Below are 56,385 nucleotides of genomic sequence, written 5' to 3'. Positions count from 1 at the left end.
CGGTGGAAGATCACCGCGGTGGGGGTGAAGCGGACGGTGAGGGGGGAGCCGAGGAGGGTGCCGTCCTGCTGGTGCGTTGCGGCGTCGACGACGAAGTTCACGGGCATCCCGACGATCCCGACCCCGTCCGGTTCGTCGACGAGCGGGAGGGATGCGGGGGCGAAGGATGCGACGTCGGACAGGGTCGGGGTGATGGTCGCCGGGGTGGGGTCGGTGGGCGGTGCGACGAACTCTTCGCAGAGGTTCGGGTCGTTCGCGGGGCACTCGACCGGGACCGGGTCTCCCGGGCGCGGGACGTAGGGGACGTACGGGTCTGTGATGAGGCCGCCCTGGCCTGAATCAACGAATCCATCTTCCCGGTTCGTATCGCCTCCACCGCCGGGGCGCGTCGCGCTGATCTCGACGGCGGCGCCGTCGTTCGCGACCGCCGGGCAGTCGGTAGACCACCCCAGCCCATCGGCGCAAGGAGGTTTCGTTGCGGGGAGCCCCACCGTGGGCGACAGGCCGAGAACGATCAACGCGGCCGAGACGACTAACGTTTGCATTCTGGGTCGCCGTCTCGGCCAGAGAAGGAGCTGATGGACCAGCTCCCATCATCGTTGTCGACGATTGCAGCCAACGCTTGTTCCTGGGGCCGGTCCTGAACTTGCGAAGCCCCGGTGCTGTCCACCAGCGTTACGCTCCCTACATCCACGCAGATGGATAGTCTGACGCTGTCTTGCCCCAGTCGCTCAGGGACGATTTGCTTCACGACGCTTTGCCCGTCCACGACCCATTCGTCAGCGTGCATCTGAGTGAAGCTCGTCTTTGCCGCATCGAGAGCCTCACCGGACAACGTTGCATACACCGGTTCAAAAGTCGCCGGCTCGCTGAGGTCGACCTGATTCGCGGCATCAACATAAGCCCGATAGGTCGCCTCCGCCGCCTCGAACGCCTCCTCCTCGGACGCGAACCCCGTCGGCGTCGGTGTGGGTGCAGGCTCGGGGGAGCAAGCGGTGGTCAGCGCCGCGGCGAGGAGCAGCGCTCCACCCGTCATCGCCCATCGGTGCTGTCGTCGCATGGTCCATACCGTAGCCAGAGGCATCCGACATCGACCGGGGTTATCCACAGACGCCTACGCTGGTCCCATGTCCTTCGGAGCCGCCGCGCAACGCGGCCGCGCGCTTCCGGCCGACGCCCCGTGCCCGTGCGGCGGCGGAGCCTTCGGGGAATGCTGCGGGCCGCTCCTCGCGGGTGAGCCGGCGGCGACCGCAGAACAGCTCATGCGGTCGCGCTTCACTGCGTTCTCGCTCGGCGACGCGGCGCACCTCCGGGCGACGTGGCATCCGGCGACCGCGCCCGACGACCTCGACCTCGCCGGCTCATCCCTGCGTTGAGATCGGCTGGAGATCATCGACACGCAGAACGGGGGCGTGGGCGACCGACGCGGTGTCGTGGAGTTCGACGCCCACTGGACCGACACCGCTACCCGCGAGAGAGGCTCGCTCCACGAGAGGAGCCGCTTCCGCCACGCGGGCGGGCGCTGGTTCTACCTCGACGGCGACATCCTCGACGGGGCCATCCTCGACCACGGAGATCGCTGACACTGCGGCATCCCGGGCCTGCGCGGGCGTAGCTTGAGCATATGTCGCCCCTCCGTCCCGATCGGTCCACCGCCGTCGCCTCCGCCTCCGAGACCGAAGACACCGAGGACGCCGCCCCGGAGTCGATGCTCACGGTGCTCATCGCGCTCGGCGCGAACCTGCTGATCGCGATCGCCAAGACGGTCGCGGCACTCCTCACCGGCGCGGCATCGATGGTGGCCGAGGCGGCGCACTCGTGGGCGGATGCCGGGAACGAGGTGTTCCTCTACATCGCAGCGCGCCGCAGCGTGAAGCCCGCCGACCCGACGCATCCCGTCGGCTACGGCCGCGAGGCCTACGTGTGGTCGCTGTTCGCCGCGTTCGGACTGTTCGCGGTCGGTGCCGGGGTGTCGATCATGCACGGCATCCAGGAGCTGATCGATCCCGAGCCGGCGGAGCGCTTCGAGATCTCCTACATCGTGCTCGCGGTCGCGTTCGTGCTCGAGGGAATATCGTTCCTGCAGGCGCTCCGACAGTCGCGACGCCAGGCCGCCGAATCGCACCGCGACGTCCTGGACCACGTGATGCGCACGTCCGACCCGACGCTACGCGCGGTGTTCTTCGAGGATGCCGCGGCGCTGATCGGTCTCGTCATCGCTTTCCTCGGCATCCTGCTGCATCAGGTCACCGGCTCGTCGGTGCCGGACGCGATCGGATCGATCCTCGTCGGCGTGCTGCTCGGCATCGTCGCGATCGTGCTCATCCGGCAGAACCGTCGGTTCCTCGTCGGGGTGTCGATCGACCCCGTGCTGCGCGCCGCCGTGCTCCAGAGACTCCTCGACCACCCGTCCGTGGCGCAGGTCACCTACCTCCACATCGAGTACTCGGGCCCTGGCAAGGTGATGATCGTCGCCGCCGTCGATCTCATGGGCGACTTCGCGGAGCACGAGGTCGCGGCGACGCTCAACGCCGTCGAGGACGAGATCGGCGCGAGCAAGAACGTCGCCTGGGTGGTGCTCACGCTGTCGCGGCCGGGGGCGCCGGCGCTCGACCCCGCGCACCCCGCGGACCCGCTCGTCGGCTGATCCTCCGCGCGGCAGAGGCCCGGCGGACTCTGATATCATGAAATGTCATGCGTGTGGCCGCTTCGGCCTGCGTGCACGACATCGAACGAACAATCCACCGCTGCAGCCCCGTGCATCCGTTCGCCTCGCGCGTTCGGACGGGACTCGGCCCGACACCCCGACCACCCAAGGACAACCCACTATATGACTACCGCAACGACCGCCCCGGCCACCAAGCAGGTCGCCATCAACGACATCGGATCTGCTGAAGACTTCCTGGCCGCGGTCGAGAAGACCCTCAAGTTCTTCAACGACGGAGACCTCATCGAAGGCACCGTCGTGAAGATCGACCGCGACGAGGTCCTCCTCGACGTCGGATACAAGACCGAGGGCGTCATCCCCTCGCGCGAGCTCTCCATCAAGCACGACGTCGACCCGAACGAGGTCGTCCAGGTCGGCGACGAGGTCGAAGCCCTCGTTCTCCAGAAGGAGGACAAGGAAGGCCGCCTCATCCTCTCCAAGAAGCGCGCGCAGTACGAGCGCGCGTGGGGCGACGTGGAGAAGATCAAGGAGAACGACGGCGTCGTGACCGGTCAGGTCATCGAGGTCGTCAAGGGTGGTCTCATCGTCGACATCGGCCTCCGCGGCTTCCTGCCCGCGTCGCTGATCGAGCTGCGCCGCGTCCGCGACCTCACGCCGTACCTCGGCCAGGAGATCGAGGCGAAGATCCTCGAGCTCGACAAGAACCGCAACAACGTCGTGCTCTCGCGCCGCGCCCTGCTCGAGCAGACGCAGTCCGAGTCGCGCACCACTTTCCTCAACAACCTGCACAAGGGTCAGGTCCGCAAGGGCGTCGTCTCCTCGATCGTCAACTTCGGTGCGTTCGTCGACCTCGGCGGCGTGGACGGCCTCGTGCACGTCTCCGAGCTCAGCTGGAAGCACATCGAGCACGCCTCCGAGGTCGTCGAGGTGGGCCAGGAGGTCACCGTCGAGATCCTCGAGGTCGACCTCGACCGCGAGCGCGTCTCGCTGTCGCTCAAGGCGACGCAGGAGGACCCGTGGCAGGTCTTCGCCCGCACCCACGCGATCGGTCAGGTCGCGCCGGGCAAGGTCACCAAGCTCGTTCCGTTCGGTGCGTTCGTGCGCGTCGCGGACGGCATCGAGGGCCTCGTGCACATCTCGGAGCTCTCCGGCAAGCACGTCGAACTCGCCGAGCAGGTCGTGTCGGTGGGCGAAGAGGTCTTCGTCAAGATCATCGACATCGACCTCGAGCGTCGCCGCATCTCGCTGTCGCTCAAGCAGGCCAACGAGTCGGTCGACCCCAACGGCACCGAGTTCGACCCGGCGCTGTACGGCATGACGACCGAGTACGACGAGAACGGCGAGTACAAGTACCCCGAGGGCTTCGACGCCGAGTCGGGTGCCTGGCTCGAGGGCTTCGACGCTCAGCGCGAGAAGTGGGAGCAGGAGTACGCCGCCGCCCAGGCTCGCTGGGAGGCACACAAGGTCGCCGTCGCGAAGGCGCTCGAGGCCGAGGCTGCCGCCCCGGTCGAGACCGGCGCGTCGTCGTTCTCCTCGGACAGCGCGTCGAGCGGCACCCTCGCCGACGACGAGGCGCTGGCCGCGCTCCGCGAGAAGCTGTCGGGTCGCTGATCCGCTGATCCATCTGAACGGGGTCGGAGCCTTCGGGTTCCGGCCCCGTTCGGCGTCGGTAGGCTCGCATCCATGCCTCTCGTCGCGCTCACCGGCGGCATCGCCTCCGGAAAGTCCACCATCGCCCGTCGCCTCGCCGATCACGGTGCGGTCATCGTCGACGCCGACGCGATCGTCCGCGACGTGCAGCAGCCGGGCTCGCCCGTCCTCGACGCCATCGCCGCCGAGTTCGGCGCCGATCTGCTCGGCGACACCGGCTCGCTCGATCGCGCCGCGCTCGGAGCGATCGTCTTCGGCGACGACGCCGCGCTGGCGCGGCTGAACGCAATCGTGCATCCCGCCGTCCGCGAAGAGTCCGCGCGCCGGTTCGCCGAGGCGCTCGCGGCGGATGCCGACGCCGTCGTCGTCTACGACGTCCCGCTCCTCGTCGAGGCGCGTGTCGACGACCCGTGGGACCTCATCGTCGTCGCGGACGCCCCGACATCCGAACGCGCCGCGCGGCTGGTGGCGCTCCGCGGGCTGACCGAAGCGGATGCCGCCGCGCGCATCGCCTCACAGGTGAGCGACGAGCAGCGCCGCGCGATCGCCGACGTCGTCATCGACACCTCGGGCACGCTGGACGAGACCCTCGCCCAGGCGGACGCGCTCTGGGAACGCCTGCGCTGACACGGAGGTGTCACCGCGCCGCAACGGTGCGTTCACGCAGCCTCGGTAGCCTGTCGGCATGACCTGAGCGCCATCCGGAGATCGGAGACGACCATGCCCCACCTTCCTGACGCAGCGCAGCGGTCCGACCCCGAGTTCGAATGGGACGACTTCGCCATGGGCGATTTCGAGTCCGGCGACGACGACGAGATCTGAGCGTCCTCGGCATCCCGCCCGAGTGCGCCGACGGTGAACACCCGACCCCGTGTCGGTGGCCCCGCCTACTCTGGAGGGATGCAGACCACGCGATCCGTCCGACCCTTCGAGGTCGTCAGCGAGTACGCCCCGAGCGGCGACCAGCCGCAGGCGATCGCCGACCTCGCCGCGCGCATCAACGCGGGTGAGACCGACGTCGTGCTCCTGGGCGCGACGGGAACCGGAAAGTCGGCGACGACGGCCTGGCTCATCGAGCAGGTGCAGCGGCCGACGCTCGTGATGGCGCACAACAAGACGCTGGCCGCACAGCTCGCGAACGAGTTCCGCGAGCTCATGCCGAACAACGCGATCGAGTACTTCGTCAGCTATTACGACTACTACCAGCCCGAGGCGTACGTCCCGCAGACGGACACCTTCATCGAGAAGGACTCCTCGATCAACGCCGAGGTCGAGCGGCTGCGCCACTCGACGACGAACTCGCTTCTCAGCCGCCGAGACGTCGTCGTGGTGAGCACCGTGTCGTGCATCTACGGCCTCGGCGCGCCGGAGGAGTATCTGCGGGCGATGGTCGCGCTGCAAGTGGGGGAGCGGTACGACCGCGACGCCCTCATCCGCAAGTTCATCGCGATGCAGTACAACCGCAACGACGTCGACTTCTCGCGCGGCAACTTCCGTGTCCGCGGCGACACGATCGAGATCATCCCGGTGTACGAGGAGTACGCCGTGCGCATCGAGCTGTTCGGCGACGAGATCGAGGCGCTCTACATGCTGCACCCGCTGACGGGCGACATCGTGCAGCGCCTCGACAGCGTGCCGATCTTCCCGGCATCCCACTATGTCGCCGGCACCGACACGGTGCATCGCGCGATCGGCACGATCGAACACGAACTCGGCGAGCGGCTGAAGGAGCTCGAGGGCCAGGGCAAGCTCCTCGAGGCGCAGCGCCTCCGCATGCGCACGACATTCGACCTCGAGATGCTGCAGCAGCTCGGCTTCTGCTCGGGCATCGAGAACTACTCGCGTCACCTCGACGGTCGCCAGCCCGGTGAGCCGCCGCACACGCTCCTCGACTTCTTCCCCGACGACTTCCTCCTCGTCATCGACGAGTCGCACGTGACCGTTCCGCAGATCGGCGCGATGTACGAAGGGGATGCCTCCCGCAAGCGCACCCTCGTCGACCACGGGTTCAGGCTGCCGAGCGCGATGGACAACCGCCCGCTGCGCTTCGACGAATTCAAAGAGCGCGTCGGGCAGACCGTGTACCTCTCGGCGACTCCCGGACGCTACGAGATGGGGATCGCCGACGGCGTGGTGGAGCAGATCATCCGCCCGACCGGCCTCGTCGACCCGGAGATCATCGTGAAGCCCTCGAAGGGGCAAATCGACGACCTCCTCGAGGAGATCCGCGTGCGCGTCGACCGCGACGAGCGTGTGCTCGTGACGACTCTCACCAAGAAGATGGCCGAGGAGCTGACCGACTTCCTCGGGGAGCACGGCGTCCGCGTGCGCTATCTGCACTCCGACGTCGACACGCTCCGCCGGGTGGAGCTGCTCACCGAGCTCCGTCAGGGCGTCTACGACGTGCTCGTCGGCATCAACCTCCTGCGCGAGGGCCTCGACTTGCCCGAGGTCTCGCTCGTCGCGATCCTCGATGCCGACAAGGAGGGGTTCCTCCGCAGCGGCACCTCCCTCATCCAGACGATCGGCCGCGCGGCCCGCAACGTCTCGGGTGAGGTGCACATGTACGCCGACAACATGACCGACTCGATGCGCTCGGCGATCGAAGAGACCGACCGGCGCCGCGAGAAGCAGATCGCGTACAACACGGAGCACGGTATCGATCCGCAGCCGCTCCGCAAGAAGATCGCCGACATCACCGACGCGCTCGCGCGTGAGGCCTCCGACACGCAGGCCATGCTGAGCGGCAAGGCGACGGCCAAGAACAAGTCCGGCAAGGGCAAGTCGCCGACGCCGCAGCTGCGGCGTGAGGGACTGGCCGCCGAGGGCGCGAACCAGATCGAGGCGACGATCGAAGACCTCACCGCGCAGATGCTCGCCGCGGCGTCCGAGCTCAAGTTCGAGCTCGCGGGGCGCCTGCGCGACGAGGTGCAGGACCTCAAGAAGGAGCTGCGCGCGATGGAGCGGGCCGGGCACGCCTGATCACCCGACCCGCCTCCCGGCGGCCGGTTTACGGCCGCCCGCTGCTCACGGGCAGTGCAGGAGGGGCTTCGGCCCTGAGCGATCGACGCTGTGGCGCGACATCGCCGCACCGCACAGCGGGCACGCACGCTCGGTGCGCACCGGTTCGGGCTCGGTGTCGTACGGGCCGACCGAGGCGGGGCCGGCGACTCTGATGAGCCGGCTGTTCCAGTAGGAGTACCAGCCGCCCGCCGCGCGCACCCGCTCGCGCAGAGGCGGTCGCTGTCGACCCTTGTCCGTCATGATCGTTAGTGTACTAACGAATCCATAGAATGGATGCCGTGACCTCCGCCACGACCTCCGCCACGACCTCCGCCACGACCTCCGCCACGACCTCCGACCCGCGCGACGATCTGCTGCGCCTGGACAACCAGCTCTGCTTCGCGCTCGTCACGGCAGCCCGGAACGTCGTCGCGATCTACCGGCCGATCCTCGAGCCGCTGGGGCTCACCCACCCGCAGTACCTCGTCATGCTCGCGCTCTGGGAGCGCGCGCCGCGGGCGCTCGGCGAACTCGCCGACGACCTCGCCATGGAATCGGCGACGCTGTCGCCGCTCGTCAAGCGCCTCGAGGCGCAGGGGCTCATCACCCGCTCCCGCCGCGCCGGCGACGAACGGGTGCTCGACCTCGCGCTCACCCGCGCGGGGGAGGCCCTGCGCGAACGTGCGCTCGACGTGCCCGCGGCGGTGATGGCCGCCACCGGGATGATCGAGGCGCAGATCGTCGCCGTCCGCGACGGCCTCGCCCCATTCGCGGGCCGCCGACCGGCCTGACTGCGCGCGCCGACGGCACCCGCCCGGCCCGTGCCCACTTCGCCCTCAGCGCATCCGGGCCGCCGTGTCGGAGCCCCCGCCTAAACTTGAGGGGTGCCTATCGTCCCCGTCGCCTCCTCGAAGCTCAGCGTCCGCGGAGCCCGCGTCCACAACCTCAAGAACGTGGATCTCGACATCCCGCGCGACGCGATGGTCGTGTTCACGGGGCTGTCCGGATCCGGCAAATCGAGCCTCGCGTTCGACACGATCTTCGCCGAGGGACAGCGCCGCTACGTCGAGTCCCTGAGCGCCTACGCGCGCCAGTTCCTCGGCCAGGTCGACCGCCCCGACGTCGACTTCATCGAGGGGCTCTCGCCTGCCGTTTCGATCGATCAGAAGTCGACCAACCGCAACCCGCGCTCCACGGTCGGCACGATCACCGAGATCCACGACTACATGCGCCTCCTCTGGGCGCGCATCGGCGTGCCGCACTGCCCCGAATGCGGTGCGCAGATCCAGCGGCAGACCGTGCAGCAGATCGCCGACCAGCTGATGGAGCTCCCCGAGCGGACGCGCTACCAGGTCGTCGCGCCCGTCGTCACCCAGAAGAAGGGCGAGTTCGTCGACCTCTTCAAGGAGCTGTCGGCCAAGGGTTATGCGCGTGCGGTCGTCGACGGCGAGCTCATCCAGCTGGCCGAGCCGCCCGCACTCAAGAAGAGCTACAAGCACGACATCGCCGTGGTCGTCGACCGTCTCGTCGCCGCCCCCGACATCCTCGGCCGCATCACCGACTCGGTCGAGACGGCCCTCGGCCTCGCCGGCGGCATCATGCAGGTGAACTACGTCGATGAAGAGGGCGACGACGCGTGGCAGAACTTCAGCGAGAAGCTCGCCTGCCCGAACGGTCACCCCCTGCAGCTCACCGAGATCGAGCCGCGGACGTTCTCGTTCAACGCCCCGTTCGGTGCGTGCCCCGCCTGCTCGGGACTCGGCACCCGTATGTCCGTCGATGTCGAGCTCATGCTCGGCGACGACGAGCTCTCCATCAACGAGGGCGTCATCATCCCCTGGACGACGCAGGGCAAGGGGCTGTACCAGTACTACGAGCGGCTCCTCATCGGTCTCGCCGACGATCTCGACTTCTCGCTCGACACCCCGTGGCGAGAGCTGCCCGAGAACGTGCAGGATGCCGTACTCCGCGGTGAGAACTACAAGGTCACGGTCAAGTGGAAGAACCGCTACGGCCGCGAGATGCGCTATTCGTCGGGCTTCGAGGGCGTCGTCCCCTACATCGAACGCCAGTACACCCAGGCCGAGAGCGACTCGCAACGTCAGCGCTGGGCCGAGTACCTGCGCGAGGTACCGTGCCCGGTCTGCCGCGGCGACCGCCTCAAGCCCGAGGTGCTCGCCGTGCTCGTGCACGGCCAGTCGATCGCGGATGCCTCGCGCATGAGCCTCGGCGACGCGCAGGCGTACTTCGACGAGCTCGAACTGACCGAGCGCGAGGCGAAGATCGCGGCAGCGGTGCTCCGCGAGATCCGCGCCCGCCTCGACTTCCTCATCCAGGTCGGCCTCAACTACCTGAGCCTCAGCCGATCCGCCGGCTCGCTTTCCGGTGGCGAAGCCCAGCGCATCCGTCTCGCGACACAGATCGGGTCGGGGCTGACCGGCGTCCTGTACGTCCTCGACGAGCCGTCCATCGGCCTGCACCAGCGCGACAACCGCCGCCTCATCGAGACGCTCGTGCACCTGAAGAATCTCGGGAACACGCTCATCGTCGTCGAGCACGATGAGGAGACCGTCCACGCCGCCGACTGGATCGTCGACATCGGTCCGCGCGCGGGCGTGCACGGGGGAGAGGTCGTCCACTCCGGGCCGCTCGCCTCGCTGCTCACGGAAGACCGCTCGCTGACGGGCGCGTACCTCAGCGGTCGGCGCGCGATCGAGACCCCCGCGAAGCGACGCAAGATCGACAAGAAGCGCATGCTCACTGTCGTCGGCGCGCGCGAGAACAACCTCCGGAACGTCACCGCGGAGTTCCCCCTCGGCGTCCTCACCGCTGTCACGGGAGTGAGCGGGTCGGGCAAGTCGACGCTCGTCAACGGCATCCTGTACGAAGTGCTCGCCACGAAGCTCAACGGGGCGCGCCGCGTCGCCGGCAAGCACACGCGCGTCACGGGCCTCGACAACCTCGATAAGGTCGTGCATGTCGACCAGGCGCCCATCGGCCGCACCCCGCGCTCCAACCCGGCGACGTACACGGGCGTGTTCGACCGCATCCGCACGCTGTTCAGCGAGACGCCCGAGGCGAAGGTGCGCGGCTACCAGCCGGGCCGGTTCAGCTTCAACGTCAAGGGTGGGCGCTGCGAGGCGTGCTCCGGTGACGGCACGATCAAGATCGAGATGAACTTCCTGCCCGACGTCTACGTCGACTGCGAGGTCTGCCACGGCAAGCGGTACAACCGCGACACGCTGAGCGTCCACTACAAGGGCAAGAACATCGCCGAGGTGCTCGAGATGCCGATCTCCGAGGCGGCGGAGTTCTTCGAGCCGATCCAGGCCATCCACCGCTACCTCAAGACGCTCGTCGACGTGGGCCTCGGTTATGTCCGCCTCGGTCAGTCCGCCACGACGCTCTCCGGCGGTGAGGCGCAGCGCGTCAAGCTTGCGACCGAGCTGCAGCGCCGCTCGAACGGGCGCAGCGTCTACGTCCTCGACGAGCCGACGACCGGCCTGCACTTCGAGGATGTCGCGCGCCTGCTCGAAGTGCTCGGCGGACTCGTCGACAAGGGGAACACGGTCATCGTCATCGAGCACAACCTCGACGTCATCAAGTCGGCCGACTGGATCATCGACCTCGGCCCGGAGGGCGGATCGGGCGGCGGCCAGATCGTGGCCACCGGAACGCCGGAAAAGGTGGCGCAGGTCGAAGGCAGCCACACCGGCGCGTTCCTCGCGGAGGTGCTGGCGGTCGAACCGGCGCGCAAGGCGGGCTGACGTGGCCGAGGCGCTGCCCTACAAACCGAAGAAGGGCGAGATCCCCACTCAGCCCGGGGTGTACCGCTTCCGCGACGCCGACGGGCGCGTGCTCTACGTCGGCAAGGCGAAGAACTTGCGCGCCCGGTTGTCCAACTACTTCGCGCCGCTGCACACGCTGCACGAGCGCACGCGCCGCATGGTGACCACGGCGACATCCGTCGAATGGACGGTCGTCGCGAGCGACGTGGAGTCGCTGCAGCTCGAGTACATGTGGATCCAGGAGTTCTCTCCGCCCTTCAACGTCCGCTACAAAGACGACAAGTCGTACCCCTATATGGCGATCACGCTCGCCGACGAGGCGCCCCGCGTCATCGTCACGCGCAACCGCCGCATCCCGGGCGCCCGCTACTTCGGGCCGTACCCGAAGATCTGGGCGGTACACGACACGATCGACCTCATGATCAAGGTGTTCCCGATCCGCACCTGCTCGGACGCCTCGTACAAGAAGGCGATGGCGACCGGCCGGCCCTGCTTCCCCGGCCAGATCGGTCGGTGTGGCGGGCCGTGCTCGATGAAGGTGACCGTCGAAGAGCACCGGGCGATCGTCGACGACTTCGTCGCGTTCATGTCGGGTGGCGACGCCCGGTTCACGCGCGAGCTGACGGCGCGCATGCGTGAGGCATCCGCGGCCATGGACTACGAGTCGGCGGCTGTCTACCGCGACCGGCTGCAGGCGATCGACGCCGTGCTGAGCCGCAGCTCGCTCGTGCTGTCCGACGACACGGATGCCGACCTGTTCGGCATCGCCGAAGACGAGCTGTCCGCGGCCGTGCAGCACTTCGTCGTCCGCGGGGGCCGCGTACGCGGTGTGCGTGCGACGACGATCGACAAGGAGCTCGACATCTCGGGCGCCGACCTCGTCGACCAGGTCATCCAACGGACCTACGGCGGCGCGAGCGCCGGCGACATCCCGCGGCAGGTCCTCGTGCCGACGCTGCCCGACGACGCGGCGGAACTCGAGCAGTGGCTGCAGGAGCGGCGCGGCAAGCGTGTCAGCGTGCAGGTCGCCCAGCGCGGACGCAAGGCCGACCTGCTACGCACCGCGACGCTCAACGCGCAGCAGGCGCTCCTGCTCCACAAGACGCGGCGGACCTCCGACTACACCGCCCGCACGAAGGCACTCACCGACCTGCAGCTCGCCCTCGGCATGGACGAGGCGCCGCTGCGCATCGAGTGCTACGACGTGTCGCACCTCTCCGGCACGAATGTCGTCGCCTCGATGGTCGTCTTCGAAGACGGACTGCCGCGCAAGGACCAGTACCGCTCGTTCTCGGTCGCCGAGACCACGGACGACACCGACTCGCTGTACCAGGTGCTGACGCGCCGCCTCGCGCACGTCGACCGTGACGAGGCGGCGGACGAACGGGATGCAGCGGCACAGGCATCCGTCGAGCACGTCGGAGCAGCCTCGGACGAGGAACCGGTCGTCACCGAGCGGAAGCGTCCGCGGTTCGCATACCGTCCGCAGCTGCTGGTCGTCGACGGCGGCGCGCCGCAGGTCGCCGCCGCCGCGCGGGCGCTGGAGGATGCCGGTCACACCGAGATCGCGCTGTGCGGCATCGCGAAGCGCCTCGAGGAGATCTGGCTGCCGGGGGAGGAGTACCCCGTCATCCTGCCGCGGACCTCCGAGGCGCTCTACCTGTTGCAGCGGCTGCGCGACGAGGCGCATCGCTTCGCCATCACCCACCAGCGCAAGAAGCGCGGCCGCGACATCACGACGGTGCTCGCCGAGGTCCCGGGGCTCGGCGACGCACGGATCAAGGCGCTCCTGAAACACTTCGGGTCCGTCACGGCGCTGCGTCGTGCGAGCGCCGACGAGATCATGGAGCTTCCCGGCATCGGCCCGAAGCTCGCCGCCTCGATCGAACGCACGCTCGCCGGCAGCGAAGCCCGCGTGTGAGCCGTCGCGATCCCGAATCGGTAGGCTGGGGGCGGAGCCTGGGGAGGACACGTGAGCGAGGACCGATCGCCCGGTGAGATCCTGATCGTCACCGGCATGTCCGGTGCCGGCCGCACCACGGCGGCCAATGCCCTCGAAGACCTCGACTGGTACGTCGTCGACAATCTGCCGCCGCAGATGCTGCGCCCCCTCCTCGACCTCACCGAGATGGCGGGCGCCGCGTTGCCGAAGATCGCCGCCGTCGTCGACGTGCGCGGGCGCGACCTGTTCGCGGAGCTGCCCGCGATCGCCAGTTCGCTGCGCGACCGCAGCCAGCTGCGCGTCCTCTTCCTCGACGCGTCCGACGAGGTGCTCGTCCGTCGGTTCGAGTCGGTGCGCCGACCCCATCCGCTGCAGGGCGACGGGACGATCCTCGACGGCATCCACCGCGAACGGGAGCGCGTTACCGCCATCCGCGAGAACGCCGACGTCATCGTCGACACCAGCACGCTCAACATCCACCAGCTCGCGACCCGCATCGTCGAGCTCTTCAGCGACGAGGGCACCGCCCGGCACACCGTCACGGTGATGAGCTTCGGCTTCAAGTACGGCCTTCCGACCGACGTCGACCTCGTCGCCGACATGCGTTTCCTGCCGAACCCGTACTGGATTCCGGAGCTCCGAGGGCTGACGGGCGAAGACGAGCCCGTCCGCGATTTCGTGCTGTCACAGCCGGGAGCGCTCGCCTTCATCGACGCCTACGCCCTCGCACTGCACCCCGTGCTCGAGGGCTACCAGCGCGAGAACAAGCGTCACTCCGTCGTCGCCGTCGGCTGCACGGGCGGCAAGCATCGCTCCGTCGTCACCGCGATCGAGCTCGCCTCACGCCTCGCCGACGTGCCCGGAGTGGCCGTGCGCGTGAAGCATCGCGACCTCGGACGCGAGTAGGCTGGACCCTTGTCCCTGGCTGACGGCCTCGATCGCCGCCTCACCGCAGAGCGCGCCGCCGTTCCCACCCCCACCTCGACCAAAGGACCGCCGTGCCCCCCACTGCAGACGTGAAGACCGAGCTGGCCGCCGTCCGCGACCCTCGTCCCACGGCTCGCGTGGCGGAGCTCACCGCGATCCTCCGCTTCTCCGGTGGCCTCCACTCGATCGCCGGCCGCGTCGCCGTCGAAGCCGAACTCGAGTCCGACCTCCTCGCGCGCCGCGTCGCCCGGGACATCATGGAGCTGTACGGGGTACGCCCCGAGCTGCACCGGGTCCAGGCATCCGGCGGCCGCGCGGGTGGGTCTTTCGCCGTCCGCGTGATCGACGGCGGTGAGACGCTCGCCCGTCAGACGGGACTGCTCGACCAGCGTCGCCGCCCGGTCCGCGGCCTCCCGAACAAGCTCACCACCGGCGCGCGCCCCGACCTCGCCGCGGTGTGGCGCGGTGCGTTCCTCGCCGCCGGCACGCTGTCGGAGCCCGGGCGCTCTGCCGCCCTGGAGATCGCGTGCCCGTCGGGCGAGGCGGCGATGGCGCTCGTCGGCGCCGCGCACCGGCTCGGGATCGCCGCAAAGGCCCGCGAAGTCCGCGGCGTGCCGCGCGTCGTGGTCCGCGACGGCGAAGCCATCCGTGTCGCCCTCGCCGAGATGGGCGCCGTGCAGACGGCCCAGGCGTGGGATGAGATGCGTCAGCGACGTGAGGTGCGCGCGGGCGTGAATCGTCTCGTGAACTTCGACGACGCGAACCTCCGCCGCTCGGCGCAGGCCGCCGTCGCCGCCTGCGCGCGCGTCGAGCGCGCCCTCGAGATCCTCGGCGACGAGGTTCCCGAGCACCTCCAGGAAGCCGGCGAGCTGCGCCTCGCGCATCGCGACGCGAGCCTCGACGAGCTGGGTCACCACGCCGATCCGCCGCTGACGAAGGATGCCGTCGCAGGTCGCATCCGGCGCCTCCTGGCGATGGCCGACAAGAAGGCGACCGCCGAGGGCATTCCCGGCACCGAATCCGCCGTCCCCGAGGGCTTCGAGGACTGACCGCCCCCTCGCCGCGTTCTCCCGCGAGACCCTGCGTTCTCGACGAGGCCGCGTCTTGGGGTGCGTTTATCCCGCGAGACCCTGCGTTCTCGACGAGACCGTGTCTCAGGGGCGTGGGTCTCGTCGAGAACAGGCGGTCTCGGGGTTCCTAGGGCGGGGGCCGGGGCCGGCGACGGGGGCGGCGCGGCGCGGCGCTAGGTCACCGGCAGGACGCCGCGCGCGGGATGGCCGCGGAGGGCGCGCGCCAAGCTGAGGAGCGGTCCGGTCTGCTCCGGGCGGATGATCGGCAGACCTGCGGCGGGGAGGATGGCGCGGACCTGCTCGCACGCCACGAGATCGCGGAGCGCCCAGTGGGCTGTCGCGCGGACGCCTTTGCGCAACAATCGGGCGTCGCGTGCGTTTCGCGCGTTGAGTGCCTCGCGGGCATCGCCCAGCACGCCGCTGTACTTGATGTCGCCGTCCGCCTCGCCGGCGATGCCCCACTGCTCCCACCACAGGTCGACGCGGTCCTCGTCGTGCGGGTCTCGGCCGAGGATCCAGCGTTGCAGTTCGGGAGGCGGGAATCCGAGCCACTCGATGACCGCGATGCTCACGTGTTCCAGCGGCGACTCAGGTACCGGTGACGCGCGTTCGAGTACCCACGGCACCGCCCGCGCGCCGCGCGGAGTCGGCCGCGCGGCGCTGGCGGCGGCCATCATTCCCACGGTGAGGTTCGGGTCCGCACGCAGCGCACTGCCCGCGACGGCCAACGCAATCGCCGGGTGCCGCAGGCGCGCCATGTCGACCGCGACGTCGGCGGCAGAGGCGATCAGGATGCCGCCACGGCACTCGACCGTCGGCATCCGTTCGGTCGTGTGCACCTGGACCCCCGGCAGCCTGCGTGACTTCGCGGGATCGGACACCAGGAGGTGCACGTCGGGCGGCTCGCCGAAGACGGGGAGACCGCGCACCGCCGCGGCGGATTCGAGCACGAGGACCGCGTCGGGATGACTGCGTGCAGCCGCGTGCACGCGGGCGAGGTAGCGGTGCCACGGCGCCAGCGTTCGCCAGGACTCGGCGGGCGCGTAGGTTCCTCGCCCGACTCGGACGAGTTCGCCCGCGCGGACGGCGCGCGCCGCGTTCGCGACATCGGCGCGGCGGAAGAGCGGGACGGGCGGGGGCGGCACGGTGGCTGAGTCGGCGACGAGAGTCATCCGCCCACCCAAACCCATTCGGCTCCGCCTCGGCATCCGATCTGCGGGATCTGTGGACGATCCCGCACATTGGCGTGCTGTGGAGAGGACGATGCCGCCCCCCGCCGTCGTCCGTCCCGCCCCGAGACCCGGTGTTCTCGACGAGACCCGGGGTTCGTGCGGCGGGTCTCGTCGAGAACGCGCGGTCTCGGGGAGAAGGGGCGCGGGAGGAAGGGCGGGGCGCGGGAGGAAGGCGGTCGGAGGGGAGGGGAGCAGGGGAGGGGAGCAGGGGAGGCGCGTGTACAACGGCGTCACACGGGGAACAACCCCCTGACGCAGGCGTTGGACGTCAATAGGATGAAACACGTCCCCTCGCCGCGTGCGACGCGGCGCGAACAGGAAGAAGAGAAGATGGCGAAGTACACACTCCCGGACCTCCCGTACGACTTCGCGGCCCTCGAGCCGCACATCAGCGGTAAAATCATGGAGCTCCACCACGACAAGCACCATCAGGCGTACGTCACCGGAGCCAACACCGCCCTCGAGCAGCTCGCGGAGGCCCGCGAGAGCGGCAACCTCGCGAACGTCAACAAGCTCGAGAAGGACCTCGCCTTTAACCTGGGCGGGCACGTCAACCACTCGATCTTCTGGACCAACCTGGCCCCCGCCTCGGCGGGCGGCGGCGAGCAGCCCGAGGGCGAGCTGAAGTCCGCGATCGACGAATTCTTCGGCGGCTTCGACAAGTTCCAGGCGCACTTCACCGCGGCCGCGACCGGCATCCAGGGCTCCGGCTGGGCCGTCCTCAGCTGGGACCCGATCGGCGAGCAGCTGATCATCCAGCAGCTCTTCGACCAGCAGTCGAACACGGCGCAGGGCACCATCCCGATCTTCCAGGTCGACATGTGGGAGCACGCCTTCTACCTCGACTACCTCAACGTCAAGGCCGACTACGTCAAGGCCATCTGGAACATCGCCAACTGGCAGAACGTCGTCGAGCGCTTTTCGACGGCGAAGGACAAGACGGCCGGCCTGCTCTAGTAGTAGTGTCATGACCAGGTGAGGATGCCGGGTCCCTCCCGGCGACGGGGGAGACCCGGCATCCTTTTCTCACATCAGCGATCGCGTCCCAGGGTCGCCGAGAACGGCGACCACGGCGCGACAGGAACCGGGAGACAACGTGTCTGTCAAGATCGGAATCAACGGCTTCGGCCGCATCGGACGCAACTTCCTCCGCGCGGCTCTCGCGCAGGGAGCTGACCTCGACATCGTGGCGGTGAACGACCTCACCGACAACAAGACCCTCGCCCACCTGCTGAAGTACGACTCGATCCTGGGCCGTCTCGACCAGGAGGTCAGCTACACGGGCGACTCGATCACTGTCGGCGACAAGACCATCAAGGTCTTCGAGGAGCGCGACCCGGCAGCGCTGCCGTGGGGCGAGCTCGGCGTCGACATCGTCATCGAGTCGACGGGCCGCTTCACGAACGCCGCCGACGCCAAGAAGCACATCGAAGGCGGTGCCAAGAAGGTCATCATCTCGGCTCCCGCGTCGGGCGAGGACGGCACGTTCGTCATCGGTGCGAACGAGGGCGAGTACGACAACGCCGTGCACAACATCATCTCCAACGCGTCGTGCACGACGAACTGCCTCGCGCCGCTCGCGAAGGTGCTCGAGGACAACTTCGGCATCGTCAAGGGCCTCATGACGACGGTCCACGCCTACACGGCTGACCAGAACCTGCAGGACGGCCCGCACAAGGATCTCCGCCGTGCCCGCGCCGCCGCGATCAACATCGTCCCGACGTCGACCGGTGCCGCCAAGGCGATCGGCCTCGTCCTGCCCGAGCTCAAGGGCAAGCTCGACGGCTTCGCGATGCGCGTCCCCGTCCCCACCGGCTCGGCGACCGACCTCACGGTCGAGCTCCGCAAGGACGTGACCGTCGACGAGATCAAGGCTGCGTACAAGGCCGCCGCCGAGGGTCCGCTCAAGGGCATCCTCAAGTACACCGAAGACGAGATCGTCTCGAGCGACATCGTCACCGACGAGCACTCCTGCATCTTCGACGCGGGGCTCACGCGTGTCATCGGCAACCAGGTGAAGGTCGTCGGCTGGTACGACAACGAGTGGGGTTACTCCAACCGTCTCGTCGACCTGACCGAGCTCGTCGCCGAGAAGCTCTGAGGTAGACCCCATGGCTCTGCGTACCCTCGCATCGTTGGGTTCGCTGGCCGGTAAGCGTGTCATCGTCCGTGTTGACTTCAACGTCCCTCTCAAAGAGGGCGTCATCACGGACGATGGCCGTATCCGGGCGGCACTTCCGACGCTGAACTACCTCATCAACCAGGGCGCACGCATCATCGCGTGCTCGCACCTGGGCCGCCCCGACGGCGCCCCCGACCCGAAGTACAGCCTCGAGCCGGTCGCGCAGCGCCTGTCCGAACTCCTCGGCAAGCGCGTCGCCTTCGCGGGCGACACGGTCGGTGACGCGGCGCAGTCGACCGCCGCCGGCCTCGCCGACGGCGAGGTCGCCGTCATCGAGAACCTCCGCTTCGACCCGGGCGAGACCGCGAAGGACGAAGGCGAGCGTCGCGCGTTCGCCGAACAGCTCGCGGCCCTCGGCGAGGCGCTCGTCTCCGACGGCTTCGGGGTCGTGCACCGCAAGCAGGCATCCGTCTACGAGCTGGCGGAGATCCTGCCGTCGGCCGCCGGCTTCCTCATCGAGAAGGAGGTCGACGTCCTCGACCGCCTCACCGAGAACCCGGAGCGGCCCTACGCGGTCGTCCTGGGCGGCTCGAAGGTGAGCGACAAACTCGGCGTCATCGAGCACCTCCTCCCGCGCGCGAACAAGATCCTCGTCGGCGGCGGCATGGCCTACACGTTCCTCGCCGCGCAGGGCTTCAAGGTCGGCAAGAGCCTGCTCGAAGCCGACCAGTTCGACACCGTCAAGGGCTACATCGCGAAGGCCGACGAGCTGGGCGTCGAGCTCATCCTCCCCGTCGACTCCGTCATGGCCTCCGCGTTCTCCGCCGACGCCGACCACGTGGTCGCCCAGGCGGACGCGCTCGAGGACACGCCCTACGGCCCCGAGGGCATGGGACTCGACATCGGCCCCGCCACCGAGCGCATCTTCGCCGACGCCATCACGTCGTCGCGGACGGTGTTCTGGAACGGCCCGATGGGCGTGTTCGAGATGCCCGCCTTCGCGAGCGGTACGAAGGCCGTCGCGCAGGCGCTCACCGAGGTGAACGGTCTGTCGGTCGTCGGCGGCGGCGACTCCGCCGCGGCGGTGCGTCAGCTCGGGTTCACCGACGACCAGTTCGGTCACATCTCGACCGGCGGCGGCGCGAGCCTGGAATTCCTGGAGGGCAAGAAGCTCCCGGGTCTCGAGGTCCTGGGATGGGAGGGCTGATGGCGCGGCAACCGCTCATCGCCGGCAACTGGAAGATGAATCTCGACCACCTGCAGGCGGTCGCGTTCGTGCAGAAGCTGCACTGGACGCTGAAGGATGCCGGACACGACGACGCCTCGGTCGAGGTCGGGCTCTTCCCGCCGTTCACCGATCTCCGCACCGTGCAGACGCTGCTGGATGCCGACAAGATCCCGTTCGCCCTCGGCGCGCAGGACCTGTCGACGAAGGATTCGGGCGCATACACCGGCGAGGTGTCGGGCGTCTTCCTGTCGAAGCTCTCCTGCGCGTACGTGATCATCGGGCACTCCGAGCGTCGCGACTACCACCACGAAACCGACGAGATCGTCGCGGAGAAGGTGCAGGCCGCGCTTCGCAACGGTCTCGTGCCGGTCATCTGCGTCGGCGAGACGCTCGAGCAGCGGGAGGAGTCCGGCCCCACCGCCGTCTCCGTCGGACAGCTCGAAGTCGCCCTCGAGGGCGTGCCGGCGGATGCCGACATCGTGGTCGCCTACGAGCCCGTCTGGGCGATCGGCACCGGTCAGGTCGCTTCGCCCGAGCAGGCGCAGGAGGTGTGCGCCGCGCTTCGCGCCGTCATCGCCGCGAAGCTCGGCGACGACGCCGCGGCGCGCACCCGCATCCTCTACGGCGGATCGGTCAAGTCGGGCAACATCGCGAGCTTCATGCGCGAGCCCGACGTGGACGGCGCCCTGGTCGGCGGGGCGAGTCTCGTGGTCGACGAGTTCGCTGCGATCATCCGCTACCAGAAGCACGTCGGGGTCTGAGGGCTCTCGACGCGGCGCTCCGCTGCGCGCTCGACGACCGGACGGGGACACCCGTACCCGGTCGTCGAGCGGGCGAAGCGGGTGCGAACGCGACGACCGGTATACTCGATCCTTGTGCGCCCCGAAGCGGGTGCCGAAAACCTGTGCGCCCGAGCCGGGCGCCGCGAAAGGCTTCAACGACGGTGGACATCCTCGAGTTCGTCCTGCAGGTGGTGCTCGGCATCACGAGCCTGCTGCTGACCCTGCTGATCCTGCTGCACAAGGGCCGCGGTGGCGGCCTGTCCGACATGTTCGGCGGTGGAATGAGTTCTGCAATGGGCTCGTCGGGCCTCGCGGAGCGTAACCTCAATCGATTCACCGTCGTGCTCGCACTGATCTGGTTCCTGGCGATCGTCGCTCTCGGCCTGATCACGAAATTCCAGGGGATCTGATGGCTACCGGAGGAAACGCGATCCGCGGCACCCGTGTCGGTGCCGGTCCGATGGGCGAACAGGACCACGGACACCACGCCGACCGCATCGCCGTGTCGTACTGGGACGGACTCGGCAACGAAACGGTCCGCTACTTCGCGGCCGGCATCGCCGAGGAGGAGATCCCCGAGGTCATCGACTCGCCGCACTCGGGCCTTCCCGCCGGGCGCGATAAGGACAACCCGCCGGCGGTCGCGAAGACCGAGCCGTACAAGACGCATCTCGCCTATGTGAAGGAGCGTCGCACCGAGGAAGAGGCCGATGCCCTCCTCGACGACGCACTGCACCAGTTGCGCGAGCGGCGCGGCCAGGCCTGAGCGCGCCTGCGGCGGCAGTGATCCGCCGCGCGTCAGAACTCCTGGTCGATGAGCTCCGGCGGAACGTTCGCCGCGGCATCCTGATCGACGAAGAAGAGCGTGCGCTTGCGTCCCTTGGCGCCCGCGGCGGGCACCGTCTCGTAGCTCGCGCCGGCCAGGGCGAGTCCGAGCGCCGCCGCCTTGTCGACGCCCGAGAGCACGAGCCAGACGCACCGCGCCGAATTGATGACCGGTCGCGTCACGGTGAGGCGGTCGGCCGGCGGCTTGGGTGCGTCGTGCACCGCGACGACCGTGCGGTCGGTGATCTGGATCTCGCCGCGGTCGGGGAAGAGCGAGGCGATGTGGCCGTCGGGTCCGACGCCGAGGAAGCACAGGTAGAACGACGGCCACGGGTGCTCGTCGGTGCCGTACCGGGCGAGGTCGGCGGCGTAGGCATCCGCAGCCGCGTCCATGTCGGACACGTCGTCGGATGTCGCCAGCGGGTGCACGTTGTCGGCCGGGATGTCGATGTGGTCGATGAACGCGCGGCGTGCCCCGACGTCGTTGCGCTCCGGGTCGTCGGCGGCGAGGAAGCGCTCGTCGCCCCACCACAGGTGCACGAGCGACCAGTCCACCTCGCCGCGGCGCTCGTGCGCCCCGGCGGCGCGCAGCACCTCGGTGCCGATCGCCCCGCCCGTGAGCAGCAGGTGCGAGGTCTTTCCGGCGAGGGAGCGGCGGATGAGCCGCACGATCAGACGGTCGGCGACGGCGGAGGCGAGCTGCGGCGCGTCCTCGCTGATCACCACGCGCTTCTCGGTCCACATCTGCGCCATCGAGACTCCTAAGATTCCGACGCGTTCGCCGAGTCCGCCTGCTCCGGCGGGCCGATGAGCGACCAGCCCTCCGTGATCACTCGACCATACAGGACGTCCGGGTCCAGGCGACGGAGCTCCTCGGCCAGGCACTCGCGGAGCGTCCGGCGGGGGAGGACGATGTCATGCGCGGGCTGGCCGGGCTGGGTGAGCGTCGCATCGATGTCGTTGCTGCGCTCGAGCACGATGTCGCCACTGGCACGGGTCAGTCGAACGCTCCGGATGCCGTGCTCCCACTCGGCGGCCGGGGCGTAGCGCCACGCCACGGGGACGTCGAGCTTGAGGCGCAGCCACGCGGCGAGCAACCCCGTCGACGGCGAGCTGCCGGCACCGACGACCTCGACGGCGGTGACCGTCTCGTACGGGGGCTGGTCGAGGACGGCGGCGAGCTGCTCGCGCCAGTGCGTGAGGCGCGTCCAGGCGAGGTCGGTGTCGCCCGGAGCGTAGGAGGCGCCGAGCTGGGAGAGCCGATCCTTGGTGAAGGGCTTCGTCGAGGCATCCGTGATGCGCCGCTGCGCCATGCGTCCGACATCCGACGTCGACGGGACGGCGGGCGGGTAGTCGGGCCACCACGCGACGACGGGCGCATCGGGAAGGAGCAGGCCGGTGATCAAGCCCTCTTGGCTCTCGGCGGCGGGGCCGTGGGCACGGAGGATGATGACCTCGCTCGCGCCCGCGTCTCCGCCCACGCGGATCTGGGCGTCCAGGCGCGCCTCGCCGTCGGGGTCGGCGATCAGCACGATGACGCGCATCGGGTGCTCGCGGGAGGCGTCGTTGGCGGCCTCGATGGCCTCCTCCTGCACGCCGTGGGTCGTCACGATCACGAGCGTCAGCACGCGGCCGAGCGCGACGGCGCCGCCCTCCTCGCGGACGCTCACGAGCGAGCGGGCGATCTTCGACACCGTGGTGTCGGGCAGGTCGACGATCATGGACGCCTCCAGACGCGGCCGTCGCGGGCCAAGAGCTCATCGGCGGACGGCGGTCCCCAGGACCCCGGGGCGTACTGCTCGAGCGGCCCTCCCTCGGAAGCCCAGTACTGCTCGACGGGGTCGAGGATCTTCCACGACAGCTCGACCTCCTCGTGACGGGGGAAGAGCGGCGGGTCGCCGAGGAGCACGTCGAGGATGAGGCGCTCGTACGCCTCGGGGCTCGACTCGGTGAAGGCGTGGCCGTACCCGAAGTCCATCGTGACGTCGCGCACCTCGTTCGCGGCCCCGGGTACCTTCGAGCCGAACCGGATCGTCACGCCTTCGTCGGGCTGCACGCGGATGACGAGCGCGTTCTGACCGAGTTCGAGTGTCTGGTTCCGCTGGAACAGGTGCTGCGGCGCCCGCTTGAAGACGACGGCGATCTCGGTCACGCGGCGCCCCAGACGCTTTCCGGTACGCAGATAGAAGGGCACGCCCGCCCAGCGGCGCGTGGCGATCTCGAGCTTGACGGCCGCGTAGGTCTCGGTCGTCGACTGCGGGTCCATGCCGTCCTCGTCGAGGAACGCCGTGACCTCCTCGCCGCCCTGCCAGCCGCCGCCGTACTGCCCGCGCGCGGCGGCGGTGGAGAGGTCTGCGGGCAGCCGCACGGCGGCGAGCACCTTCTCCTTCTCGGCGCGGAGGTCCTTGGCCTCCATCGAGTTCGGCTCCTCCATGGCGGTGAGGGCCATGAGCTGCAGGAGGTGGTTCTGGATGACGTCGCGCGCGGCTCCGATGCCGTCGTAGTATCCGGCGCGGCCGCCGACGCCGATGTCCTCGGCCATCGTGATCTGGACGTGGTCGACGTAGTTCGCGTTCCAGATGGGCTCGTACAGCTCGTTCGCGAAGCGCAGCGCCAGGATGTTCTGGACCGTCTCCTTGCCGAGGTAGTGGTCGATTCGGAAGATCGAATCGGCGGGGAACGCGACCTCGAGTGCCGCGTTGAGCTCGCGCGCCGTCTGCAGGTCGGATCCGAACGGCTTCTCGATGACGACGCGGCGCCAGGCATCCGCCCCCGTCGACTTGTCGTCGACGAGACCGGACTCCTTCAGCTGCTTCGCCACGATCGGGAAGTCGCGCGGCGGGATCGACAGGTAGAACGCGTGGTTCCCCATCGTTCCGCGTTCGACGTCGAGCTTCTCGACGGTCTCACGCAGCCGCCGGAACGCGTCGGCGTCGCCGAACTCGCCCGAGACGAACCGGATGCCCTGCAGCAGCTGCTTCCACGTCTCCTCGCGGAACGGGGTGCGGGCGTACTGCCTCACCGAGTCGTGGACGACCTTCGCGAAGTCCTGGTCCTCCCAGTCGCGCCGGGCGAAGCCGACGAGGGCGAACCCGGGCGGCAAGAGCCCGCGGTTGGCGAGGTCGTACACGGCGGGCATGAGCTTCTTGCGCGACAGGTCTCCCGTCACGCCGAAGATGACCAGCGCGCTCGGCCCCGCGATGCGGTTGAGGCGTCGATCATCCGGGTCGCGCAGGGGGTTGTTCCCGCGCGAGATCTCGACAGTCATCGGATCGGTTACTCCTACTGCGCTGCTTCGTAAATGGCGAGGACGTCGGCCTGGGCGTCGGTGAGCGTCAGGGTGACGACGGGGCGCCCGTGCGACATGAGCACGGCGGCGTCTCCCGCGGCCTGCGCCGCGATCAATTGCCCGAAAGTGAACGGCCGACCGGGGATTTCGAGGTCGACCTCTCCCGGGCCGATGATCTGCAGGAAGACGCCCTCGGCGGGGCCGCCCTTGTGGTACTGCCCGGTCGAGTGGAGGAAGCGGGGGCCCCAGCCGAACGTGGTCGGACGGCGGCTGTCGGCCGCGATCATCTCGCGGAGGCCGGCGAGCTGTGGCATCTCGTTCCGGTCGACGTATGCCTGGATCGACACATATCCGGTCGGGCCGAGCCGTGCCCACAGCGCGTCGAAGACGCCGGCGAGCGTGTTGGATGCCGTCAGCGAGATGTCCGACACGCGCACATCGATGCCGTCGACGCTGAAAGCTGCGGCACCGACTTCGGGGCGCGCGTTGAGGAGACCGCGCGCGGCCTCCTTGGCGGACTCCACATCGGGCTGGTCGAACGGGTTGATGCCGAGCATGCGTCCGGCGATCGCGGTCGCGAACTCCCAGACGATGAACTGCGCACCCAGCGACCCGCTCACGAGGATCTCGCCCGGGTGCTTCTCGAGCAGGCGGGGATGCTCCGCGTCGTCGACGAGACGGACGATCTGCATGTCGTCCGGCGTCTGCACGTCGACCTCGGGCGAGAGGGGGACGAGCACGACCGGGAGGATGCCGGTGCCGTTCTTGCCGGTCGACTCGGCGATGAGCTGCTCGATCCAGTCGGGCAGCCCCTCGATGTGGGTGCCGTCGGTCACGAGGCCGAGCTTGTCGCGGCGCGGCGCACCGCCGGCGGTGCCGGCGATCGCCGCGGCGAGGACGAGGGCGGGGTTCCGCGGATCGTCGATCGCGACCTCGAGCAGCGTCGCGTCGGCCTCATCCAGCAGTTCCCCGACGTCGACGCCGGCCAGCCCCGAGGGCACGAGGCCGAAGGCGGTGAGCGCCGAGTAGCGGCCGCCGACGTTCGGGTCGGCGTTGAAGACACGGTAGCCGGCCTCGCGGGCCGAGACGTCGAGCGGCGAGCCCGGATCGGTGACGACGACGATGTGCTCGGCGGGGTCGATGCCGAGGTCGCGCCAGGCGGCCTCGAAGGCGCGCCGCGCGGAGTCGGTCTCGACCGTCGATCCTGACTTCGACGACACGACGAGGACGGTCTCGGCCAGGCCGCCCGTCTCGCTGTCGCCGTCGATCGCGGCGAGCACCTGACTCGGAGCGGTCGAATCGAGGATGACCAGCGGCAGGCGCGCCGTCGCGGTGATCACCTCGGGGGCGAGCGAGGACCCGCCCATGCCGGCGAGGACGATGCGCGTGATGCCGCGACCGGCCAGTTCGGCGCGCAGGGCCTCGATCTCGGGGACGAGCGGACGGGAGACACCGACGGCGTTCACCCAGCCGAGACGGCGGGATGCCTCGTCGGTCGCCTCGGGTCCCCACAGCTCCGGGTCGCCGGCGGTGAGGCCGCTCGCGACGAGCGAGTCGACGAGGCCCGGAAGGGTCTCGTCGACGACGTCCTTGACGTGACCCGAGACGTGGATCTCGAAGCTCACCGCGCTGCCTCCGCCGTCGCCGCCAGCGCGGTGGCGACGGTCTGCTGGAGGTCGTGCCAGGAGGCGATGAACTTCTCGACGCCTTCGTCTTCGAGCACCTGGACGACGTCGCTCATGTCGACGCCGACCTCGGCGAGGGCGGTGAAGGTGCGGTGGGCGTCGGCGTAGCCGCCGGTGACGGTGTCGCCCGTGATGACGCCGTGGTCGAACGTCGCCTCGAGGGTCTTCTCCGGCATGGTGTTGACGGTGCCGGGCGCGACGAGCTCGGTGACGTAGAGCGTGTCGGGGAGTGCAGGGTCCTTCACACCGGTCGAGGCCCACAGGGGCCGCTGCACGGTGCCGCCGGCGGCGACGAGCTCCTGCGCACGCGGGGTCGCGAAGGTCTGCTCGAACAGCTCGTAGGCCAGCCGCGCGTTGGCAAGGCCGGCCTGCGACTTCAGCGCGGCGGCTTCGTCGGTGCCGAGCGCGGCGAGGCGCTTGTCGACCTCGGTGTCCACGCGGGAGACGAAGAACGAGGCGACGGAGTGGATGCCGGAGAGGTCGTGCCCGTTCTCCTTCGCCTGCGTGAGGCCGGTGAGGTAGGCATCCATCACCTCCGCGTAGCGGTCGAGGGAGAAGATCAGGGTGACGTTGACCGAGATCCCCTCCGCGATGACCGCGGTGATCGCGGGGAGGCCGGCCTTGGTCGCGGGGATCTTGATGAGCGCGTTGGGGCGGTCGACCTTGGCCCACAGCTTCTTCGCCTCGGCGACGGTCGCGTCGGTGTCGTGCGCGAGGTCGGGGGAGACCTCGATCGACACCCGCCCGTCGACGCCGCCGGTCGCGTCGTACATGCCGCGGAAGATGTCGGCCGCGTCACGCACGTCGGTCGTGGTGAGCTCGAAGATCGCTGTGTCGACGTCCGCGCCCGCGGCGGCGAGCGCAGCGAGCGGCGCGTCGTAGGAGTCGTCGTTCCGGTTGCCGATGGCCGCTTGGAAGATCGACGGGTTCGTGGTGACGCCCGAGACGTTCCGGCTCGTGATCAGCTCGGCGAGGGTGCCCGAGTCGATGCGGGTGCGGGAGAGGTCGTCGAGCCAGATGCTGACGCCCTGTGCGACGAGGTCTTCGGTGGGGGTGCTCATGCGTTGTTCTCCTTGACGGTCTCGCGCGCCGCCTGGACGACGTGGTCGGCGGTGATGCCGAACTTCTCGAACAGGGTCTTGTAGTCGGCGGATGCGCCGAAGTGGTCGATGCCGACGGTGCGGCCGGCGTCGCCGACGATGCCGCGCCACAGGGGGGTAGAGCCGGCCTCGACCGAGACGCGCGCCTTCACTGCGGCGGGCAGGACCTGCTCGCGGTAGTCGGCATCCTGCTCTGCGAACCACTCGAGCGACGGCGCCGACACGACGCGGGCACGGATGCCTTCGCCGGCGAGCGTCTCACGCGCCTGGACGGCGAGCTGCACTTCGGAGCCGGTCGCGATGAGGATGACGTCCGGCGTGCCTTCGGTGTCGAGGAGCGTGTATGCGCCCTTCGCGACACCCTCGACCCCGGCGAAGCCGTCTTCGCCGCGCGGGAAGACCGGGATGTTCTGTCGCGTGAGCGCGATGCCGACCGGGCCACCCGAGGTGCGGCGGACGATCTCGAGCCACGCGGCGGAGGTCTCGTTCGCGTCGGCGGGGCGGACGACGGTGAAGTTGGGGATGAGGCGCAGCGTCGAGAGCTGCTCGACCGGCTGGTGCGTCGGTCCGTCCTCGCCGAGCGCGACCGAGTCGTGCGTCCATACGAAGATCGACGGGATGTCCATGAGCGCCGCGAGGCGCACCGGGGGGCGCATGTAGTCGCTGAAGATCAGGAACGTGCCCCCGAACGGGCGGGTCGGTCCGTGCAGCTTGATGCCGTTGACGATCGCGCCCATGGCGTGCTCGCGGATGCCGAAGTGGAGCACGCGCCCGTACGGGTCACCCGACCACTCGTGCGTCGACCACTCCGCCGGGATGAAGCTCTTCGCGTCCTTGATGGTCGTGAGGTTCGACTCGGCGAGGTCGGCCGAGCCGCCCCACAGCTCCGGGAGCTGCGCGGCGAGCGCGTTGATGACCTGGCCCGACGCGGCGCGCGTCGAGACGTCCTTTCCGGCCGTGAACGTCGGCACGTCGAGGTCCGCGGGGAGCTCGCCCGCTTCGAGGCGGTCGAGGAGTGCCTTCCGCTCCGGGTTCGCCGCCGCCCACGCGTCGAACGACGTCTGCCAGGAGGCGCGTGCCTCGGCGGCGCGCTCACCCAGCTCGCGCGTGTGCGCGATGACATCGTCTGCGACGACGAAGGTCTTCTCCGGGTCGAAGCCCAGCACCTTCTTCGTCGCGGCGAGTTCGTCGGCGCCGAGCGCGGAGCCGTGAATCTTGCCGGAGTTCTGCTTGCCCGGGGAGGGCCAGCCGATGATCGTCTTCAGGATGATGAGCGAGGGCTTCGCCGACTCGCCCTGCGCCGCCTGGATCGCGGCGTACAGCTCGGCGACGTCTTCGACGTACTCGCCGGTCTTCTTCCAGTCCACCGTCTGCACGTGCCAGCCGTAGGCCTCGTACCGCTTGGCGACGTCCTCGGTGAACGCGACGTTCGTGTCGTCCTCGATGGAGATCTGGTTCGAGTCGTAGATCGCGATGAGGTTGCCGAGCTCCTGATGACCGGCGAGGCTCGACGCTTCGCTCGTGACGCCCTCCTGCAGGTCGCCGTCGCCGGCGATCACGTACACGAAGTGGTCGAACGGGCTCTCACCCGCCGGGGCCTCCGGGTCGAACAGTCCCCGCTCGTAGCGGGCGGCGTACGCGAAGCCCACCGCCGACGACAGACCCTGACCCAGCGGCCCGGTCGTGATCTCGACGCCCTTCGTGTGCCCGTACTCCGGGTGACCGGGGGTGAGCGAGCCCCACGTGCGGAGCGCCTCGAGGTCCTTCAGCTCCAGGCCGAACCCGCCGAGGTAGAGCTGCACGTACTGCGTGAGCGAGGAGTGGCCCGCCGACAGGATGAAGCGGTCGCGACCGATCCAGTGGGTATCGGCCGGGTCGTGGCGCAGGACGCGCTGATACAACAGGTACGCGGCGGGGGCCAGGCTCATCGCCGTCCCGGGGTGGCCGTTGCCCACCTTCTCGACGGCATCCGCCGCCAGCACCCGCGCGGTGTCCACCGCGCGCCGATCGATCTCATCCCACGTCAGCTCGGTGGTGGTCTCACTGGCCAGCTCGGACACCCGGTCGCCTTTCTGCAGAAGCGCCCTGTGGTTCCACCTGTCCGGTGTCTCCACCTGTCTCCACCTGTGTCTCCAGGGGGACAGCGGCCGGTCCGCGGCCTCCGGACAGGGTGTGCGGGGAGGTGTGATGGGATCGGCGCTCGGGCGCGCGTATGTGGTTCCAGCATATCGAAGCGGGTGTCGTGGGGGGCCGTTGTGACGGGGTGGGACAGAGCCGTCCGCCGGACGTTTTGACAGAGGTGCCGAAGAGCGGGCTGAGCGGATGCCGTAGACTTGCTGCGACTTTTCGGACTGCGGCGGGGGCGATGGACATCACGACGACCATGCAGGGCGGGGCGACCCGGAAGGGCGCGGCATCCGCAGAGGTGCGCACCGCTTCCCGCCCCGGCTTCGGTCGGACCCTGAAGGCATACGTCGCGCTCACGAAACCCCGGGTGCTCGAGCTCCTCCTCGTGACGACCGTGCCGGTCATGATCCTCGCCCAGGGCGGCATGCCGAGCCTCTGGCTCGTCGTCGCGACCGTCATCGGCGGCGCTATGAGCGCCGGGTCGGCCGCGGCGTTCAACATGTACCTCGACCGCGACATCGACGCCCATATGCACCGCACCGAGAACCGTCCGATCGTGACGGGAGAGGTCTCTCCGCGTGCGGCGCTGATCTTCGCGTGGACCCTCGCGGTGCTCTCGACCGTGTGGCTGGCTCTCACGACGAATCTGCTCGCGGCATCCCTCAGCGCCGTCGCGATCTTCTTCTACGTCGTGATCTACACGATGATCCTCAAGCGTCGCACCGAGCAGAACATCGTCTGGGGCGGCATTGCCGGATGCTTCCCGGTCCTCATCGGCTGGACCGCCGTGACCGGGTCGCTCGCGTGGCCCCCGTTCATCCTGTTCCTCCTCGTCTTCCTGTGGACGCCGCCGCACTACTGGCCGCTGTCGATGAAGTACAAGGACGACTACCAGGACGTCGACGTGCCGATGCTCGGTGCGACGCGTGATGGGCTGCAGGTCGGGCTCCAGGTGATCCTGTACGCGTGGGCGACGGTGGCCTCCTCGCTCCTGCTCGTGCCGGTCGCGAGTATGGGCCTCGTGTACACGGTGTCGGCGGTCGTGTTCGGCGGCTGGTTCATCGTCGAGGCGCACGTGCTGTATAACCGCGCCGCGCGCGGCGAGCAGATCAAGCCGATGCGCGTGTTCCACGCCTCCATCACCTACCTGACGCTCCTCTTCCTCGCGATCGCGATCGACCCGCTCCTGCCCTTCTGACCCTCTTGTCCTTCTGACCCCCTGCCCTTCTGACCCCCTGCCCTTGTGACCTAGGGTTCCGCGCGGTGCGCGTCCTTCGGAGATCGAGCGTTCTTCGGAGGTTTCGGCGCGGATCGGTCCGGAGAACGCCCGATCTCCGCAGAACGGAGGCACCCGGCGCGGCGCCGGTGCGCGGGATGCCGGCGACGCGTGCGCGTCGGCATCCGCTCCTCCACAGGGGCGATCTCGCGGGAGTTGTCCACCGATCGGGTCCTCGGGGCCGCGCGACGCGCTGCGCCCCGGCATCCTGGCGGGCATGATCCCGACGACACCCGCCGTCTGTCCCTCTCTCGCGCTGTCGGCTCGCGGCCACGCGCTCGTCGCGTCCGTCGCCGCCGCGGGAGGGGTCGCGCGCGCGTCGCGGCTCCGAGCGGAGGGGCACAGCCCCCACCACATCGCGCGAGCCGTCGCCGCCGGCGCGCTCGAGCGCGTGCGACGCGACTGGGTCGCCCTGCCCGGGGCCGACGCCGAGCTCGTCTCCGCGGCGAGAGCCGGCGTCGTCCTCTCGTGCATCAGCCTCGCGCGGCGTCTCGGGCTGTGGGTCGCCACCGAGGACAGATGTCATGTCGCCGCGGACCCGGGCGCGGCCGGCGGCAAGCCGGAGCGCGCCGCCGTGCACTGGGCGCGCCCGGTGGTGCCGCGCGAGCCGGATGCCCTCGTCGACAGGATCGAGAACGCGCTCCTCCTCGTGGCCGCCTGCCAGCCGGTCGCTGCGGCCGTCGCGGTCTGGGACAGTGCCGTGCACCGCCGACTGATTACCGTCGCCGAACTGTCGCGGCTGCGCTTGCCGCCCGCGGCGCGCTCGGTGCTTGCCCGGGTCGACCCGCTGTCGGAGTCGGGGCTCGAGACGCTGTTCCGCACGGCGCTCCGGTGGCTGCGGCTCCGCATCCTGACGCAGGTCTTCATCGGCGGGCATCGGGTGGATTTCCTCATCGGCGACCGGCTCGTCGTGCAGATCGACGGCGGTCACCACGTCGGTGCGCAGCGCGCGAGCGACGTCGCACACGATGCCGCCCTCACGCTGATGGGTTACCACGTGCTGCGGTTCACCTACACGCAGATCGTCGATGACTGGCCGGCGGTGCAGGATGCGATCCAGCGGGCCGTGGCGCAGGGTCTGCACCTTTCTCGGTGAGCCCGCCGGGGCGCGCGTTCTTCGGAGATCCGGGCTCCTTCGGACCTTTCGGCGCGAATCTCTCCGAAGAACGCGCGATCTCCGGAGAACGCGCGACCCTCGCGCGGTGGGGGAGGCGTGGAGAGGAGGCGGCGCGGGGAGGCTCGGGGAGGCGCGGCTCGGAGAGGCGCGGCTCGGGGCGGGGGATGCCGGGAGTACGGGGTTTCCCCGATGTGGAGACCCCTCGCCGAAGCGGAGAGTGGGGCCGATACCGCTCCCCAGGAAGGAATCCGCATGCCCGCTCTTCCCCTCGCCCGGCGTCGCGCCGCGGTCGGCATCACCGCCGCTACCGTCGTCGCCGCCGGCTCCATCGGCGCCGCCCCCGCACAAGCGTCGACCACCCCCGCCGTCCCTGACGTCCCCGAGAATGTCGTGACCGCGTACTTCACGAGCTGGAGCGTCTACGACCGTCAGTTCTTCGTGAAGGACATCCCCGCCGACAAGATGAACGTCATCCAGTACGCCTTCGGCGACGCGACCTACGACCCCGCGACGGGCGCGGTGGGATGCGACAGCCTCGACCCGTGGGCCGACTACCAGATGGTCTACTGGGGCGGCGAGAACTCCGTCGACGGCCAGGCCGACACGGTCGGCGACAACGGCAACCTCTACGGCAACTTCAACCAGCTGAAGAAGCTCAAGGCGCAGAACCCCCACCTCAAGGTGCAGATCTCCCTGGGTGGCTGGACGAAGTCGAAGTGGTTCTCGACGCTCGCGTCGACGCCCGAGCTGCGGAGCGCCTTCGCCGCGGCCTGCATCGACACGTTCATCAAGGGCAACCTGCCCACCGGCGGGTGGCCCGAGGATGCCGGGGGAGAGGGCGCCGCGGCCGGCATCTTCGACGGCATCGACCTCGACTGGGAGTACCCGACCGCCGTCGCAGACGGCAACTACAACCCGAGTCCCGCCGACCGCGCCAACGCGACGGCGCTCGCGAAGGAGTTCCGCACGCAGCTGGATGCCTATGGCGCGACGACGGGCACGCACTACCTGCTGACGGCCGCGCTTCCCGCCGCGAAGAGCTCGACGAAGTACTACGAGCTGGCGAAGTTCGCGAAGCACCTCGACTGGGTGAACGTCATGTCGTACGACTACAACGTCGCCTCGAGCAAGGTCGCCGCGCACAACTCGCTGTTCGGGTACGACCCGCGCGACCCGAACGCGAAGGACCCGACATGGAACACGGTCGGCACCGTCGGGTATTACCTGTTGCAGGGCGTGCCGCGCTCGAAGATCGTCGTGGGCATGGGGTTCTACGGCCAGCAGTGGCTCCGCACCGGAACGAAGAACAACGGCCTCTACACCGCCTACGACAACCGCGGCTTGAGCGCCGACTCGCTGCTTGCCGACAGCGCCTTCCAGCCGAGCTTCCGTGCGCTCGTCGACGCGGGCTACGTGAGCGCCGACGGCACGACGGGCGGGGCGGGGTACACGGTCGGGTGGAACATCCTCGCGGGTGAGCCGTACTTGTACTCCGCGGCGGCGGACCACCCGAACCTGACGACGGGGCCCGAGACCGTCCGCACCGTCATCACGTTCACGAACCCCCGGTCGATCGCGCAGCGCGTGAAGCTCATCGAGAAGCTGGGTCTGCGCGGCGCGATGGTGTGGGAGCTCAGCCAAGACACGGACGACCACGCCCTGATGGGCGTGGTCGCACCGTTGCTCGACTGACGGCAGGTCAGGCGCGGGGCGTCTCGGTTTCGGCCGGGGCGCCCTTCGCCGTGTCCGTACCCTCGGCCTCCGACGCGGCGGCATCGGCGATCACGTCGTCGGCGATCACGTCCTCGGCGACGGCATCGACGGGCTCATCGACGACGACCACGACGGTGTCGTCCTCGACCGGGGTGCTGTAAAGCGGCTCGTTGGAGAGCGCGACGACGTCCACGGCTTCCGGCGCGGCGGGGATCAGGGCGCTGAGGGCCGCGAGGGTGAGCGCGAGCGCGAGACCGATGAGGCCGATGCCGCCCAGCAGTGCGCCGGCGACGGCCCACACCTGACCGGCGTACACCTCGACGCCGGTCGCGGTCTGGTTGTTGAGAGCGGTCGTCATCACGTCGAGCTTCGAGATGAGCAGATACGCGCCGACGGCGATCGCGACGACGGAACCGCCCACGAGCACCCAGAACGGGACGCTGCGGATCAGGCGGGAGGTGGACATGAGGACTCCTTCGGGTCGTGTCGGCGCACACGCGGCGACTCATCGACTATCTGCGCAGCGCCCGAGTGCGAGCGATGTTCTCCCTATGATCCTCCTGTGGAACGGATTTCGCCCAGGAGTCGGTGATCGGACTCAGGTGGTCGATCCGCCGTCGAAGGTGAGCACCGCCCGCGGAGCCTTGAGATGCATGAGCACCGCGGTCATGGCAGCGACGAGCGACACCGCGAGCACCATGTGGATGTTCACGAGCGCGATCGGCAGACCGGTGCGCGCCTGCCAGATCCCGACGATGATCTGGACGACCTCGACGGCGAGGAGGAGACCGGTCCACAGCGGCAGGCGGAGGATCTCCGGCATCCGGAACGATCCGGCGAAGACGATCAGGGTGAGCGCGAACAGCACGTAGGCCGGCCAGCTGTGCACGTGCTGCCAGAGGATCGGGTCGAGTCCGTTGCGCGCCGCGGCGTCGTCGCCCGCGTGCGGGCCGGAGCCGGTGAGCAGGATGCCGATCAGGACGGTGACGAGGAGGACGACGCTCGTCACGTGCACGAGCACCGCATAGCGCTTCGGCACGGCGGTGCGTTGCGGCCCGGGTGTCGCGTAGACGCGGACGACGTACGCCGTGGCGATGGCGACGAGGGCGGCGGAGACGAGGTAGTGGAGCCCCACGACCGCAGGGTGCAGGTGCAGCAGCACCGTGACGCCGCCGATGACCGCCTGCAGGATGATGCCGATGCCGACCGCGAGGGTCAGGCTCGGGAGCTCGGGCCGCGTCTTCCAGAGGCGGACGACGGAGAGGAAGGCGAGAAGGGCGATGACGACGAGGACGCCGGTGAGAGTCCGGTTGCCGAACTCGATGAGGCCGTGCATGCCGAGCTCTTCGGTCGGGACGAGCGACTCGGACGTGCAGTACGGCCAGGTCTCGCAGCCCATGCCCGATCCGGTCAAGCGCACGAGCCCGCCGGTGCCGACGATCACGATGTTGCTGATGAGGAGCAGCCACGCCAGCACGCGCGTGTAACGGGTCACGTGATCGGGCAGCAGCGCATCGCGGAGCGACGTGCGTGATGTCGCGCGATCTGCGTCGCTGACAGGGGCCTGGGACATGGACGTCGCCTCCGGAGGGGGCGCCTCGGGCGGGCGCCGGGCACGCCCCTCGCCGGAGCGTTGCCTGTAGACTTGAACGGTGGGAGCGACGGCGATCCAGATCGCATCGGTCCCACTGTCAGTCTAGGCGCGCACCCCGTGCGCCCTATCCCGAGCGCGACGGCCGACAGGCCGGAGCGCGCAGAGCGGCCCTGAAAGCGGCATCCGGCTCTCCGTCCACGACCCTCCACCGTGAGAACGACGAAGAACCCGGAATGCCGGAGCGGATGACACCGCGGGCACGAAGGAGGCAAGCCATGTCGGATGTGCTCATCGACCGACCCGAGCTCGACGGGCTCGGTGTCTACGAGTTCGGCTGGCACGACCCTGACGCCGCCGGCGCGAGCGCCAAGCGCGGACTGTCGGAAGCGGTCGTGCGTGACATCTCGGCGCTGAAGGCCGAGCCCGAATGGATGCTGAAGACGCGCCTCAAGGGCCACCAGCTGTTCGGCCGAAAGCCCATGCCCACGTGGGGTGCGGACCTGTCGGAGATCGACTTCGACAACATCAAGTACTTCGTCCGCTCCACCGAGAAGCAGGCGCAGTCGTGGGAGGACCTCCCCGAAGACATCCGCAACACGTACGAGAAGCTCGGCATCCCCGAGGCCGAGCGTGCGCGCCTGGTCGCCGGCGTCGCCGCGCAGTACGAGTCCGAGGTCGTCTACCACCAGATCAACGAAGAGCTCGAGCGCCAGGGCGTCATCTTCATGGACACCGACACGGCCCTCCGTGAGCACCCCGAGTTCTTCGAGGAGTACTTCGGCACCGTGATCCCTGCGGGCGACAACAAGTTCGCCGCGCTGAACACAGCCGTCTGGTCGGGCGGATCGTTCGTCTACGTGCCTCCGGGCGTGCACGTCGAGATCCCGCTGCAGGCCTACTTCCGCATCAACACCGAGAACATGGGCCAGTTCGAGCGCACCCTCATCATCGCCGACGAAGGCTCGTACGTGCACTACATCGAAGGTTGCACCGCGCCGATCTACAAGTCCGACTCGCTGCACTCCGCGGTCGTCGAGATCATCGTCAAGAAGAACGCCCGCGTGCGCTACACGACCATCCAGAACTGGTCGAACAACGTCTACAACCTCGTCACCAAGCGCGCCGTCGCCCACGAGGGCGCGACGATGGAGTGGATCGACGGCAACATCGGCTCCAAGGTGACGATGAAGTACCCGTCGATCTACCTCATGGGCGAGCACGCGAAGGGCGAGACTTTGTCGGTCGCCTTCGCCGGCCCCGGCCAGCACCAGGATGCCGGCGCGAAGATGATCCACATGGCGCCCTACACCCAGTCGTCGATCGTCTCGAAGTCGATCGCCCGCGGCGGCGGACGCGCGGGATACCGGGGCGAGGTCCGCGTCGATGCGAACGCGCACCACTCCGCGAACACCGTGCGCTGCGACGCGCTGCTCGTCGACACGCAGTCGCGGTCGGACACGTATCCCGCGATCGACATCCGCGTCGACGACGTGCAGCTCGGGCACGAGGCGACTGTGTCGAAGGTCAGCGAAGAGCAGCTGTTCTATCTCATGAGCCGCGGGATGCCGGAGGACGAGGCGATGGCCATGATCGTCCGCGGCTTCATCGAGCCGATCGCCCGCGAGCTCCCGATGGAGTACGCCCTCGAACTCAACAAGCTCATCGAGATGGGCATGGAAGGATCCGTCGGCTGATGACGACACCCACCCAGGCCCCCGCCTCCGAGAACACGGCGGAGGGTCACATCGACCCTGCCGCGCGCCTCGCCGACCGTCGTCAGCCCGGCATCCCCGAGAGCGACTCGTTCGTCCCGGTGCAGACGCGCTCCGAGCGCCCCACGTCGTTCGACCCGGGAGACTTCGGAACGCCGACCGGCACCGAGGTCAACTGGAAGCACACGCCGCTGAAGAAGCTGGCCGCGCTCTTCGTGGACGAGCCCGCCCCGCACGGCGTGATCGACGTCGCCGTCCGCGCCCCCGAGGACGTCGAGCAGAGCCGGCTCGCCGTCGGCGAGGCTCCGCGCGGCGAGGTCTTCCGGCCCGAAGACCTGCCGAGCGCGATCGCGTGGGCGCAGGAGGCGGAGGCGCCGCTCGTGCGCATTCCCGCGGATGTCGAGCTCGACGAGCCGATCGTCGTCCACCTCACCGGGCGCGGCGGCGTCGCGCACGCGCACGTCGTGATCGAGGCGCAGCCGCACTCCCGCGGCACCGTGATCCTCCGCCACGAAGGCACGGCGCAGCAGGCGCAGAACGTCGAGATCATCGTGCGCGACGGCGCGTCGCTCACCGTCGTCAGCGTGCAGCGCTGGGACGACGACGCGATTCACCTCGCCTCCCACCAGGCGCGTGTCGACCGCGACGCGTCGCTCACCCACGTCGTCGTCAGCCTCGGCGGCGGTATCGTGCGCGTGAACCCGTCGGTCGAGCTCGCCGGTGCGGGCGCGGACGGCAAGCTCTACGGCCTCGCCTTCTCCGACTCCGGGCAGCACCTCGAGAGCCAGGTGTACCTGCACCACAAGGGACCGCACACCGTCGGCGACGTGCTCTACAAGGGCGCCCTGCAGGGTGCCGGAGCGCGCACCGTGTGGATCGGTGACGTGCTGATCGGACCGGATGCCACGGGAACCGACTCCTACGAGGCGAACCGCAACCTCGTGCTCACCGAGGGTGCGCGCGCCGACTCGATCCCCAACCTCGAAATCGAGACGGGCGACATCGTCGGCGCCGGCCACGCGAGCGCGACCGGCCGCTTCGACGACGAGCAGCTCTTCTACCTGCAGGCTCGCGGCATCGCCGAAGACGAGGCCCGGCGCCTCGTCGTCCTCGGCTTCCTCGCCGAGATCGTGCAGAAGCTCGATATCCCCGATCTGCAGGACGAACTCATCGCGGCCATCGAAGCGGAACTCGCCCTCACCGACAGCATCACCGCGGACGCGGCCGAGGCATCCACCGAGGCATCGGCGTGAGCGCCCAGAAGGTCCTGAACCTCAGCGACCTGGCCCAGGACACCGCCGTGCGGGTCGAGGTGGACGGCGTTCCGATCGCCGTCGTCCTCGACTCCGAGGGCGAGGTCCACGCGATCGGCGACACCTGCACGCACGGTGACATCTCGCTGGCCGACGGCTTCGTCGAAGGCGAGACGCTCGAATGCTGGGCGCACGGCTCGGCGTTCTCGCTGCGCACCGGCCGCCCCCTGAACCTGCCGGCGTACGAGCCGGTGCCCGTCTACGAGGTCGTGATCGACGGGGACGACGTCCTCATCGACCCCACCGTCCTCAAAGAAGTGAACTGACAAGGAACCTGACATGGCTGTTCTCGAGATCCGCGACCTCCACGTGACCGTCGAGACCGAGGCGGGGCAGACCCCGATCCTCAACGGTGTGAACCTCACCGTCTCGACCGGCGAGACCCACGCGATCATGGGCCCCAATGGCTCGGGCAAGTCGACGCTCGCCTACACGATCGCCGGACACCCCAAGTACACCGTCACCTCGGGCACCATCACGCTCGACGGTGAGGACGTCCTGGCGATGTCCGTCGACGAGCGCGCCCGCGCGGGGCTCTTCCTCGCGATGCAGTACCCGGTGGAGATCCCCGGTGTCACCGTGACCAACTTCCTCCGGACGGCCAAGACCGCCGTCGACGGCGAGGCGCCCGCGATCCGCGCGTGGACGAAGGATGTCAAGGAGGCGATGAAGAACCTCCGCATGGACCCGAAGTTCGCCGGCCGCAACGTCAACGAGGGCTTCTCCGGCGGCGAGAAGAAGCGTCACGAGATCCTGCAGCTCGAGCTGCTGAAGCCGAAGATCGCCGTGCTCGACGAGACCGACTCGGGCCTGGACGTCGACGCGCTGAAGATCGTGTCGGAGGGCGTCAACCGTGCCAAGGCCGAGACCGACCTCGGAGTGCTGCTCATCACGCACTACACGCGCATCCTCCGCTACATCACGCCCGACTTCGTGCACGTGATGGTCGCCGGCCGCATCGTCGAAGAGGGCGGCCCGGAGCTCGCGGCGCGGCTGGAGGACGAAGGCTACGACAGATTCCTCGACCCTGCTGCTCCGATCGAAGCCTAGGATCGATCTATGACCGCGACTCTCAGCCCCGAGAAGTACGACGACGTCACCGAGGCGCTCAAGGACGTCATGGATCCCGAGCTCGGGATCAACGTCGTCGACCTCGGCCTCATCTACGACCTCTCCTGGGACGAGGAGAACGACGCGCTCGTCATCCACATGACGCTGACCTCCGCCGGGTGCCCGCTCACCGACGTACTCGAGGAGCAGACCGCGCAGGCGCTGGACGAGGTCGTCGACCGGTTCCGCATCAACTGGGTGTGGATGCCGCCGTGGGGACCCGAGCGGATCACCGACGACGGGCGCGACATGATGCGCGCGCTCGGTTTCGCGATCTGACGGCGCCCCGCCCCGAGGCCGCGCACCGTCGGTAGGCTCGATGGGTGAGCATCACCCCCCTTCAGGCGCTTCCGATCGATGTGCTACGCCGTCGCACGAGTACGAAATGGCGCACCTACCCGGCAGACGTGATCCCGATGTTCGTCGCCGAGACGGACTTCCCGCTCGCGCCGCGGATCACCGAGGTGCTCGCCGAGGCCGTGGCGATCGGTGACACCGGGTACACGCCGCCCGATCCCGGTATCCGTGCGGCGTTCGCCGGCTTCGCCGGGCGCCGATTCGGATGGCAGGTCGACCCGGCGCGCATCCGCACGACCGCCGACGTCATGATGGGAGTCGTCGAGATCCTCCGTGCGGTGACCACCCCCGGCGACCGCGTCGTCACGACGCCTCCCGTCTACCCGCCGTTCGCGATGTGCACGGCAGAGGCCGGATGCCTCGTCGAGCCCGTCCCGCTGACCGACACCGGGTCGGGGTGGGAGCTCGATCTCGCAGGGATCGAGGCAGCCCTCGCGGGCGGCGCGCGCGCCGTACTGCTGTGCAACCCGCACAACCCCACCGGCACGGTGCACTCCGCGGCATCCCTCGCCGCCCTCGCGGAGATCGCGGCGCGTCACGGCGCGGTCGTCATCAGCGATGAGATCCACGCGCCGCTCGTCCACGGCGACGGCGTCTACACGCCGTTCCTCGCCGCCTCGCCGGCCGCGGCCGAGGTCGGGTACGCCGTCACGAGCGCCTCCAAGGCGTACAACCTCGCGGGCCTGAAGTGCGCCCTCATGGTGACCGCCGCGGATGGCCCGGCCGCCGTGCTTCGCGGTCTCAGCGACGAGGTCGAGTGGCGCACGGGGCTGTTCGGCGCGAACGCCGGAGTCGCCGCGTTCGATCCGGCATCCGATGCCTGGCTGGACTCGCTCCGCGTGACGCTCGACGGCAACCGCAGGCTCCTCGCCGACCTCCTCGCCGCGCACCTGCCGGAGGCCGTCTATCGGGTTCCGGATGCCGGCTACCTGGCGTGGATCGACCTGTCGGCCTACGGGTGGGGCGACGACGCTGCGTCGTATCTGCGTCGCGCGGCCAAGGTCGCGCTTCACCACGGGCCACTGTTCGGCCCGCAGGGAGTCGGGTTCGCGCGCCTGAACTTCGGGTGCGCGCCCGAGCTCCTCACGGAGGCGATCGAGCGCATCGGCGCCGTCGCGCGGGCGTGAGCGCCTCGCCGCCGGTGGGCGCGGCGCCGGAGGTCGTCGAGGGCATCTGGCATCCGCGCTGGGTGTGGGTGACGGCCGGCGCCGTCGCGATGATCTTCCTCGCCGCGACGCAGTCGCTCGCGGTCACGACCGTCATGCCGCTCGTGAGCGACGATCTCGGGGGTGCGGAGCTGTACGCCGTCGCCTTCTCGGGGACGCTCGCCACGAGCGTCATCGGGATGGTCGCCGTCGGCGCCTGGTGCGACCGTCGCGACCCGGTGCTGCCGCTCGCGACGTCGGTCGCGCTCTTCGTCGCGGGGCTCCTGATCGCCGGGTTCGCGACCTCCATGCCGATGCTCGTCGTCGGGCGTCTGCTGCAGGGTCTCGGCACGGGCGGGCAGACCGTCGCCCTCTACGTCGTCGTGGCACGTGTCTACCCCGTGGCCCTCCACGGGCGGGTGTTCGCAGCGTTCTCCGCCGCATGGGTGATCCCCTCGATCGTGGGGCCCTCGCTCGCGGGGCTCGTCGCCGAGCACGCGCACTGGCGCTGGGTGTTCTGGGGTGTCGCGGCGCTCACGCTGGTGGCATTCGCGGTCGTGTTCGCGCGGCTCCACGGCATCGACCTGCGCACCGCAACCCCGTCACGCGAGCCGGTCGCGCGGCGGCTCGCGCTCGCCACCGTCGTCGCCGCGGGCGCCCTCGCGCTGAGCCTCGCGGGAGAGGCGGGGCCGTGGATGCTGCTCGTCGTCGTCGCCGCGCTCGTCGCGATCGTCCTGTCGATCCGGCCGCTCGTGCCGCGCGGCACCCTCGTCGCCCGACGCGGCCTGCCGAGCGTCATCCTCATGCGGGCGTTGATTGCGGGGGCTCTGTTCGGCGCGGAGATCTACGTGCCCTACCTGCTCATCGTGGACTACGGGTTCTCGGCGACGGCGGCCGGTTTCGGCCTCACCGCCGCGGCGCTCTCGTGGGCGGCCGCCGCCGACGTGCAGGGCCGCTTCGGCGATCGCATCGGTGATGCACGCATCGCGCTCCTGGGTTGCGCGCTGCTCGCCGCGGCGACGCTCCTCGCGGCGGCGACGGCCGCATGGCACCTGGCGCCGTGGGTGATCATCGCCGGGTGGGCGCTCGCGGGAGCGGGCATGGGGCTCATGTACCCCCGGCTGTCGGTGCTGACACTGTCGTACTCGACGCCGCAGAACCAGGGATTCAACTCGGCGGCGCTGTCGATCTCCGATTCGGTGGGAGCGTCGGCATCCATCGCCGTCATGGGGCTCACGTTCGTCGCACTCGCGGCGACGGATGCCGGATTCCCCGCCGTCTTCCTCATCGCCGCGGCCCTCGCGGTGCTGGCGGTCGTCCCGGGCCTGCGAATGGGGCGAGGTGCCGTGACCGAGGCGGGTGCGACCGGTGCCGCGGCCGCGGAGGCTCACACCTCCGAGCGGCCGAGCCGCCAGTAGCCCATGAAGGCGACGGCGCGCCGATCGACGCCACGCGCCGTGACGAGCTGGCGTCGCAGCGTCTTGATCGCTCCCGCCTCGCCGGCGAGCCAGGCGTACAGCGGCGCGCTTTTCAGGGCGGCGCCGCCCTTCGCCGTGCGCGGCACCTCCCAGAGGATGTCGCGGTCGATGTCGACCTCTTCGACCTCGGCGCCGCGACCGGCCGGGGCGAGACGGTCCGCGGCATCCGTCACCGCGTCGATGAGGAACGCGTGCCTCTCGCCGCCCGCGCGGGAGGCGACCCGCACCTCGAAGCCCGGGTGGTGGGGGAGGTAGGCGGCGTCCGTGTCGTCGGGGACCTCCAGCACGACGACGCCTGTCGCGTCGGGCGGGAGCTGCTCGAGGATGACGGCGATCGCGGGCGCGGCGGTCTCGTCACCCGCGAGGAGCAGCTGCTCGGTGTGCGCCGGGGGAACGAAGTCGATGCCGTAGCTGACGCCCTCGTGGGCGGTCGTGGGTGCGAAGATGAGGAGTTCGTCGCCGACCTGCGCGTTCGCGATCCACGCGGAGGCGGGGCCCTCGACCGCGTGCGAGACCATGTCGATGTCGACCTCGCGTGCCTCGCGGCGGACGTACCGCGTCGTGTAGGTGCGGAACGGCGGCCGCGCGTCGTCGTCCATCTCGCGCCACGCCGTCCACCAGTCCTCGCCCGTCGGCATGTCGTCGATCGACGTCGTCGCGGTCGGGAAGACGACCTTGATGCGCTGATCGAACCCGGGGTCGCCGTAGTCGGCGAGGTCGTCGCCCTGGAGTGTGAAGCGCCGGAAGCTCGGGCTGAGGTCGGTGATCGCGCTCACCCGGGCGCGGAAAAAGCGGCTCGTCGGGCGGGTGGTGGTCGCGGTCGTCATCGGTGTTCTCCGGTCTGGACGGGCGTGTGGGCGGGGGCGGCGGTCTGAACAGGGGCGGCGGGCAGGACGCGGTGGCGCCCGCGGGGAAGGACGAGCGGCGTTCCCGACGCCGGGTCGTCGATGACGAGCGCGTCGAGGTCGAAGACGCCGCGGACGAGGTCGGCGTCGACGACGTCGCGGGGCGCACCCGACGCGATGAGCTTTCCGGCGCGGACGGCGAACAGGTGGTCGGCGTAGCGCGCGGCGAGGTTGATGTCGTGGAGCACCATGACGACGGTCGTGCCGCGCGTCGCGTTGAGGTCGGCGAGGAGGTCGAGCACGTCGATCTGGTGCGACACGTCGAGGAACGTGGTCGGCTCGTCGAGGAGCAGGATGTCGGTCTGCTGCGCGAGCGCCATCGCGATCCAGACGCGCTGACGCTGGCCGCCCGACAGCTCGTCGACGGCGCGGTCGGCCAGCTTCAGCGTTCCGGTCGCGGCGAGCGCTTCAGTGACGGCGCGATCGTCCTCGGTGCTCCAGCTGCGGAAGAGCTTCTGGTGCGGGTGCCGGCCGCGCCCGACGAGGTCGGCCACGGCGATGCCCTCCGGCGCGACGGGCTGCTGGGGGAGGAGGCCGACGGTCCGTGCGAGCTCCTTCGTCGGCACCTGGTCGATCGCGCGGCCGTCGAGGATCACCGACCCGGACTGCGCCGGAAGGAGGCGCGCGATGGTCTTGAGCAGCGTCGACTTGCCCGAGGCGTTCGCGCCGACGATGACGCTCACCTCTCCGTCGGGGATCTCGAGGTCGACGCCGTCGACGACGACCGTGCGGCCGTAGCCCGAGACGAGCGCCTCGGTCCTGAGCGAGTGCGGCATGGTCATGAGGATCCTCCCCGGCGGCTGGTGCGGATGAGCAGGTAGAGCAGGTACGGTGCGCCGAGGATGCCGGTGATGACGCCCACGGGGAACTTCGTGTCGAACGCGAACTGTCCGAGGAGGTCGGCGCCCATCACCAGGCACGCGCCGGTGAGGGCGGCGGGAAGCACGAGGGGAATGCCGGGCCCGACGATCCGGGCGGCGATGGGACCGGCGAGGAACGCGACGAACGCGATCGGGCCGGTCGTCGCGGTCGCGACGCAGGCGAGGGCGACGGCGGCGAGGACGAGGAGGAGCCGTGTGCGGTCGACGCGCACGCCGAGGGCGGTCGCGGTCGCATCTCCCAGCTCCAGCGCCCCGAGGTTCCGCGCGAGCAGGAGCACGACGGGCACGAGCACGACGACCGCGATCGCGAGCGGCGGCACCTCTTCCATGCGCGAGCCGTTGAGGCTGCCGGTCATCCAGCGCGCCGCTGCCGGGAGGTCCCAGACTGCCGCGCGGAGGAGGAGATAGGCGACGACGGCATCCAACATCGCGCCCACGCCGATGCCGATGAGGATGAGGCGACCACCGGTCGACTCGCCGCCGCGCGCAGCGAGGGAGATGAGCGCGGCGGTCGCGAGCCCTGCGCCGAGAGCCAGGGCCATCGTTACGCCCGCCGACCAGTGCAGGATGACGAGGGAGAGGATCGCGGCGGCACTCGCGCCCGACGTGATGCCGATGACGTCGGGGCTTGCGAGGGGATTCCGGAGCATCGTCTGGAAGGTCGATCCGGCGACCCCGAACGCGACGCCCGCGAGGACCGCTGTGATCGCGCGGGGGAGGCGGAGCGTGCCGACGGTGAACGAGGCGCCCGGGACCTGCTGCCCGAGGAGCACCGCGATGACGTCGGAAACCGGGTAGATCGTGTTCCCGAGCATGAGCATCGCGGCGAAGAGGACGACGATGAGGATGCCCATCGCGATGAGCGCGATCGTGCGGCGGCGGGTGCGGCGCGCGCGCCCGGCGCGGACGCGCGCGATGTCGGCGTCGAGGTCGGCATCGAGGCCGGCGCCGAGTCCGAGGAGCGCGGAGGCGGTGACCGTGGCCATCAGAGGGCCTTCATCCGAGTGCGGCGGGCGATGACGATGAGGACGGGAGCCCCGAGGAAGGCGGTGATGATGCCCGCCTCGACCTCGCCGGGGGATCCGATGACGCGGCCGAGCGTGTCGGCGAGGGTGAGGAGAACGGCGCCGCCCACCGCCGAGATCGGCAGCAGCCAGCGCTGGTCGGGTCCCGTGAGGGCGCGGACGGCGTGCGGCACCATGAGGCCGACGAACCCGATGGGCCCGGCGATCGCGGTGACGGCCGCGCAGAGGGCGACACCGGCGACGGCGGCCACGATGCGGACGCGCCCGACGCGCACGCCGAGGCCGACCGCGACATCGTCGCCGAGCGCGAGGGCGTTGAGCGACGACGCGCACAGCAGCGCAATCAGGCCGCCGATGATGAGGACCGGAACGATGACGGTCAGCGTCTCGAAATCGGCGCGGGCGACGTTGCCCACCTGCCAGTAGCGGAACTCGTCCATGACCGCTTTCCGCGGCAGCAGGATCGCGGAGACGAGCGACGACAGCGCCGCGGTCGTCGCCGCGCCTGCCAGTGCGAGCTTGATGGGGGTCGTGCCGCCCGGCCCGACCGACCCCACGATGTACACGAAGACGGCCGTCACGAATGCGCCGACGAGCGCGAAGCCGAGATAGCCCCAGGCGCTGGAGAGACCGAAGAATGCGATGCCCGAAACGACCGCGAGCGCGGCGCCGGTGTTGACCCCCAGGATGCCGGGATCGGCGAGCGGATTCCGGGTGATCGCCTGCATGAGCGCACCTGACAGGGCGAGGGCGGCGCCGGCGAGGAGTGCGACCGCGGTGCGGGGGATGCGGCTCTGCACCGCCAGCGCGCCGATGTCGGTCGGGGTCTCCCCGCGAAGCCACGACCCGATGCCGTCGAGCACCTGCCCGGCATCCACGGGCCGTGAGCCGAAGGCCAGGGAGAGCGCGACCGACAGCACGATCGCGAGCGCGCCGACGACGAGGGCGACGACGCGACGCCGCGCGCCCACCTGCGGGGTGGACGCGCGGCGCGCGCTCGGCGTCGGGGTCGCGGAGGTCGAGGTCACTGCACCTTCGCCGCGGCGTCGGAGAGCTTCGCGACGTAGTCGGTCAGCACCCACGGGATCGACAGGGCGGTGGGGGAGACGGCGGCGCTGAAGGCATTCCCTTCGCCGACGGCGACGACCGCGCCGTTCTTGACGGCGGGAAGCGTGCTCCACAGCGGGTCGGCCTGCAGAGCCGGCAAGAGCGTCTCGTCGCCGTACGTGACGATGACGTCGACGTCCTTCAGCTGGTCGGCGTTCTCGGCGCTGAAGTCGAGGTAGAACGAGCCCTTCGCGGCGGCGTCCGCAGCGACCTTCGGCTCGGTGAACCCGAGGTCGGTGAGGAACGCGGTGCGCGAGTCGCCGCCCGTGTAGAGCGAGACCGAGGAGAGGTCGGACGAGCTCATGTAGAAGAACGCGGCGGTCTTTCCGTCGAAGCCGGCGCCGTCCGTGGCGTCCGCGATTTGGGCGTCGAGATCGGCGACGAGCGCCTCGCCCTCGGTCTTCATCCCCAGGGCCTCGGCGTTCATCGTGATCTGCGTGCGCCACGGCGTGAACCACGGGATGTCGGGGTAGGCGACGACGGGCGCGATGTCGCTGAGGGTGCCGTACTCCTCCTCGGTGAGGCCCGACTGGGCGGCGAGGATGACGTCCGGCGTCGTGTCGGCGATGGCCTCGAAGTCGATGCCGTCGGTGACGTCGAAGAGGGTGGGCTCGTCGCCACCGAGCTCGGCGAGCTTGTCGCTCGTCCACTCGTAGACGCCCGGGTCGGCGTTGCCGGTCCACGACCAGACCTGCGCGTCCATGCCGACGGGGACGACACCGAGCGCGAGGGCGACATCCTGGTTGCCCCACGAGATCGTCGCGACGCGCTCGGGCTGGGCGGGGATCGTCGTCTCGCCGAGCGCGTGCGTGATCGTGACGGGGAACGCGTCGGAGTCGGCGGCGCCGTCCGTCGAGGACGGGGCGGAGCCGGAGCTCGCGCAGCCGGTGAGCAGGAGCGCGGCGGCGGCCGTCAGGGCGGCGGCGGTGCGGATGCGGGGCACGGGCGATCCTTCGTTCGGATGCGGTAAGGGCACCCTTACCTTACTTCCGCGAGCACCGTGATGCGAAACCGCTCCCGTGATGGGGCGGGGGGAAGCGGGAGAACGACGATGCCCCCACCGTGCGGGACGGCGGGGGCATCGGTCGATCAAGGGGTCAGGACGACTTTGTACGGTCGAGACGTCGCACGCCCGCCCACGCCGCGGGGATGATGAGCGCGGCGAGTGCGGCCTTGACCAGTCCGCCGACGATGAAGGGCCACAGCCCGAACTTGAGGATCTCGCCGATACCGAACGAGCCGCCGCCCACGACGTTGAGGATGAGGGCCATGTAGGGGATGCCGAAGACGAACGGGATCGCGCTCGCGAGCACGAAACCGGCGAAGGCGAGGAGGGGCTTGCGGTCCCACGCGCGCTCGGCGAACCACCCGGCGACGAAGGCCGCGAAGACGAAACCGATGATGAAGCCGAAGCTGGGCTTCGCGACGGCGGCGATCGTTCCGGTGAAGCCGGCGAAGACGGGGAGCCCCGCGAGGCCCGCGACGAGGTAGGTCAGCAGCGCCGCGGCGCCGCGCCGCGCCCCGAGGGCTGCGCCGACGACGACGACCGCGAGGGTCTGACCCGTGATCGGCACGGGCCACAGCGGCACCTCGACCTGTGCGAGCAGGGCGACCACCGCGGCGCCCGCCACGACGAGCACGGCATCGAGCGCGAACGCGCGCGCGCGGTCGGACGGACGGGCGATGAGGTCCGCCAGGACCGGACGGCGGGCGGGAAGGGCGAGGGACATGCGGGCTCCTCATTGTTGAGCGGGTGTCGTGCGGTGTCGTGTGGCGCGGGCGGGAGCGCGGGCGCGAGACTCAGCCTAGGGGCGCGACGCGCCGTCCTGTTGGACGCCGTCCACCAAAGAAACGTGGCCTCCCTATCCGACATGGACAACGCCGTGGGCGGGGCGACGGCGGCGAGGAGCGGGCCGCGGTCGGCGGGAGCCCCGGTAGACTGGAGGTTCGGCCTCTCGGCCGGCCCACCCACCCCCTCTTTCCACCTCAGAAGAACGGACGTCCGCTGTGCTCGCCGTGCACGATCTCGAGATCCGCGTGGGCGCGCGCACCCTCATGTCGGACGTGTCCTTCCGTGTCTCCGACGGCGACAAGATCGGTCTCGTCGGCCGGAACGGTGCCGGCAAGACGACGCTGACGAAGGTCCTCGCCGGCGACCTCATCCCCGCCGACGGCAAGGTCGAGCGCTCCGGCGAACTCGGCTACCTCCCGCAGGACCCGCGGTCGGGCGACCCCGAGATGCTCGCCCGCACCCGCATCCTCGACGCTCGGGGCCTCGGCAGTCTCGCGCTGCAGATGCACGAGGCGTCGCTCGAGATGGGGGATGCCGACGAGAAGGTCGCCGCCAAGGCGATGCGCCGCTACGGAAACCTCATGGAGCGCTTCGAGGCCCTGGGCGGTTACGCGGCGGAGGCCGAAGCGGCATCCATCGCCCACAACCTGTCGCTGCCCGACCGCATTCTCGACCAGCCGCTGAAGACCCTCTCCGGTGGTCAGCGGCGGCGTATCGAGCTCGCACGGATCCTCTTCTCCGACGCGCAGACGATGATCCTCGACGAGCCCACGAACCACCTCGATGCGGACAGCGTCGTGTGGCTTCGTGAGTTCCTCAAGAACTACAAGGGCGGGCTCATCGTCATCAGCCACGACGTCGAACTCGTGGGCGAGACCGTCAACCGCGTCTTCTACCTCGACGCCATGCGTCAGGTCATCGACGTCTACAACATGAACTGGAAGAACTACCTGCGCCAGCGGGTGGCCGATGAGGAGCGCCGCAAGAAGGAGCGCGTCAACATCGAGAAGAAGGCGACCCAGCTGCAGCTGCAGGCCGCCCGATTCGGGGCGAAGGCGTCGAAGGCGGCCGCCGCGCACCAGATGGTCGCGCGCGCCGAGAAGATGCTCTCCGGCCTCGAAGAGGTGCGCCAGGAAGACCGCGTCGCGAAGCTCCGGTTCCCGAAGCCCGCGCCGTGCGGCAAGACGCCGCTCATGGCGAAGAACCTCTCGAAGTCCTACGGATCGCTCGAGATCTTCACCGACGTCGACCTCGCGATCGACCGCGGTTCGAAGGTCGTCGTCCTCGGCCTCAACGGGGCCGGCAAGACGACGCTCCTCCGCATTCTCGCAGGGGTCGACGAGCCGGACACAGGTGTCCTCGAACCCGGCCACGGTCTCAAGATCGGCTACTACGCGCAGGAGCACGAGAACCTCGACGTGAACCGCTCGGTGCTCGAGAACATGATGTCCGCCGCGCCCGACATCACGGCGACCGAGGCGCGGAAGGTGCTCGGCTCGTTCCTGTTCACCGGTGACGACGTGCTGAAGCCCGCGGGCGTCCTCTCCGGTGGGGAGAAGACCCGACTCTCGCTCGCGACCCTCGTCGTCTCGAGCGCCAACATGCTGCTCCTCGACGAGCCGACCAACAACCTCGACCCCGCCTCGCGCGAGGAGATCCTCGGTGCGCTCGCGCACTATGAGGGCGCCGTCGTGCTCGTCTCGCACGACTCGGGCGCCGTCCAGGCGCTGAACCCCGAGCGGGTGCTGATCCTGCCCGACGGCGTCGAGGACATCTGGGGTCGCGACTACGTCGACCTGATTGAGTTGGCGTGACGCGGTCGGGCGAGTAGGCGTGACGCGGTCGGGTTCGACGATCCGCGCGGTGTGCTGGGACTGGAACGGCACGCTCCTCGATGACGTCGAGCGCTGCATGCGCATCATGAACGACACGCTCGCCGCTTTCGACCGCGCCCCCTTGGCATCCACCTCGCACTACCGGAGCATCTTCCGGTTTCCGCTGAGCGATTTCTACGCGGATGCCGGCATCCCCAGCGACCTGTATCGCGATGCCGCCTGGCTGGATGCCTCGGGTTACGCGCCGGGTGAAGTGCTGATGATCGGCGACACGGCGCACGACCGCGAGTTCGCCGCCGACCTCGGCGCGCGCTTCGTCCACTTCACCCAGGGGGCACCAGGTGGTGGACGACGCCGGGGTCACCGGCATCCATGAGCTCTCGGAGCTCGTCGGTATCGTCACCGGGCAGTGACTTCGCGGCCGGTGCGCCGCGCGCGCATCACGGAGCCAGGAGATGTCACCGAGGCAGGACGCGGGAGCGCTCACGCGTCCTGTGGCCATGAGATCCCCTGCGTCGCTGACGCGGCGTGCGGGCACGGGCTCGCGGCGAGGGGGCTCAGCGCGACGAGTCGAGGAGCGCGTCCTCTTCCTCCATGTCACGGTCGCGGCGGCGGGCGCCCGACCGGCGGGTGCGGCGCGGCGCGGCGCGGGATGCCTCGGCATCCGCGCCGATGGGCGATGACGCGTCGGCCTCCGCCGGCTCGCTCTCCGCACCGGCGGCGGTCGGGGGCTCGTCGCCCCCGCGGGCCCCGGCCGCCTCGAGGGCGGCGTCCTCGGCATCCTCACGGCGATGGCGCAGCTCGGTGCGGATCATGTACCAGATGAAGACGAAGCCCATGACCGCGAAGAGGATCCACTGGATCGCGTAGGACAGATGCGGGCCCGGGTCTTCCGAGGGGGACTCGAGCGCGTGCGGACGGGTCTCGGGCGCGGGGTCCTCGGAGGCCATCAGGCCGTACGCGCTCGTGATGAGGTTCTCGAGCCCCGTCTCCTCCGCGACGAGCGGAAGGTTGATCGTCGGCACCTGTCCTTCGGGAGCCGACTGATTCGTGTTGCGCAGCTGCTCGCCCGGCATGAGGCGGGCGATGAGCGTCACCTCGCCGGCGGGCGGTGCCGGGATGTGGTCGGGGTCGGGCTGGTCGTCGCCCGGCGGCACCCAGCCGCGGTCGATGAGGAACACGTCGCCCTCGGTCGTCTCGAAGGGGACGAGCACCTCGAATGCCGCCGTCCCGCCGTGCGCCCGGTTGCGCGCGAGCACGGTGTCCTCCGCGAGGTAAGTACCGGTGAGCGTCACGGGCTGCCACTGGTCGCTCCGGTCGAACGATCCGTCCGCCCCCAGAGCATCGCGAAGCGCCACGGGATCGCTGTCGTAGTTCGCGGCGATGAGGGTGAGCTGACGCTCGCGCTCCTCGTTGCGGCTGAACTGCCAGTGCGACAGGTACGCGCACGCGATCGCGAAGACGACCGCGATGGCGACGTATCCGGTCCAGCGCAGAGCGGTGCGGTTCACGATGCCGCCTCCGCGCGCTCGACGCTCGGAGCCGGCATCGGCTCCACCGCCACCGGGAAGTCCCGCGCGGCCAGGTAGTCGCGCAGGTAGCCCACGTGCGCGTCGCACGCGGCCCAGATCTTGCGGCGGTCGGCCGTGTGGATGCGCGGGTTCCGCCATACCACCTGCCAGCGTGCGTCGTCTCGGCATCCTGCGCGGGAGCACATCGCGGCGCTCACGCGTCGTCACCCGTCGATGGCGAGGTCGATGCCGGGGGCGGTGTCTGCGCGGAGCGGGGGGATGCCGCAGAGCGGGGGGATGTCGCAGGCCGGGGCGACTCCTGAATACGGATGACGCCGCTTTGCCCGGCACCGTTCACGATGCCGTTCGCGGCGGCGGCGGGCGCCGGCGCGGGTGCGGGGCCGGCGGTGAGCGCCCGCTCAGGTGCGATGGCGTTCTCGGCGCTACCGCTCGCGACGTTCGCCACGACGACTGCGACGTACGGCAGGAAGATCGCCCCGATCGCGAAGAGCCACGTGTACCAGCTGTAGGGCTGGATGAAGAGCATCAGCATGAAGCAGGCCACGCGGACGACCATCATGATGAGGTACTTGCCCATGCGGCTGTTCGCGTCGTCACGGGGTGCGCGCGGAAGGGAGGTCGCCGACTGGGTGGAGGAGTTTCTCACGGTCCGACAAGCCTACGCCGCGCCGGGCGCGACTGCGGCGGGGCAACCCGTGCCGGGCGGAGGGCTCAGGCGCCGTAACTCGAGCCCGATGACGCGGCGATGCCGATGAAGAACAGCAGCAGGAGGCCGATGAACACCCACAGTGCGACCCCGGCCCACCCCACGATGACGCCGGCGAGCGCCATGCCGCGGCCGCCCTCGCCCGTGCGCTTGATCTGACCGAGCGAGATGTGCCCCATGATCGCGCCCGCGAGCGACCCGACGAAGGGCAGCACGCCGATGATGCCGAGGATGGAGGCGATGAGCGACGCGATCGACAGCCCGTTGGTCTTCTGTGCCGGCGCGTGCGCGCCGTAACCGTAGGCGGGCGCTGCCGCGTAATTCGGGGCGCCGTAGGCGGGTGCTGCCGCGGGGCTGCCGGGAGCCGCACCGTAGGGCCCGGTCGGCGCTGAGCCGTACGGCGCGGCGGCGGGAGGAGGAGTGGGTGCGCCGTAGGCGGGGGCGGCGCCATACGGAGAAGCTGCGGGCGGCGGCGTGACAGGAGCGGCAGCACCGGGGGCCGGATACACGGGCGGCACCGGCGGGACATTCGTTGCGCCGTCGCCGTAGGGCGGGGTGTCGTTCGTGTCGGTCATGGTGGCTCCTTTCGCCGGTGCGCCCAGCCTAGCGCGACGACAGGCGCCGCTAGGCTGGTCCGGGTCCTCGCGCGAATGGAGCAGCATGTCCACTGACAGAGTCGTCCTCGTCACCGGCGGAAACCGCGGCATCGGTCGCGCGATCGCCGAGCGGTTCGTCGCAGCCGGCTACAAGACGGCCGTCACCGCGCGCTCGGGCGAAGGCCCCGAGGGCACCCTCACGGTGCGCGCCGACGTGACCGACGCCGCATCGCTGGATGCCGCCTTCACCGAGGTCGAGAAGACGCTCGGCGCCGTCGAGATCGTCGTCGCGAACGCCGGAATCACCAAGGACACGCTGCTGCTGCGGATGACGGAGGACGACTTCGACTCGGTCGTCTCGACGAACCTCGGGGGCACGTTCCGCGTCGTCAAGCGCGCCTCGAAGGGAATGCTCCGCGCCAAGTGGGGCCGCGTCATCCTCATCTCCAGCGTCGTGGGCCTCTACGGCTCGGCCGGGCAGATCAACTACTCGTCGTCGAAGGCGGCGCTCGTCGGGTTCGCCCGCTCGCTCACCCGCGAGCTGGGCGGGCGCGGCATCACGGCCAACGTCGTCGCGCCGGGCTTCATCGAGACCGACATGACCGCCGACCTGCCCGAAGACACCCAGGCCGAGTACAAACGCAACATTCCGGCGGGGCGCTTCGCGACCCCCGACGAGGTCGCAGGCGTCGTGACCTGGCTCGCGTCGGATGACGCCGCCTACATCTCAGGCGCCGTGATCCCCGTCGATGGCGGCCTCGGCATGGGGCACTGACACCCCGTCGGATCAGCGCTCGACCGCGGCGACGATCGCCTCACCAAGCCTCTGAGGCTGCGAGAACTGCGGCCAGTGGCCGGTGCCCAGCCGCACGACCTCGGTGTTGGCGATCGCGTCGAACTCGTCGGCGTACGGACCCCATTGCGCGAGGAACGCGCGGAACGCCGCGTCGTCGAGCCCGCCCGACAGGACGGTCACCGGGACGTCGCGGCGACGCTCGTCGCCGAGTGCGATCGCGTCGGTCGGCACCTTCGCCGGAACGCTGAGGGCGCGTGGCGCGGTCGCGGCGCGCGTCGGCTGGTCGAGGTCGGCGACGTCGTCGGCGTCGAAGAAGTCCCAGCCGGGGAACGGGATGACACCGTCGATCTCCTCGAACTCGGAGATCATCCCGCCCTCGAACGGGACGGCGGTGTCGACGAGGATCACGCGCGCCACGCGGTCAGGGCGCGCGCCGGCGGCCGCCCACGCGACGTTGCCGCCGCCGGAGTGCCCGACGACCACGACATCGCCGTCGGCCTCGTCGATGCGGCGGACCACGGCATCCACCCAGTCGGCGATGCGGATGTCGGAACTGGCGGATGCCGGTTCGCCGACCCCCGGCATCGTCAGCGGTACGGGGGTGAGCCCCGCGTCGCGGAGCGTGGGCAGCACGTCGTCCCACGAGGAGGCGTCGAGCCAGAGGCCGGGGATGAGGATGATGTCCATGCCTGGCACGCTACGCGGCGGGTCGGACATCGGGGAGGGGGTGCGGTGTTTCGACTCGCTGCGCTCGCTCAGCGGTCGCGACGCGGACGTCAGGGGAGCAGGGGGATCAGTTCGCGGAGGTCGACCGGACCCACCACGAGGTCGGCGCGCGCGCGGACGGCGGGCTTCGCGTTGAACGCGATTCCGAGACCCGCCTGCGCCATCATGAGGAGGTCGTTCGCGCCGTCGCCGACGGTGATCGTGCGACGGAGGGGAACGCCGAACTCCGCCGCCCACGCGCCGAGCGCGGTCGCCTTGCCGGCGGCATCCACGATCTCTCCCTCGACCGTCCCGGCGAGGGCGTCTCCCACGACCGTCAGTCGGTTCGCGCGCCAACGGTCGAGCCCGAGGGCCGGCGCGACCGCGTCGAGGATCTCGTGGAACCCTCCCGACACGACGGCGGCGACACCCCCGCGCTCATGGATCGCGGTGATCAGCTCCACCGCACCCGGGGTCGGCTCGACGCGCGCGAGGACCCGCTCGAACGCCGCCACCGGCACGCCCGCGAGCGCCTCCACGCGCGAGCGCAGGCTCGTGGCGAAGTCGACCTCGCCGCGCATCGCGGCTTCTGTCGCCGCGGCGACCTCCGGTCCGCGCCCCGCTTCGGCGGCGATGAGCTCGATGACCTCGTTGCGGAGGAGGGTCGAATCGGCGTCGAAAACCACGAGGAAGCGGGCGTCAGGCACCCGACCAACCTACCCGCCCGTGCCTACCGGTCCGTGCCTACCGATCCGTGCGTGTTCACCGCGCGACGCGCGTGTTCTTCCCGACGACCGTGATGCCGCTGTCGGTGACTGTGAAGCCGCGCGCGACGTCGAGGGCGCGGTCGACGCCGACCGTCGCGCCCGCTTCGAGCACGACGTTCTTGTCGAGGATCGCGCGGTGGACGCGCGCGCCGGCGCCGACGTCGACGTGGTCGAACAGCACCGAGTCGGTGATGGTCGATCCGCCCGCCGAGAGGGTCCAGGGGCCCACGACGGAGCGCTCGAGGTGCGTGCCCGACAGCACCGAGCCGAGGGAGACGATCGAATCGATCGCGTTCCCCATGCGCCCGACGCTGTCGCGGACGAACTTCGCCGGCGGCGAGTTGATCGCCTGCGAGTGGATCGGCCAGTCGACGTTGTAGAGGTTGAAGATCGGCAGCGTCGAGATGAGATCCATGTGGGCGTCGAAGAACGAGTCCAGCGTTCCCACGTCGCGCCAGTAGTCGCGGTCGCGATCGGTCGACCCCGGCACGTCGTTGCGCTTGAAGTCGTACACGACGGCATCCCCGCGTCCGACGAAGTAGGGGATGATGTCGCCACCCATGTCGTGGTCGGAGGTCGGGAGCTCGCCGTCGGCCTCGACCGCCTCGATCAGCGCGTCGGCGTCGAAGATGTAGTTGCCCATCGAGGCGAGCACCTCTCCCGGGCTGTCGGGGAGACCTTCCGGATCCTGCGGCTTCTCGAGGAAGTCGCGGATCGTGATTCCGTCGGCGGGGTCGACGTCGATGACGCCGAACTGGTTCGCCTGCGAGATCGGCTGTCGGATGCCGGCGACACTCGCCTTCGCGCCGGATTCGATGTGCGCCGCGAGCATCTGACGGAAGTCCATGCGGTAGACGTGGTCGGCGCCGATGACGACGACGATGTCGGGATTCTCGTCCTGAATGAGGTTGAGCGACTGCAGGATCGCGTCGGCGGAGCCCGAGAACCACCGCTTGCCGAGGCGCTGCTGCGCGGGCACGGACGCGACGTAGGAGTCGAGGAGGGCGGACATCCGCCAGGTCTGCGAGATGTGCCGGTCGAGGCTGTGCGACTTGTACTGCGTCAGCACGACGATCTGGCGCAGCCCCGAGTTGATCAGGTTGGAGATGGCGAAGTCGATCAGCCGGTACTGCCCCCCGAAGGGCACGGCCGGTTTCGCCCTGTCCTCCGTCAGAGGCATGAGGCGCTTGCCCTCGCCGCCGGCGAGGATGATTCCGAAGACCTTCGGCGCTGCAGGCATGTGCCCACACTATGCCCCCCGTCTGCGCTTGTACTACCGTTCGAGGCATGCGCGTCGACATCGTCACGAAGGAATATCCACCGGAGATCTACGGAGGCGCAGGCGTCCACGTGACCGAGCTCGTCCGGGCGTTGCGGCGGAGCATCGAGGTGCAGGTGCGCGCCTTCGGCGCGCCTCGCGATGAGGTCGACACGACCGCGTATCCCGTGCCGGTGGAGCTCGACACGGCGAACCCCGCCGTTCAG

At 69.8% G+C, this 56,385-nt stretch carries 53 protein-coding genes and 2 pseudogenes (1 of these 55 only partly in view); 30 read left to right on the top strand and 25 right to left on the bottom strand.

What is annotated here, in order from left to right:
• Positions 1–545 (bottom strand): annotated as a pseudogene (locus ACRVYW_RS12695) (hypothetical protein); the annotation flags it as partial.
• Positions 533–1,060 carry a hypothetical protein gene (locus ACRVYW_RS12690; protein ID WP_431805106.1) on the bottom strand — a complete coding sequence of 176 codons (528 nt, stop codon included), beginning with the start codon at positions 1,058–1,060 and terminating at the stop codon, positions 533–535. The gene ACRVYW_RS12690 and the pseudogene ACRVYW_RS12695, both read right to left, overlap by 13 nt.
• On the opposite strand from ACRVYW_RS12690, the pseudogene ACRVYW_RS12685 reads away from it, so the two are divergent.
• The 5 genes and pseudogenes from ACRVYW_RS12685 (at position 1,059) to uvrB (ending at position 7,300) form a co-directional block, all read left to right on the top strand.
• Positions 1,059–1,583, top strand: a pseudogene (locus ACRVYW_RS12685) (YchJ family protein). The gene ACRVYW_RS12690 and the pseudogene ACRVYW_RS12685 sit on opposite strands and share 2 nt — an antisense overlap.
• A 41-nt stretch (positions 1,584–1,624) precedes the next feature.
• Positions 1,625–2,647, top strand: a complete 1,023-nt coding sequence (locus tag ACRVYW_RS12680; RefSeq protein ID WP_431805105.1) for a cation diffusion facilitator family transporter — start codon at positions 1,625–1,627, stop codon at positions 2,645–2,647.
• A gap of 183 nt (positions 2,648–2,830) precedes the next feature.
• On the top strand, positions 2,831–4,279 hold the full coding sequence (gene rpsA, locus ACRVYW_RS12675; protein ID WP_431805104.1) for a 30S ribosomal protein S1: 1,449 nt from the start codon (positions 2,831–2,833) through the stop codon (positions 4,277–4,279).
• Positions 4,280–4,351: 72 nt separating this feature from the next.
• Positions 4,352–4,945, top strand: a complete 594-nt coding sequence (gene coaE, locus ACRVYW_RS12670) for a dephospho-CoA kinase (protein ID WP_431805103.1) — start codon at positions 4,352–4,354, stop codon at positions 4,943–4,945.
• A 273-nt stretch (positions 4,946–5,218) separates the two neighbouring features.
• Positions 5,219–7,300, top strand: a complete 2,082-nt coding sequence (gene uvrB, locus ACRVYW_RS12665; RefSeq protein WP_431805102.1) for an excinuclease ABC subunit UvrB — start codon at positions 5,219–5,221, stop codon at positions 7,298–7,300.
• A gap of 45 nt (positions 7,301–7,345) precedes the next feature.
• Here the strand turns inward: uvrB and ACRVYW_RS12660 are convergent, their stop codons facing one another.
• A complete protein-coding gene (locus ACRVYW_RS12660) occupies positions 7,346–7,582 on the bottom strand; it encodes a hypothetical protein (protein WP_431805101.1) in 237 nt (78 codons plus the stop codon).
• Positions 7,583–7,692: 110 nt separating this feature from the next.
• Between ACRVYW_RS12660 and ACRVYW_RS12655 the strand changes: the two genes are divergently transcribed.
• The 5 genes from ACRVYW_RS12655 to whiA all read left to right on the top strand — a co-directional run bounded on the left by ACRVYW_RS12655 (position 7,693) and on the right by whiA (position 15,027).
• The gene (locus ACRVYW_RS12655) at positions 7,693–8,112 is read left to right on the top strand and encodes a MarR family winged helix-turn-helix transcriptional regulator (RefSeq protein ID WP_431805114.1); all 420 of its coding nucleotides are present in this window, start codon (positions 7,693–7,695) and stop codon (positions 8,110–8,112) included.
• A 93-nt stretch (positions 8,113–8,205) separates the two neighbouring features.
• A complete protein-coding gene (gene uvrA / locus ACRVYW_RS12650) occupies positions 8,206–11,088 on the top strand; it encodes an excinuclease ABC subunit UvrA (RefSeq protein ID WP_431805100.1) in 2,883 nt (960 codons plus the stop codon).
• 1 nt (position 11,089) lies between these two features.
• Positions 11,090–13,030 (top strand): excinuclease ABC subunit UvrC, encoded by a 1,941-nt coding sequence (gene uvrC / locus ACRVYW_RS12645; RefSeq protein ID WP_431805099.1) that lies wholly within the window; start codon positions 11,090–11,092, stop codon positions 13,028–13,030.
• 51 nt (positions 13,031–13,081) lie between these two features.
• A complete protein-coding gene (gene rapZ, locus ACRVYW_RS12640) occupies positions 13,082–13,957 on the top strand; it encodes an RNase adapter RapZ (protein ID WP_431805098.1) in 876 nt (291 codons plus the stop codon).
• A gap of 92 nt (positions 13,958–14,049) precedes the next feature.
• Complete coding sequence (gene whiA, locus ACRVYW_RS12635) at positions 14,050–15,027, top strand: DNA-binding protein WhiA (protein WP_431805097.1); 978 nt, start codon at positions 14,050–14,052, stop codon at positions 15,025–15,027.
• A 194-nt stretch (positions 15,028–15,221) separates the two neighbouring features.
• Here the strand turns inward: whiA and ACRVYW_RS12630 are convergent, their stop codons facing one another.
• Positions 15,222–16,220: a hypothetical protein gene (locus tag ACRVYW_RS12630; protein ID WP_431805096.1), complete on the bottom strand. Its 999-nt coding sequence runs from the start codon at positions 16,218–16,220 to the stop codon at positions 15,222–15,224.
• Positions 16,221–16,610: 390 nt separating this feature from the next.
• Between ACRVYW_RS12630 and ACRVYW_RS12625 the strand changes: the two genes are divergently transcribed.
• The 6 genes from ACRVYW_RS12625 (at position 16,611) to ACRVYW_RS12600 (ending at position 21,178) form a co-directional block, all read left to right on the top strand.
• Positions 16,611–17,237 (top strand): superoxide dismutase, encoded by a 627-nt coding sequence (locus tag ACRVYW_RS12625; protein WP_431805095.1) that lies wholly within the window; start codon positions 16,611–16,613, stop codon positions 17,235–17,237.
• A gap of 139 nt (positions 17,238–17,376) precedes the next feature.
• Complete coding sequence (gap, locus tag ACRVYW_RS12620; RefSeq protein ID WP_431805094.1) at positions 17,377–18,381, top strand: type I glyceraldehyde-3-phosphate dehydrogenase; 1,005 nt, start codon at positions 17,377–17,379, stop codon at positions 18,379–18,381.
• A gap of 10 nt (positions 18,382–18,391) precedes the next feature.
• Positions 18,392–19,609 (top strand): phosphoglycerate kinase, encoded by a 1,218-nt coding sequence (locus ACRVYW_RS12615; RefSeq protein ID WP_431805093.1) that lies wholly within the window; start codon positions 18,392–18,394, stop codon positions 19,607–19,609.
• Positions 19,609–20,391, top strand: a complete 783-nt coding sequence (tpiA, locus tag ACRVYW_RS12610; RefSeq protein ID WP_431805092.1) for a triose-phosphate isomerase — start codon at positions 19,609–19,611, stop codon at positions 20,389–20,391. Before ACRVYW_RS12615 ends, tpiA begins: the two co-directional genes overlap by 1 nt.
• 182 nt (positions 20,392–20,573) lie before the next feature.
• A complete protein-coding gene (gene secG / locus ACRVYW_RS12605) occupies positions 20,574–20,822 on the top strand; it encodes a preprotein translocase subunit SecG (protein ID WP_431805091.1) in 249 nt (82 codons plus the stop codon).
• A complete protein-coding gene (locus tag ACRVYW_RS12600; protein ID WP_431805090.1) occupies positions 20,822–21,178 on the top strand; it encodes an RNA polymerase-binding protein RbpA in 357 nt (118 codons plus the stop codon). The genes secG and ACRVYW_RS12600 overlap by 1 nt, the downstream gene beginning before the upstream one ends.
• A 32-nt stretch (positions 21,179–21,210) precedes the next feature.
• On the opposite strand, the gene pgl is transcribed toward ACRVYW_RS12600, so the two are convergent.
• The 6 genes from pgl to tkt are packed head-to-tail and all read right to left on the bottom strand — an operon-like array spanning position 21,211 to position 29,371.
• Positions 21,211–21,990 carry a 6-phosphogluconolactonase gene (gene pgl, locus ACRVYW_RS12595; protein WP_431805089.1) on the bottom strand — a complete coding sequence of 260 codons (780 nt, stop codon included), beginning with the start codon at positions 21,988–21,990 and terminating at the stop codon, positions 21,211–21,213.
• A gap of 8 nt (positions 21,991–21,998) precedes the next feature.
• On the bottom strand, positions 21,999–22,958 hold the full coding sequence (locus ACRVYW_RS12590; RefSeq protein WP_431805088.1) for a glucose-6-phosphate dehydrogenase assembly protein OpcA: 960 nt from the start codon (positions 22,956–22,958) through the stop codon (positions 21,999–22,001).
• On the bottom strand, positions 22,955–24,505 hold the full coding sequence (gene zwf / locus ACRVYW_RS12585) for a glucose-6-phosphate dehydrogenase (protein ID WP_431805087.1): 1,551 nt from the start codon (positions 24,503–24,505) through the stop codon (positions 22,955–22,957). The genes ACRVYW_RS12590 and zwf overlap by 4 nt, the downstream gene beginning before the upstream one ends.
• Positions 24,506–24,519: 14 nt before the next feature.
• Complete coding sequence (locus tag ACRVYW_RS12580) at positions 24,520–26,151, bottom strand: glucose-6-phosphate isomerase (RefSeq protein WP_431805086.1); 1,632 nt, start codon at positions 26,149–26,151, stop codon at positions 24,520–24,522.
• On the bottom strand, positions 26,148–27,272 hold the full coding sequence (gene tal / locus ACRVYW_RS12575) for a transaldolase (RefSeq protein ID WP_431805085.1): 1,125 nt from the start codon (positions 27,270–27,272) through the stop codon (positions 26,148–26,150). Before tal ends, ACRVYW_RS12580 begins: the two co-directional genes overlap by 4 nt.
• Positions 27,269–29,371 carry a transketolase gene (gene tkt / locus ACRVYW_RS12570; RefSeq protein ID WP_431805084.1) on the bottom strand — a complete coding sequence of 701 codons (2,103 nt, stop codon included), beginning with the start codon at positions 29,369–29,371 and terminating at the stop codon, positions 27,269–27,271. Before tkt ends, tal begins: the two co-directional genes overlap by 4 nt.
• A 305-nt stretch (positions 29,372–29,676) precedes the next feature.
• Here tkt and ACRVYW_RS12565 point away from each other — a divergent pair, with 305 nt between their 5' ends.
• The 3 genes from ACRVYW_RS12565 (at position 29,677) to ACRVYW_RS12555 (ending at position 33,523) form a co-directional block, all read left to right on the top strand.
• Positions 29,677–30,636 (top strand): heme o synthase, encoded by a 960-nt coding sequence (locus ACRVYW_RS12565; protein ID WP_431805083.1) that lies wholly within the window; start codon positions 29,677–29,679, stop codon positions 30,634–30,636.
• A gap of 295 nt (positions 30,637–30,931) precedes the next feature.
• Positions 30,932–31,810 (top strand): endonuclease domain-containing protein, encoded by an 879-nt coding sequence (locus tag ACRVYW_RS12560; protein WP_431805082.1) that lies wholly within the window; start codon positions 30,932–30,934, stop codon positions 31,808–31,810.
• Positions 31,811–32,083: 273 nt separating this feature from the next.
• Positions 32,084–33,523, top strand: coding sequence for a glycoside hydrolase family 18 protein (locus ACRVYW_RS12555; RefSeq protein WP_431805081.1), 1,440 nt, complete (start codon positions 32,084–32,086; stop codon positions 33,521–33,523).
• Between the two features lie 7 nt (positions 33,524–33,530).
• Here the strand turns inward: ACRVYW_RS12555 and ACRVYW_RS12550 are convergent, their stop codons facing one another.
• A complete protein-coding gene (locus ACRVYW_RS12550) occupies positions 33,531–34,010 on the bottom strand; it encodes a dinucleotide-utilizing enzyme (protein ID WP_431805080.1) in 480 nt (159 codons plus the stop codon).
• Positions 34,011–34,142: 132 nt separating this feature from the next.
• Positions 34,143–35,117, bottom strand: a complete 975-nt coding sequence (locus tag ACRVYW_RS12545; RefSeq protein WP_431805079.1) for a COX15/CtaA family protein — start codon at positions 35,115–35,117, stop codon at positions 34,143–34,145.
• A gap of 296 nt (positions 35,118–35,413) precedes the next feature.
• Between ACRVYW_RS12545 and sufB the strand changes: the two genes are divergently transcribed.
• Genes sufB through ACRVYW_RS12510 form a run of 7 tightly spaced genes read left to right on the top strand, consistent with a single transcriptional unit; the run spans position 35,414 to position 42,193 of the window.
• Positions 35,414–36,832, top strand: a complete 1,419-nt coding sequence (sufB, locus tag ACRVYW_RS12540) for a Fe-S cluster assembly protein SufB (RefSeq protein WP_431805078.1) — start codon at positions 35,414–35,416, stop codon at positions 36,830–36,832.
• Positions 36,832–38,103: a Fe-S cluster assembly protein SufD gene (gene sufD, locus ACRVYW_RS12535; RefSeq protein WP_431805077.1), complete on the top strand. Its 1,272-nt coding sequence runs from the start codon at positions 36,832–36,834 to the stop codon at positions 38,101–38,103. The genes sufB and sufD overlap by 1 nt, the downstream gene beginning before the upstream one ends.
• Positions 38,100–38,429, top strand: coding sequence for a non-heme iron oxygenase ferredoxin subunit (locus ACRVYW_RS12530; protein ID WP_431805076.1), 330 nt, complete (start codon positions 38,100–38,102; stop codon positions 38,427–38,429). The genes sufD and ACRVYW_RS12530 overlap by 4 nt, the downstream gene beginning before the upstream one ends.
• A 13-nt stretch (positions 38,430–38,442) precedes the next feature.
• Positions 38,443–39,213 (top strand): Fe-S cluster assembly ATPase SufC, encoded by a 771-nt coding sequence (sufC, locus tag ACRVYW_RS12525; RefSeq protein ID WP_431805075.1) that lies wholly within the window; start codon positions 38,443–38,445, stop codon positions 39,211–39,213.
• Positions 39,214–39,222: 9 nt separating this feature from the next.
• Complete coding sequence (locus ACRVYW_RS12520) at positions 39,223–39,552, top strand: metal-sulfur cluster assembly factor (protein WP_431805074.1); 330 nt, start codon at positions 39,223–39,225, stop codon at positions 39,550–39,552.
• 44 nt (positions 39,553–39,596) lie between these two features.
• Entirely contained in the window at positions 39,597–40,757 is a 1,161-nt protein-coding gene (locus ACRVYW_RS12515; protein ID WP_431805073.1) for a MalY/PatB family protein, read from the top strand.
• Positions 40,754–42,193 (top strand): MFS transporter, encoded by a 1,440-nt coding sequence (locus tag ACRVYW_RS12510; RefSeq protein ID WP_431805072.1) that lies wholly within the window; start codon positions 40,754–40,756, stop codon positions 42,191–42,193. The genes ACRVYW_RS12515 and ACRVYW_RS12510 overlap by 4 nt, the downstream gene beginning before the upstream one ends.
• Here the strand turns inward: ACRVYW_RS12510 and ACRVYW_RS12505 are convergent.
• The 6 genes from ACRVYW_RS12505 to ACRVYW_RS12480 all read right to left on the bottom strand — a co-directional run bounded on the left by ACRVYW_RS12505 (position 42,163) and on the right by ACRVYW_RS12480 (position 47,901).
• Entirely contained in the window at positions 42,163–43,080 is a 918-nt protein-coding gene (locus ACRVYW_RS12505; protein WP_431805071.1) for a siderophore-interacting protein, read from the bottom strand. The two genes, ACRVYW_RS12510 and ACRVYW_RS12505, sit on opposite strands and share 31 nt — an antisense overlap.
• Positions 43,077–43,940: an ABC transporter ATP-binding protein gene (locus tag ACRVYW_RS12500; RefSeq protein WP_431805070.1), complete on the bottom strand. Its 864-nt coding sequence runs from the start codon at positions 43,938–43,940 to the stop codon at positions 43,077–43,079. The genes ACRVYW_RS12505 and ACRVYW_RS12500 overlap by 4 nt, the downstream gene beginning before the upstream one ends.
• The gene (locus ACRVYW_RS12495; RefSeq protein ID WP_431805068.1) at positions 43,937–45,025 is read right to left on the bottom strand and encodes a FecCD family ABC transporter permease; all 1,089 of its coding nucleotides are present in this window, start codon (positions 45,023–45,025) and stop codon (positions 43,937–43,939) included. The genes ACRVYW_RS12500 and ACRVYW_RS12495 overlap by 4 nt, the downstream gene beginning before the upstream one ends.
• A complete protein-coding gene (locus ACRVYW_RS12490; RefSeq protein WP_431805066.1) occupies positions 45,025–46,092 on the bottom strand; it encodes a FecCD family ABC transporter permease in 1,068 nt (355 codons plus the stop codon). The genes ACRVYW_RS12495 and ACRVYW_RS12490 overlap by 1 nt, the downstream gene beginning before the upstream one ends.
• The gene (locus ACRVYW_RS12485) at positions 46,089–47,114 is read right to left on the bottom strand and encodes an iron-siderophore ABC transporter substrate-binding protein (RefSeq protein WP_431805064.1); all 1,026 of its coding nucleotides are present in this window, start codon (positions 47,112–47,114) and stop codon (positions 46,089–46,091) included. Before ACRVYW_RS12485 ends, ACRVYW_RS12490 begins: the two co-directional genes overlap by 4 nt.
• Positions 47,115–47,268: 154 nt before the next feature.
• Entirely contained in the window at positions 47,269–47,901 is a 633-nt protein-coding gene (locus tag ACRVYW_RS12480) for a biotin transporter BioY (RefSeq protein ID WP_431805061.1), read from the bottom strand.
• Positions 47,902–48,178: 277 nt separating this feature from the next.
• On the opposite strand from ACRVYW_RS12480, the gene ACRVYW_RS12475 reads away from it, so the two are divergent.
• Positions 48,179–49,777: an ABC-F family ATP-binding cassette domain-containing protein gene (locus ACRVYW_RS12475; RefSeq protein ID WP_431805060.1), complete on the top strand. Its 1,599-nt coding sequence runs from the start codon at positions 48,179–48,181 to the stop codon at positions 49,775–49,777.
• Positions 49,778–49,796: 19 nt separating this feature from the next.
• Positions 49,797–50,174 carry an HAD family hydrolase gene (locus ACRVYW_RS12470; RefSeq protein ID WP_431805058.1) on the top strand — a complete coding sequence of 126 codons (378 nt, stop codon included), beginning with the start codon at positions 49,797–49,799 and terminating at the stop codon, positions 50,172–50,174.
• Between the two features lie 181 nt (positions 50,175–50,355).
• On the opposite strand, the gene ACRVYW_RS12465 is transcribed toward ACRVYW_RS12470, so the two are convergent.
• The 4 genes from ACRVYW_RS12465 to ACRVYW_RS12450 all read right to left on the bottom strand — a co-directional run bounded on the left by ACRVYW_RS12465 (position 50,356) and on the right by ACRVYW_RS12450 (position 52,611).
• Positions 50,356–51,309, bottom strand: coding sequence for an SURF1 family cytochrome oxidase biogenesis protein (locus ACRVYW_RS12465; protein ID WP_431805056.1), 954 nt, complete (start codon positions 51,307–51,309; stop codon positions 50,356–50,358).
• Positions 51,306–51,515: a hypothetical protein gene (locus tag ACRVYW_RS12460; RefSeq protein WP_431805113.1), complete on the bottom strand. Its 210-nt coding sequence runs from the start codon at positions 51,513–51,515 to the stop codon at positions 51,306–51,308. The genes ACRVYW_RS12465 and ACRVYW_RS12460 overlap by 4 nt, the downstream gene beginning before the upstream one ends.
• 8 nt (positions 51,516–51,523) lie before the next feature.
• Positions 51,524–51,976, bottom strand: coding sequence for a DUF3099 domain-containing protein (locus ACRVYW_RS12455; protein WP_431805054.1), 453 nt, complete (start codon positions 51,974–51,976; stop codon positions 51,524–51,526).
• Between the two features lie 65 nt (positions 51,977–52,041).
• Positions 52,042–52,611, bottom strand: a complete 570-nt coding sequence (locus ACRVYW_RS12450; RefSeq protein WP_431805052.1) for a DUF4190 domain-containing protein — start codon at positions 52,609–52,611, stop codon at positions 52,042–52,044.
• An 85-nt stretch (positions 52,612–52,696) separates the two neighbouring features.
• On the opposite strand from ACRVYW_RS12450, the gene ACRVYW_RS12445 reads away from it, so the two are divergent.
• Positions 52,697–53,407 carry a beta-ketoacyl-ACP reductase gene (locus ACRVYW_RS12445; protein WP_431805050.1) on the top strand — a complete coding sequence of 237 codons (711 nt, stop codon included), beginning with the start codon at positions 52,697–52,699 and terminating at the stop codon, positions 53,405–53,407.
• Positions 53,408–53,419: 12 nt separating this feature from the next.
• Here ACRVYW_RS12445 and ACRVYW_RS12440 read toward each other — a convergent pair whose 3' ends face one another.
• The 3 genes from ACRVYW_RS12440 to glgC form a co-directional block, all read right to left on the bottom strand.
• Positions 53,420–54,115: an alpha/beta fold hydrolase gene (locus tag ACRVYW_RS12440; protein WP_431805048.1), complete on the bottom strand. Its 696-nt coding sequence runs from the start codon at positions 54,113–54,115 to the stop codon at positions 53,420–53,422.
• An 89-nt stretch (positions 54,116–54,204) separates the two neighbouring features.
• Entirely contained in the window at positions 54,205–54,840 is a 636-nt protein-coding gene (gene serB, locus ACRVYW_RS12435; RefSeq protein WP_431805046.1) for a phosphoserine phosphatase SerB, read from the bottom strand.
• 55 nt (positions 54,841–54,895) lie between these two features.
• Positions 54,896–56,140 carry a glucose-1-phosphate adenylyltransferase gene (glgC, locus tag ACRVYW_RS12430; protein ID WP_431805044.1) on the bottom strand — a complete coding sequence of 415 codons (1,245 nt, stop codon included), beginning with the start codon at positions 56,138–56,140 and terminating at the stop codon, positions 54,896–54,898.
• A 47-nt stretch (positions 56,141–56,187) separates the two neighbouring features.
• On the opposite strand from glgC, the gene glgA reads away from it, so the two are divergent.
• Positions 56,188–56,385, top strand: the start of a protein-coding gene (glgA, locus tag ACRVYW_RS12425; protein WP_431805042.1) for a glycogen synthase. The gene runs 996 nt beyond the window's last position; only the first 198 of its 1,194 coding nucleotides appear in the window; its start codon is at positions 56,188–56,190; its stop codon lies off the right edge, out of view.

This window comes from Microbacterium sp. bgisy203 (assembly GCF_965345155.1).
In the GTDB taxonomy this organism is placed as follows: domain Bacteria; phylum Actinomycetota; class Actinomycetes; order Actinomycetales; family Microbacteriaceae; genus Microbacterium.
The sequence above is the reverse complement of the archived record's forward strand: the minus strand, read 5'-3'. Positions and strand labels throughout refer to the sequence as shown.

Excerpts from the sequence above, each read along its gene's own strand:
- rpsA (WP_431805104.1), top strand. The coding sequence starts at position 2,831 with ATGACTACCGCAACGACCGCCCCGGCCACCAAGCAGGTCGCCATCAAC.
- tal (WP_431805085.1), bottom strand. The coding sequence starts at position 27,272 with ATGAGCACCCCCACCGAAGACCTCGTCGCACAGGGCGTCAGCATCTGG.
- pgl (WP_431805089.1), bottom strand. The coding sequence starts at position 21,990 with ATGGCGCAGATGTGGACCGAGAAGCGCGTGGTGATCAGCGAGGACGCG.
- ACRVYW_RS12590 (WP_431805088.1), bottom strand. The coding sequence starts at position 22,958 with ATGATCGTCGACCTGCCCGACACCACGGTGTCGAAGATCGCCCGCTCG.
- ACRVYW_RS12445 (WP_431805050.1), top strand. The coding sequence starts at position 52,697 with ATGTCCACTGACAGAGTCGTCCTCGTCACCGGCGGAAACCGCGGCATC.
- ACRVYW_RS12600 (WP_431805090.1), top strand. The coding sequence starts at position 20,822 with ATGGCTACCGGAGGAAACGCGATCCGCGGCACCCGTGTCGGTGCCGGT.
- ACRVYW_RS12450 (WP_431805052.1), bottom strand. The coding sequence starts at position 52,611 with ATGACCGACACGAACGACACCCCGCCCTACGGCGACGGCGCAACGAAT.
- ACRVYW_RS12480 (WP_431805061.1), bottom strand. The coding sequence starts at position 47,901 with ATGTCCCTCGCCCTTCCCGCCCGCCGTCCGGTCCTGGCGGACCTCATC.
- coaE (WP_431805103.1), top strand. The coding sequence starts at position 4,352 with ATGCCTCTCGTCGCGCTCACCGGCGGCATCGCCTCCGGAAAGTCCACC.
- ACRVYW_RS12690 (WP_431805106.1), bottom strand. The coding sequence starts at position 1,060 with ATGCGACGACAGCACCGATGGGCGATGACGGGTGGAGCGCTGCTCCTC.
- ACRVYW_RS12555 (WP_431805081.1), top strand. The coding sequence starts at position 32,084 with ATGCCCGCTCTTCCCCTCGCCCGGCGTCGCGCCGCGGTCGGCATCACC.
- ACRVYW_RS12460 (WP_431805113.1), bottom strand. The coding sequence starts at position 51,515 with ATGTGCTCCCGCGCAGGATGCCGAGACGACGCACGCTGGCAGGTGGTA.
- sufD (WP_431805077.1), top strand. The coding sequence starts at position 36,832 with ATGACGACACCCACCCAGGCCCCCGCCTCCGAGAACACGGCGGAGGGT.
- zwf (WP_431805087.1), bottom strand. The coding sequence starts at position 24,505 with ATGACTGTCGAGATCTCGCGCGGGAACAACCCCCTGCGCGACCCGGAT.
- ACRVYW_RS12545 (WP_431805079.1), bottom strand. The coding sequence starts at position 35,117 with ATGTCCCAGGCCCCTGTCAGCGACGCAGATCGCGCGACATCACGCACG.
- ACRVYW_RS12520 (WP_431805074.1), top strand. The coding sequence starts at position 39,223 with ATGACCGCGACTCTCAGCCCCGAGAAGTACGACGACGTCACCGAGGCG.
- ACRVYW_RS12625 (WP_431805095.1), top strand. The coding sequence starts at position 16,611 with ATGGCGAAGTACACACTCCCGGACCTCCCGTACGACTTCGCGGCCCTC.
- sufC (WP_431805075.1), top strand. The coding sequence starts at position 38,443 with ATGGCTGTTCTCGAGATCCGCGACCTCCACGTGACCGTCGAGACCGAG.
- sufB (WP_431805078.1), top strand. The coding sequence starts at position 35,414 with ATGTCGGATGTGCTCATCGACCGACCCGAGCTCGACGGGCTCGGTGTC.
- ACRVYW_RS12500 (WP_431805070.1), bottom strand. The coding sequence starts at position 43,940 with ATGACCATGCCGCACTCGCTCAGGACCGAGGCGCTCGTCTCGGGCTAC.
- glgC (WP_431805044.1), bottom strand. The coding sequence starts at position 56,140 with ATGCCTGCAGCGCCGAAGGTCTTCGGAATCATCCTCGCCGGCGGCGAG.
- ACRVYW_RS12505 (WP_431805071.1), bottom strand. The coding sequence starts at position 43,080 with ATGACGACCGCGACCACCACCCGCCCGACGAGCCGCTTTTTCCGCGCC.
- ACRVYW_RS12550 (WP_431805080.1), bottom strand. The coding sequence starts at position 34,010 with ATGTCCACCTCCCGCCTGATCCGCAGCGTCCCGTTCTGGGTGCTCGTG.
- ACRVYW_RS12565 (WP_431805083.1), top strand. The coding sequence starts at position 29,677 with ATGGACATCACGACGACCATGCAGGGCGGGGCGACCCGGAAGGGCGCG.
- uvrB (WP_431805102.1), top strand. The coding sequence starts at position 5,219 with ATGCAGACCACGCGATCCGTCCGACCCTTCGAGGTCGTCAGCGAGTAC.
- ACRVYW_RS12560 (WP_431805082.1), top strand. The coding sequence starts at position 30,932 with ATGATCCCGACGACACCCGCCGTCTGTCCCTCTCTCGCGCTGTCGGCT.
- ACRVYW_RS12630 (WP_431805096.1), bottom strand. The coding sequence starts at position 16,220 with ATGACTCTCGTCGCCGACTCAGCCACCGTGCCGCCCCCGCCCGTCCCG.
- ACRVYW_RS12615 (WP_431805093.1), top strand. The coding sequence starts at position 18,392 with ATGGCTCTGCGTACCCTCGCATCGTTGGGTTCGCTGGCCGGTAAGCGT.
- tpiA (WP_431805092.1), top strand. The coding sequence starts at position 19,609 with ATGGCGCGGCAACCGCTCATCGCCGGCAACTGGAAGATGAATCTCGAC.
- ACRVYW_RS12680 (WP_431805105.1), top strand. The coding sequence starts at position 1,625 with ATGTCGCCCCTCCGTCCCGATCGGTCCACCGCCGTCGCCTCCGCCTCC.
- ACRVYW_RS12440 (WP_431805048.1), bottom strand. The coding sequence starts at position 54,115 with ATGGACATCATCCTCATCCCCGGCCTCTGGCTCGACGCCTCCTCGTGG.
- ACRVYW_RS12660 (WP_431805101.1), bottom strand. The coding sequence starts at position 7,582 with ATGACGGACAAGGGTCGACAGCGACCGCCTCTGCGCGAGCGGGTGCGC.
- ACRVYW_RS12495 (WP_431805068.1), bottom strand. The coding sequence starts at position 45,025 with ATGGCCACGGTCACCGCCTCCGCGCTCCTCGGACTCGGCGCCGGCCTC.